Source organism: Prevotella sp. P6B4, assembly GCF_000619985.1.
Lineage (GTDB): Bacteria > Bacteroidota > Bacteroidia > Bacteroidales > Bacteroidaceae > Prevotella.
Map to the genome: position 1 here is coordinate 56820 of NZ_JHVE01000011.1, position 57671 is coordinate 114490.

44 protein-coding genes and 1 pseudogene (1 of these 45 only partly in view) are annotated in these 57671 nt (G+C 49.7%); 23 read left to right on the plus strand and 22 right to left on the minus strand.

The window, feature by feature from the left end; genetic code table 11:
• The 4 genes in view from T491_RS0108725 to T491_RS0108740 are tightly spaced (at most 33 nt apart) and all read left to right on the plus strand, a layout consistent with a single transcriptional unit that may run on beyond the window.
• A protein-coding gene (locus T491_RS0108725) for a phosphatidylinositol-4-phosphate 5-kinase (protein ID WP_028903553.1) crosses the window boundary here: on the plus strand, window positions 1–341 show its end. Its footprint begins 778 nt before the window's first position; 341 of the gene's 1119 nt are visible here — the last part of the coding sequence; its start codon lies beyond the left edge, outside the window; the stop codon is at window positions 339–341.
• Between the two features lie 25 nt (window positions 342–366).
• Window positions 367–813, plus strand: a complete 447-nt coding sequence (locus tag T491_RS0108730; RefSeq protein ID WP_028903554.1) for a YhcH/YjgK/YiaL family protein — start codon at window positions 367–369, stop codon at window positions 811–813.
• A gap of 33 nt (window positions 814–846) precedes the next feature.
• Window positions 847–2949, plus strand: coding sequence for an alpha amylase C-terminal domain-containing protein (locus T491_RS0108735; protein ID WP_028903555.1), 2103 nt, complete (start codon window positions 847–849; stop codon window positions 2947–2949).
• Window positions 2950–2951: 2 nt separating this feature from the next.
• The gene (locus T491_RS0108740; RefSeq protein ID WP_028903556.1) at window positions 2952–4115 is read left to right on the plus strand and encodes a DUF6057 family protein; all 1164 of its coding nucleotides are present in this window, start codon (window positions 2952–2954) and stop codon (window positions 4113–4115) included.
• A 4-nt stretch (window positions 4116–4119) separates the two neighbouring features.
• Here T491_RS0108740 and T491_RS18205 read toward each other — a convergent pair whose 3' ends face one another.
• Together T491_RS18205 and T491_RS18210 are read right to left on the minus strand one after the other, a co-directional pair.
• Window positions 4120–4344, minus strand: coding sequence for a hypothetical protein (locus tag T491_RS18205; protein ID WP_028903557.1), 225 nt, complete (start codon window positions 4342–4344; stop codon window positions 4120–4122).
• The gene (locus tag T491_RS18210) at window positions 4341–4541 is read right to left on the minus strand and encodes a hypothetical protein (RefSeq protein ID WP_028903558.1); all 201 of its coding nucleotides are present in this window, start codon (window positions 4539–4541) and stop codon (window positions 4341–4343) included. Before T491_RS18210 ends, T491_RS18205 begins: the two co-directional genes overlap by 4 nt.
• A gap of 273 nt (window positions 4542–4814) precedes the next feature.
• On the opposite strand from T491_RS18210, the gene T491_RS0108755 reads away from it, so the two are divergent.
• The gene (locus tag T491_RS0108755) at window positions 4815–6791 is read left to right on the plus strand and encodes a DUF3857 domain-containing protein (RefSeq protein WP_051523067.1); all 1977 of its coding nucleotides are present in this window, start codon (window positions 4815–4817) and stop codon (window positions 6789–6791) included.
• The gene (locus T491_RS0108760; protein WP_028903560.1) at window positions 6788–8626 is read left to right on the plus strand and encodes a transglutaminase domain-containing protein; all 1839 of its coding nucleotides are present in this window, start codon (window positions 6788–6790) and stop codon (window positions 8624–8626) included. The genes T491_RS0108755 and T491_RS0108760 overlap by 4 nt, the downstream gene beginning before the upstream one ends.
• 59 nt (window positions 8627–8685) lie before the next feature.
• Here T491_RS0108760 and T491_RS0108765 read toward each other — a convergent pair whose 3' ends face one another.
• From T491_RS0108765 to T491_RS0108780, 4 genes are all read right to left on the minus strand, one after another.
• On the minus strand, window positions 8686–10347 hold the full coding sequence (locus T491_RS0108765) for an AMP-binding protein (RefSeq protein WP_028903561.1): 1662 nt from the start codon (window positions 10345–10347) through the stop codon (window positions 8686–8688).
• A 6-nt stretch (window positions 10348–10353) separates the two neighbouring features.
• Entirely contained in the window at window positions 10354–12012 is a 1659-nt protein-coding gene (locus T491_RS0108770; protein ID WP_028903562.1) for an AMP-binding protein, read from the minus strand.
• Between the two features lie 87 nt (window positions 12013–12099).
• Window positions 12100–13347, minus strand: a complete 1248-nt coding sequence (locus T491_RS0108775; protein ID WP_028903563.1) for an FtsX-like permease family protein — start codon at window positions 13345–13347, stop codon at window positions 12100–12102.
• Window positions 13344–14549, minus strand: a complete 1206-nt coding sequence (locus tag T491_RS0108780; protein WP_028903564.1) for a pyridoxal phosphate-dependent aminotransferase — start codon at window positions 14547–14549, stop codon at window positions 13344–13346. The genes T491_RS0108775 and T491_RS0108780 overlap by 4 nt, the downstream gene beginning before the upstream one ends.
• A 126-nt stretch (window positions 14550–14675) precedes the next feature.
• Here T491_RS0108780 and T491_RS0108785 point away from each other — a divergent pair, with 126 nt between their 5' ends.
• Genes T491_RS0108785 through T491_RS0108795 form a run of 3 tightly spaced genes read left to right on the plus strand, consistent with a single transcriptional unit; the run spans window position 14676 to window position 17115 of the window.
• Complete coding sequence (locus T491_RS0108785) at window positions 14676–15965, plus strand: hypothetical protein (RefSeq protein WP_028903565.1); 1290 nt, start codon at window positions 14676–14678, stop codon at window positions 15963–15965.
• Window positions 15962–16438, plus strand: a complete 477-nt coding sequence (locus tag T491_RS0108790) for a DUF4494 domain-containing protein (protein ID WP_028903566.1) — start codon at window positions 15962–15964, stop codon at window positions 16436–16438. The genes T491_RS0108785 and T491_RS0108790 overlap by 4 nt, the downstream gene beginning before the upstream one ends.
• A gap of 2 nt (window positions 16439–16440) precedes the next feature.
• Complete coding sequence (locus T491_RS0108795; RefSeq protein WP_028903567.1) at window positions 16441–17115, plus strand: YggS family pyridoxal phosphate-dependent enzyme; 675 nt, start codon at window positions 16441–16443, stop codon at window positions 17113–17115.
• On the opposite strand, the gene T491_RS0108800 is transcribed toward T491_RS0108795, so the two are convergent.
• Complete coding sequence (locus T491_RS0108800; protein WP_028903568.1) at window positions 17087–17905, minus strand: EFR1 family ferrodoxin; 819 nt, start codon at window positions 17903–17905, stop codon at window positions 17087–17089. The two genes, T491_RS0108795 and T491_RS0108800, sit on opposite strands and share 29 nt — an antisense overlap.
• Window positions 17906–18047: 142 nt before the next feature.
• Between T491_RS0108800 and T491_RS0108805 the strand changes: the two genes are divergently transcribed.
• From T491_RS0108805 to T491_RS0108825, 5 genes are all read left to right on the plus strand, one after another.
• Window positions 18048–18671 carry a DUF4840 domain-containing protein gene (locus T491_RS0108805; protein ID WP_028903569.1) on the plus strand — a complete coding sequence of 208 codons (624 nt, stop codon included), beginning with the start codon at window positions 18048–18050 and terminating at the stop codon, window positions 18669–18671.
• 6 nt (window positions 18672–18677) lie between these two features.
• A complete protein-coding gene (locus T491_RS0108810) occupies window positions 18678–19178 on the plus strand; it encodes an NUDIX domain-containing protein (protein WP_028903570.1) in 501 nt (166 codons plus the stop codon).
• Window positions 19179–19241: 63 nt separating this feature from the next.
• Window positions 19242–19832: a hypothetical protein gene (locus T491_RS16100; protein ID WP_051523070.1), complete on the plus strand. Its 591-nt coding sequence runs from the start codon at window positions 19242–19244 to the stop codon at window positions 19830–19832.
• Window positions 19826–20560: a tRNA pseudouridine(38-40) synthase TruA gene (gene truA / locus T491_RS0108820; RefSeq protein WP_028903571.1), complete on the plus strand. Its 735-nt coding sequence runs from the start codon at window positions 19826–19828 to the stop codon at window positions 20558–20560. Before T491_RS16100 ends, truA begins: the two co-directional genes overlap by 7 nt.
• A 39-nt stretch (window positions 20561–20599) precedes the next feature.
• Complete coding sequence (locus tag T491_RS0108825) at window positions 20600–21538, plus strand: EamA family transporter (RefSeq protein ID WP_028903572.1); 939 nt, start codon at window positions 20600–20602, stop codon at window positions 21536–21538.
• Here T491_RS0108825 and T491_RS0108830 read toward each other — a convergent pair.
• The gene (locus T491_RS0108830; protein ID WP_051523071.1) at window positions 21500–25972 is read right to left on the minus strand and encodes a translocation/assembly module TamB; all 4473 of its coding nucleotides are present in this window, start codon (window positions 25970–25972) and stop codon (window positions 21500–21502) included. The genes T491_RS0108825 and T491_RS0108830 overlap by 39 nt on opposite strands.
• A gap of 123 nt (window positions 25973–26095) precedes the next feature.
• Here T491_RS0108830 and T491_RS0108835 point away from each other — a divergent pair, with 123 nt between their 5' ends.
• From T491_RS0108835 to nqrF, 6 genes are read left to right on the plus strand one after another with little or no spacing between them, the layout of a single operon-like run.
• The gene (locus T491_RS0108835; protein WP_028903574.1) at window positions 26096–27439 is read left to right on the plus strand and encodes a Na(+)-translocating NADH-quinone reductase subunit A; all 1344 of its coding nucleotides are present in this window, start codon (window positions 26096–26098) and stop codon (window positions 27437–27439) included.
• Between the two features lie 2 nt (window positions 27440–27441).
• A complete protein-coding gene (locus T491_RS0108840; protein ID WP_028903575.1) occupies window positions 27442–28602 on the plus strand; it encodes an NADH:ubiquinone reductase (Na(+)-transporting) subunit B in 1161 nt (386 codons plus the stop codon).
• A 2-nt stretch (window positions 28603–28604) separates the two neighbouring features.
• On the plus strand, window positions 28605–29261 hold the full coding sequence (locus T491_RS16105) for an FMN-binding protein (RefSeq protein ID WP_051523076.1): 657 nt from the start codon (window positions 28605–28607) through the stop codon (window positions 29259–29261).
• A 4-nt stretch (window positions 29262–29265) separates the two neighbouring features.
• Window positions 29266–29889, plus strand: a complete 624-nt coding sequence (locus T491_RS0108850) for an NADH:ubiquinone reductase (Na(+)-transporting) subunit D (RefSeq protein WP_028903576.1) — start codon at window positions 29266–29268, stop codon at window positions 29887–29889.
• 3 nt (window positions 29890–29892) lie between these two features.
• The gene (nqrE, locus tag T491_RS0108855; RefSeq protein ID WP_028903577.1) at window positions 29893–30519 is read left to right on the plus strand and encodes an NADH:ubiquinone reductase (Na(+)-transporting) subunit E; all 627 of its coding nucleotides are present in this window, start codon (window positions 29893–29895) and stop codon (window positions 30517–30519) included.
• Between the two features lie 6 nt (window positions 30520–30525).
• Complete coding sequence (gene nqrF / locus T491_RS0108860; RefSeq protein WP_028903578.1) at window positions 30526–31794, plus strand: NADH:ubiquinone reductase (Na(+)-transporting) subunit F; 1269 nt, start codon at window positions 30526–30528, stop codon at window positions 31792–31794.
• An 80-nt stretch (window positions 31795–31874) separates the two neighbouring features.
• On the opposite strand, the gene pflA is transcribed toward nqrF, so the two are convergent.
• The 5 genes and pseudogenes from pflA to T491_RS16110 form a co-directional block, all read right to left on the minus strand.
• Complete coding sequence (pflA, locus tag T491_RS0108865; RefSeq protein ID WP_197018837.1) at window positions 31875–32615, minus strand: pyruvate formate-lyase-activating protein; 741 nt, start codon at window positions 32613–32615, stop codon at window positions 31875–31877.
• Window positions 32615–34861 carry a formate C-acetyltransferase gene (pflB, locus tag T491_RS0108870; protein WP_028903580.1) on the minus strand — a complete coding sequence of 749 codons (2247 nt, stop codon included), beginning with the start codon at window positions 34859–34861 and terminating at the stop codon, window positions 32615–32617. The genes pflA and pflB overlap by 1 nt, the downstream gene beginning before the upstream one ends.
• Window positions 34862–34984: 123 nt before the next feature.
• On the minus strand, window positions 34985–35428 hold the full coding sequence (locus T491_RS0108875) for a DNA-binding domain-containing protein (RefSeq protein WP_028903581.1): 444 nt from the start codon (window positions 35426–35428) through the stop codon (window positions 34985–34987).
• A 312-nt stretch (window positions 35429–35740) separates the two neighbouring features.
• Window positions 35741–36001: a winged helix-turn-helix domain-containing protein gene (locus T491_RS18075; protein ID WP_231480226.1), complete on the minus strand. Its 261-nt coding sequence runs from the start codon at window positions 35999–36001 to the stop codon at window positions 35741–35743.
• A 24-nt stretch (window positions 36002–36025) separates the two neighbouring features.
• Window positions 36026–37696: pseudogene (locus tag T491_RS16110) on the minus strand (Na/Pi cotransporter family protein); the annotation flags it as partial.
• A gap of 116 nt (window positions 37697–37812) precedes the next feature.
• Between T491_RS16110 and T491_RS16115 the strand changes: the two are divergent.
• The gene (locus tag T491_RS16115; RefSeq protein WP_051523072.1) at window positions 37813–40125 is read left to right on the plus strand and encodes a hypothetical protein; all 2313 of its coding nucleotides are present in this window, start codon (window positions 37813–37815) and stop codon (window positions 40123–40125) included.
• Here T491_RS16115 and T491_RS0108890 read toward each other — a convergent pair.
• A complete protein-coding gene (locus tag T491_RS0108890; protein ID WP_081773313.1) occupies window positions 40108–41577 on the minus strand; it encodes a TlpA disulfide reductase family protein in 1470 nt (489 codons plus the stop codon). The two genes, T491_RS16115 and T491_RS0108890, sit on opposite strands and share 18 nt — an antisense overlap.
• 262 nt (window positions 41578–41839) lie before the next feature.
• Between T491_RS0108890 and T491_RS0108900 the strand changes: the two genes are divergently transcribed.
• Window positions 41840–43372 carry a M48 family metallopeptidase gene (locus T491_RS0108900; protein WP_028903583.1) on the plus strand — a complete coding sequence of 511 codons (1533 nt, stop codon included), beginning with the start codon at window positions 41840–41842 and terminating at the stop codon, window positions 43370–43372.
• A gap of 398 nt (window positions 43373–43770) precedes the next feature.
• Here the strand turns inward: T491_RS0108900 and nifJ are convergent, their stop codons facing one another.
• Together nifJ and T491_RS0108915 are read right to left on the minus strand one after the other, a co-directional pair.
• Complete coding sequence (gene nifJ, locus T491_RS0108910) at window positions 43771–47349, minus strand: pyruvate:ferredoxin (flavodoxin) oxidoreductase (protein WP_028903584.1); 3579 nt, start codon at window positions 47347–47349, stop codon at window positions 43771–43773.
• 49 nt (window positions 47350–47398) lie between these two features.
• Window positions 47399–48592 (minus strand): ATP-binding protein, encoded by a 1194-nt coding sequence (locus tag T491_RS0108915; protein WP_028903585.1) that lies wholly within the window; start codon window positions 48590–48592, stop codon window positions 47399–47401.
• Window positions 48593–48718: 126 nt separating this feature from the next.
• Between T491_RS0108915 and T491_RS16120 the strand changes: the two genes are divergently transcribed.
• Entirely contained in the window at window positions 48719–49768 is a 1050-nt protein-coding gene (locus T491_RS16120; RefSeq protein ID WP_036915770.1) for a hypothetical protein, read from the plus strand.
• A 63-nt stretch (window positions 49769–49831) separates the two neighbouring features.
• On the opposite strand, the gene T491_RS0108925 is transcribed toward T491_RS16120, so the two are convergent.
• From T491_RS0108925 to T491_RS0108950, 6 genes are all read right to left on the minus strand, one after another.
• Window positions 49832–50260 (minus strand): biotin/lipoyl-containing protein, encoded by a 429-nt coding sequence (locus T491_RS0108925; RefSeq protein WP_028903586.1) that lies wholly within the window; start codon window positions 50258–50260, stop codon window positions 49832–49834.
• Between the two features lie 2 nt (window positions 50261–50262).
• Window positions 50263–50412: a hypothetical protein gene (locus tag T491_RS17900; protein WP_197018838.1), complete on the minus strand. Its 150-nt coding sequence runs from the start codon at window positions 50410–50412 to the stop codon at window positions 50263–50265.
• A 15-nt stretch (window positions 50413–50427) separates the two neighbouring features.
• Window positions 50428–51993 carry an acyl-CoA carboxylase subunit beta gene (locus tag T491_RS0108935; RefSeq protein WP_028903587.1) on the minus strand — a complete coding sequence of 522 codons (1566 nt, stop codon included), beginning with the start codon at window positions 51991–51993 and terminating at the stop codon, window positions 50428–50430.
• Window positions 51994–52031: 38 nt separating this feature from the next.
• Window positions 52032–52442: a methylmalonyl-CoA epimerase gene (gene mce / locus T491_RS0108940; RefSeq protein WP_013064811.1), complete on the minus strand. Its 411-nt coding sequence runs from the start codon at window positions 52440–52442 to the stop codon at window positions 52032–52034.
• Between the two features lie 146 nt (window positions 52443–52588).
• Window positions 52589–55150 carry a DUF4842 domain-containing protein gene (locus T491_RS0108945; RefSeq protein ID WP_028903588.1) on the minus strand — a complete coding sequence of 854 codons (2562 nt, stop codon included), beginning with the start codon at window positions 55148–55150 and terminating at the stop codon, window positions 52589–52591.
• 123 nt (window positions 55151–55273) lie between these two features.
• Window positions 55274–57589, minus strand: coding sequence for a TonB-dependent receptor (locus T491_RS0108950; protein WP_231480225.1), 2316 nt, complete (start codon window positions 57587–57589; stop codon window positions 55274–55276).
• Window positions 57590–57671: the final 82 nt, after the last annotated feature.

Sequence of the window (57671 nt, forward strand, 5' to 3'; positions counted from 1 at the left end):
TATGGAAGAACGGCGATACCTATGTGGGCATGTGGAAAGCCGACAAACAGGAGGGGCGCGGCAAGCTGACCAAGAAATGCGGTGATACCGTAGAGGGATCCTTTAAGGCTGGACAGCCCAATGGCGAGTGTATTGTTCGTTTTGCCGATGGCTCTAAGTTCAAAGGTGCTTTCAAGAATGGCCGACGTAATGGTGCTGCCATTGAGGAGGATAAGGACGGAAAACGTTTCGAGGGTACTTATGTAGATGATGTGCGTGATGGCCATTTCGTGGAGAAGGACCGAAACGGTAAGGTGACCGCTCAAGGCATCTATACCCGTGGAAGAAGACAAACAAAGTAACAAACAACTTAAATATTTACTGAGTATGATTATTGATACAATTGAAAATCTGAGCAAGTACACATCGCTTAACCCCTTGTTTGCTGATGTGGTAGTGTTTTTGGAAAATAACGATCTCCAGACCATGGAGACTGGCAAATACCCTATCAAGGATAAGGATTTGTTTCTGAATCTGCAGGTGGCCAAAGGCAAGAGCCTGGAGGCTGCTGTGCTCGAGACGCATAGAGATATGATTGATATCCAGATTCCCATCTCGGGCGAGGAGACTTTCGGTTATACACCGTTGGGCGATCTGCCCGACTTTGAGTACAATGCCGAGAAGGATATCACGAAATATGGCGAGACAAAGTCGCAGACCTATGTGACGGTAAAGCCTGGTCAGATGGTGATTTTCTTCCCTCAGGATGGTCATGCACCTTGTATTTCTGAGCAACCGGAAATCAGGAAAGCCATCTTCAAGGTGAAGGCGTAAGTAATAAAAGCATAACAATAAACATAAAACACTATGGAAACAAAGAAACAATCTGTCAAGAAGCCTGCAACCAAGAAGGTAACTACGGCTAAGAAAGCCGTTGCAAAGAAAACAAAGCCTGTAGAACCAGAACATATCGGATTGGTTCGTAACGATTCTTGGTTGGAGCCTTTTGAAGGAGCTATCCGTGGCCGTCATGATCATGCGGTATGGAAGCTGAACCAGTTGACACAAAATGGCAAGAAATCCCTGAGCCAGTTTGCTTCGGGTCATCTTTATTTCGGACTCCATAAGTTGGCCAAGGGCTGGGTGTTCCGTGAGTGGGCACCTAACGCTACAGACATCTATCTGATTGGCGACTTCAACAACTGGCAGGAGGACGAGAAGTACCGTTGCAAGCGTATTGCCGGTACAGGCAACTGGGAGTTGAAACTCAGCGAGAAAGCCTTGAAGCACGGCCAGCTTTATAAGATGAAGGTGAAATGGAATGGGGGAGAAGGCGAACGCATTCCTGCCTGGTGCCGTCGTGTGGTTCAGGACGATAATACCAAGATATTCTCTGCTCAGGTATGGAATCCTGAGGAGAAATACGAGTTCAAGAAAAAGAACTTCAAGCCCAAGAAGAATCCGCTGCTCATCTATGAGTGCCATGTAGGTATGGGACAGGATGCTGAGAAGGTTGGTTCTTATAAGGAATTCAAGGACAACGTATTGCCACGCGTCATCAAGGATGGTTATAACTGCATCCAGGTGATGGCTATCCAGGAGCATCCCTATTATGGCTCGTTTGGCTATCACGTATCGTCGTTCTTTGCCCCATCAAGTCGTTTTGGCACGCCTGAGGAACTGAAGGAACTCATTGATACGGCCCACAAGAACGGCGTAGCTGTGATTATGGATATCGTTCATTCGCATGCTGTGAAGAATGAGGTTGAGGGCTTGGGTAATCTGGCTGGCGACCCTAACCAGTTCTTCTATCCTGGCGATCGTCATGAGCACCCAGCCTGGGATTCGCTCTGCTTCGATTATGGTAAGGACGAGGTGCTGCACTTCCTGCTGTCAAACTGTAAGTATTGGCTTGAGGAGTTCAAATTCGACGGTTTCCGCTTCGATGGTGTTACCTCTATGCTTTATTACTCGCACGGATTGGGTGAGGCCTTTGGTGGCTATGGCGATTACTTCAATGGACATGAGGACGACAATGCCATCTGCTATCTCACCCTGGCCAACAAGCTGATACACGAGGTGAATCCTGATGCTATCACTATTGCTGAGGAGGTATCAGGTATGCCTGGTCTTGCTGCCAAGTTCGAGGACGGTGGCTATGGCTTCGACTACCGCATGGCGATGAACATTCCCGATTACTGGATTAAGACCATCAAAGAGGTGCGCGATGAGGATATCAATGTATGCTCTATCTTCTGGGAGGTTAAGAATCGCCGTCCTGACGAGAAGACCATATCATATTGCGAGAGCCACGACCAGGCACTCGTGGGCGACAAGACCATCATCTTCCGCCTGATCGATGCTGATATGTACTGGCACTTTGCCAAGAAAGACGTGAACGATATTGCCCAGCGTGGTATCGCTCTGCATAAGATGATCCGATTGGTTACCGTAGCTGCTATCAATGGCGGCTACCTGAACTTCATGGGTAATGAGTTCGGACATCCTGAGTGGATTGACTTCCCACGTGAAGGCAATGGGTGGAGCTATAAGTATGCGCGTCGCCAGTGGAATCTGGTCGATAATAAGGACCTCTGCTACCATTGGTTGGGCGATTTCGACCGCGAGATGCTGAAGGTCATCAAGAGCGTACGCAACTTCCAGAATACGCCTGTGACAGAAATCTGGCATGATGATGGCGATCAGGTGCTCTGCTTTATGCGTGGCAATCTGGTGTTCGTGTTCAATTTCTCGCCCACACGCAGCTATACCGACTACGGATTCCTTGTGCCCACAGGATCGTACAAGGTAGTGCTCAATACCGATTCGAAAGACTTCGGTGGAAATGGCTTTGCCGACGACACCGTTACCCACTTCACCAACTACGATCCGCTTTATGTGTCGGATCATAAGGAGTGGCTTAAACTCTACATTCCGGCTCGTTCAGCCGTTGTATTGAAGAAAATTTAAATATGTATTATAAGAAAAAGAAACAAGAAGGTAGCGCCATGACCATACGCGTTGTGTGCGCTATCGTTTTTATCCTCTTCTCGTGGTGCTGGCTGTTCTTCTTCCAGAGCGACCTGCTGGCTATGGCGCAGCATGTTCTTAGTGGTGGACTTACCCATTACAACCGCTGGGTGGGTACTATCGTTATTACTATTGTGCTATACTTGCTGCAGCACTTGATTCATAAGTTTACACGAATCAACAAGAGTTTCTACGCGCTTACTTTCTTCCCGTCGATGCTGTTATTGGGTATGCTTACCAATATCATGCCTACACCTGATGGCAGCATTAACCACGACTTCTCAGGATGGCTGGCCATTCTGGTGCTGATAGCTTGGGGAGGGGTGGCCTTTTTGGCTAATAAGTTGCAGGAACTCGATGATGAGTCGAATCCCAGCGTGTTCTCGCATACCATGTGGTTGAATATGGTCATCATGGTGTTTCAGATGATGATAACAGCTGGCATTGGCAATACCAATGCGGTTTTCCATTACCGTATGCAGGCAGAGCGCTGTCTGCTTGAAGACGATGTGGATGGCGCGCTTGATGCTGGACTGGAATCCCTGGAGTGTGACTCCAATCTGGTGATGCTCCGTATGCTGGCCTTGGCTCATCGCGATGCGCTGGGTGAGAAGTTCTTTGAGTATAAGGTGGTTGGTGACAGTAAGACGATTCTCCCAACCGATGGGCGTGCTACCTTATTATTATATCCAAAGGAACGCATCTACCAGTTTATTGGTGCTTTTCCTGCTCACCCGATGGAGCCGATGCACTACCTGAAACTGGTGCAGCATCATCTTGCACAGAAGGACTCGTTGCCTCATAAGGTGGTGAACGACTATCTGCTGACAGGCTATCTGATTGACAAGGAGATAGATACCTTTGCCCGTGAGGTGGGAAAATACTATCCGCTGAACGACAGTCTGCCCAAGCATTACCGTGAGGCCTTGGTGCTTTACACTCATCTGCGCGCCCATCCTGTAGCTGTATATCACCATCCTGTGATGGATGAAGACTACGATAACTTCCGTGAGCTGCGTGCCAAGTATCCTAAGAAGATGGAACAGAAGGGTAAGATGCAGGAAGAATACTTCGGAACTTATTGGTATTATTACTGGTACGAATAATAACCTAATCAAAATGATTGAGCCATGAGTTGAGCACCTTGCAATACGCTTCATGGGCATCCACGAAACACATGTGACGGGCATGGCGGAACAAGTGCCACTGGCTGTTAGGGATGTGCTCATAGAGCGAGGCTGCTACCACGGGGGTACAGATGTCGCGTGTGCCGCTACAGATGAGTGTGGGCTGCGTGATCTGACAGAGCCGGTCGGTATATTCAAAATCCTTCAAACTGCCCAATGGCTGATCACCTGTCGACTGGTATCAGCGATGCAGTCGAGTACTTCAAAATAGTTGTGCGTACTTCCCGGTCCGCCGTGAAGCAGCAACAATGGTGTCTTCTCTGATGGCTCGCCCACTATCCTGTAGTAGGTCTGATGCCCCATAAAAGGCATATAGCCCTCGGTAATGCGATGATTCTGTATCATGGTTGCAAAGATACGATTTAAAACGCATAATACAAAATAAAATGCTTATACTTTTTACTTAGCACTTTTTGTTTTTGTAGGTAAAGCGTAGGTAAAGGCAAGGTAAAGGCAAGGTAAGGAGGTTCAGAGTATGTCCTTTGTAACTGTTAATCTTTTTAAATTCTGGCATGATTATTTGGTAGACTAGAAAATAGTACGTATTTTTGCTACAAAATCAATAACTTGTCTTAAAAGGCTATAATCAGACCAATGAATTTACTAACAATATTATCTATGAAAAGAAATGTATTTCTCTTGCTGCTGGCAGTAAGTCAGGTGCTCTGTGCACAAACTGTCGAGCCTAATCTGAAGTGGGGTAAGCCTACGGACGCAGAACTGAAGATGACGGAGTATGCCGTCGACAAGGATGCTGATGCCGTGGTGTTGTTTCACAAAACAGACGTGTTCTACAACTTTGTGAATGGCGATTTCAAAGTGTGTTATGATGTGAGAACGCGTTTGAAGGTGCTGAAGCCTGATGGGAAGCGGGTGGCCGACAAGTCGATCGCTTATTATGAAAACGAGACCAATCGTGTGCGCAAGGAGCAGGTGACAGGCCTGAAAGCGGTGGCCTATAATCTGGAAAACGGTAAGGTGGTGAAAACCAAGATGGAACAGGCAATGGTGCACCACGAGCGCCTGGACAAGAATCAGAAAGTGCTGAAATTCAGCGTGCCCCAGGTAAAGGTGGGTACGGTGATAGAATACGAATACCGATTGGAGAGCGATATCTATTATGATATCTATACTTGGTATGCTCAGGGCGAACTGCCAGTGCTCTATACCTACTATGATCTCTCTATCCCCGAATGGTTCAGGTTTAATATCGAGGAGACGGGTGCCTGTCCGGTGGAAAAGAAGATGGACGGCGGTTCCATGCAGCTGCATTTTAATGGTGGCAATGAGACACTGAGCACCCAGAACTACCGCTTTACCGCTCGCAACCTGCCTGCACTTAAAGCCGATGGCTATGTGTGGTGTGTAGAGAATTATGGCAATAAGGTGACGGCTGAGTTGGGTGGTATCTATATCCCCGGCGCCGTGCACAAAAACTATACCACCACCTGGGCAGAGATTGACAAACAGCTGATGGAAGATGGTGATTTTGGTGGACGCCTGAAGAATAGCAGTCCGCTGAAGGCGGATATCGTGAGTGCCGGCATCCCGGGGATCGCTGACAAGAGCGAACGCTTTGCTGCCGTGTGGAAACTGCTGAAGAGCAAGGTGCGCTGGAATGGCAACTACGCTTTCTGGGGCAAATCGGCTTCTAAGATTCTGAAGGAAGGAACGGGCACCAATGCCGACATCAACTTCCTGCTCATCAATATGCTTCATGATGCTAATATCGAGGCAGTGCCAGTGGTGCTGCGAACCCGTAACAATGGCTTCCTGCCGCTGACACACGCCAGTATGAAATTTCTCACAACCTTTGTGGTGGGTATGCATCTGGCTAACGATAAGTGGACGTTTTTTGATGCCTCGTCGGAGGATGGCTATCTGAACGTGCTGCCAGCCAAGTTGTTAGTGGAGCGTGCCCGAATCATTAAAAAGGATGGTCAGGGCGACTGGGTTGACCTGATGGCTGTGGCACATGGCGGAGAGGCTACCTCTATTGAGGTTAGCCTGAATGCAAACGGTTTGCTGGAAGGCACCCGAACGCGTGTGTTGACTGAGGAGGCAGCTGCTATGCTACGTAAAAACTGGCGTGAGGCAAAAGATAGTGTGGAACAGATTCATAAACTACAAGAGAAGGGTGGCATGGAAATGAAAAGCTACCAGCTGGATGGACAACACGATTTCTCATCGCAGCTGACGGAGACTATGGGCTTTACCAAGCAATGTGATACCGCTGGTGAGCTCATCTTCCTCAATCCGCTAGTCTTCGCGCCAATGTCCGAGGCGCCCTTCACAGCTGCTGAACGCCATCTGCCCATCGAGTTCCCCTATAAGCAGGCTGAGGCGATTAATGTTGTTATCAAACTGCCCGAGGGGTATATGGTTGAGGATATGCCACGTCCGGTGGTTTTGAAATACGATGGTATGACAGCACGTATTGGTACCAGTATCGATGGACAAGTGTTGACAACGCAATTCCTGTTTAAGATTGGTAAGACCTTCTATCCGGTTAGTAGCTATCAGGATGTCAAGGCCTTCCTCGACAAGCTGACGGAGTGCTGCAAGAATATGGTTACTATTAAGAAAGTGGGATGAGAAAGTTGGGCGTTTTGTGTGTTGCCTTGGTGTCGGCGTCGTCCCTTTGGGCTCAGAAAGCTGTAGTGGAGGAGTGGACCACCCAGGTGGAGTGCCATACACCCGTGCATGCCACACAGCATTTTAAAACGGTGACCACTATCCAAAATGAGCATGGTGCGTCGTTGGCGCTCTTTGTGTGTTCGTGTAGCAAGAACGACAAGTTGACCAGCTTTAAGGGGCAGGTGACTGACGCTTCGGGGCGAGTTATCCGTAAGATTAAGGAGAGCGAACTGAACAAAACAGAGTATTCGCCTTATCTGGCCATCGACGATTATAAGCTGTATTTCGACTATACGCCGCCTGTTTATCCTGTCACAATCACCTACGAATGGACCATCGACAGTCGCAACAACTTGATTGAATTCCCTGGTTTCTGGCCCCAGACCGACTATGATGTGAGCGTGAAAAAGGCTTCCTACAAGCTGCAGGCACCGAAGGGAATGCAGGTGCGCTATGCCCTGCAGAATATGGATGCCAAGGTGGAACAGACCGATGGGACTAACGATACCGAGATATTCTCGGTACAGGTAGAGAATCTGCCTGCGCTGAAACAGGAGCCTTATAGCCGGCCATTGCGAGAGCGACTGCCCGTGGCACGCTTTGCTCCTACCGTTTTCGAATACTACGACTCTTATGGCAGTCTGGCCAGCTGGACTGACTATGGCAAGTGGGAATACAGTTTGATTCAGGGGCGTGATGTGCTCTCGGATGCAGAGCGACAGGTGTTGCATGAACTGACAGACGGACTGAAGACTGATCGCGAGAAGGTTGAGGCCATCTATCAACGGTTGGAAAAGACCACCCGCTATGTGGCGGTACTTCTGGGTATTGGTGGTCAACAGCCTGCTCCGGCAGCCCATGTGAGCAAGAATGGATTTGGCGACTGTAAAGGCTTGTCGAACTATATGCGTGCCATGCTCAAGGAGGTGGGCATACCTGCTTACTATACCACCATCAGTACCGACAACCCTAGGCTGCTGAGGGATTTTGCCAGTGTAGGGCAGATGAACCATGTTATCCTGCAGGTGCCTCTGCAGAACGATACACTCTGGCTGGAGTGTACCAATCCACAGTTGCCTATGGGCTATGTGCACGAGGATATTGCAGGGCATGATGCGATAGAGATTAGTGAGCAGGGTGGGCGACTGGTGCGCCTGCCTGTCTATGCTGATAGCACGAACCTGATGCAAAATGACATTAGCATTCAACTCTCGGCTCTGGGTGATGCCGACATCGCCATTGAGCAGCATACAGCCAATCGTCAGTATGAAAGCCTTATTCCGCTCTTGAAAATGGATGAGAAAGACCGTAGGAAGGTGTTACTGCAGATGGTTCGTACACCACAGGCAGAGATCAGGCAATTGCACGTGAGTGAGGATGGTGCCAACATCAGGCTTGCTGCCGATATACATAGCCAGAAGTATGCCACTCAGGCTGGGAAGCGTCTTATGGTGCCCATCTGTCCTGTTCATCGTGGTTATACTGTGCCCAGCGCTACAACGGCACGTGTAGGTGATATCTTCCGTGAGATGGGGTATCTGGATGTGGATGATATAGAGCTAACCATACCGGATGGGTATGAACTCGAGGTGCGTCCCAAGGATATGCAGATAGATAATGCTTTTGCCACCTTCGCATTTACGTTGCAAATAGAGGGGCGTCATATCCATGTCCGCAACCGTTTGCTGATGAAATCGGGGACATTCGACAAGGCGCTCTATCCTGAGCTGGTGAAGGTGATGCGCGCTATCGCTGACATCTATAGTCAAAAAGTGGTGCTAAAGAAAATATAATAAAGAAAATATAACGCAAAAAAATTAATCTCCGCTCATTGATGGGCGGAGATTTTGATTTATTTGTAGAGGTAGCGCTTGATACTCTTCTTGGGGGTTTTCTCAAACTCTTCCTCGTGGATTTCTATTTCAGAGATCTTCTCGTAGGCGGGAATCAACTCGTTCAGACCGTTGCGGTTCTGCTCCATGATGTTCTTCAAGTCATCCTCTGAGAATCCCATATTCTTGGCTTCATCCATATCGGGGTGAACCAGCGCTACCAGTTTGTTGTCGCGCTGAACCACGATACTTTCTACCACCATAGTCATTGAGTTCAGCTTGTCCTCGATTTCCTCAGGATAGATATTCTGTCCGTTAGGACCAAGGAGCATATTCTTGGAACGACCATTGATGAATACGTTGCCATCGTCGTCCATGGTGCCTAAGTCGCCTGTGTGATACCAACCGTCGCGGTCAATAGTCTCGGCGGTAGCCTCCGGATTCTTGTAGTAACCCAACATCACGTTTGGACCCTTGGTCAGAATCTCGCCAGGGATACGTCTGGGGTCGGGCGACACAATCTTTACCTCCTGATGCAGGGCAGCACGACCGCACGAGCCGGCGGCGAAGGTGTGCCAGTCGCGGTAGCAGATGATAGGTGCACACTCTGTGGCGCCATAGCCCACTGTGTAGGGGAAATCGATGCGCTTCAGGAAATGCTCTACCTCCTGGTTCAGGGCTGCACCACCAATGATGACCTCGTACATGTTGCCACCAAATGCTTTCAGTACCTCCTGACAGATCATCTCGCGTACCTTCTTTGAGATGACTGGCATCTGGAGAAGCAGGCGCATGCGGTTGTTCTGTATCTTGGGGAATACTTTCTTGCGGATAATCTTCTCAATAATAAGTGGTACAGCGATGACGATGCGTGGACGAATCTCTGCCAGCGCCTGTGCGATGATGGCGGGAGAGGGAACACGGTTCAGATAGTACACGTGGCAACCGTGGAGGAACTCGAAGATGAATTCGAAGGCCATGCCATACATGTGGGCCATTGGCAGCATCGAAATCACCTTGTCGCCAGCCTTGATGGTAGAGCCCAGTACATTTATGGCAAAGTCGTAGTTCGACCACAAGGCGCGATAGGGAATCATGACGCCCTTTGAGAAGCCTGTTGTGCCGCTGGTGTAATTGATGACAGCCAACTCTTCAGGACTCTGCTCAATGTAGTAGCTAACGTGCTCCTTGCGGAAATATTTGGGGAATTTCTTGCCATAGAGTTCGTTCAGATGCTCGCGTGCATAGGTTAATTTATCTGTACGCGAAATCATGAGTGAGTAATCGGGGTTGTTGATAATACCCTCGAGTGTTGGCATGGCCTGGGGATCGATAATAGTAGCCACATGGTCGCCTACAAAGAGCAGGCGTGCTTCCGAGTGATTCACAATGTTGTGTACCTGTTCGGCATTAAACTCGTGCAGAATAGGTACGGCAATAGCGCCGTAGGTCAGGGCGGCCAAGAATGCCACTGCCCATTGTGATGAGTTGCGTCCGCAAAGGGCTATCTTATCGCCTTTCTTGATTCCGCTGTTTTCGAAAAGAATATGCAACTTTTCGATTTTTCTGGCTACGTCATGAAACTGCAGCGTCTGTCCCTTGTAATCTGTCAGGGCATCGCGATCCCAATTGTCGATGATGCTCTTTTGTATAAGAGCGTTAAAACTTGGTATATGTTCCATAAGCAATTACTTATTCTTATATAGGTAGCGTTTGATGCTTTTCTTTGGTGTCTTGGCAAACTCGTCTTCATGCAACTCAATAGCCGAGATACGGCTATAGACGGGCAGCATGTTGTTCAGCTCCTGACGGTTCTGCTCCATGATGTGCTCTAATTCCTCCTGGCTGAAGCTTACTACTTCATCCTTGTCGGGGTGAACCAAAGCCACCAACTTTTCACCACGCTGTATCACGATGCACTCTGATACCATTGCCATCGTATTCAGCTTGTCTTCTATCTCTTCTGGATATACGTTCTGTCCGTTGGCGCCCAACAGCATGTTCTTAGAGCGTCCACGAATAAAGATATGGCCGCTTGGCAGCATGGTGCCTAAGTCGCCTGTATGATACCAGCCCTCCTCGTCGATGGCCTCGCGTGTAGCCTCTTCGTTCAGGTAGTATCCTAACATCAGGTTGGTACCCTTGGTCACAATCTCACCGGCAATCTTTTCGGGATCTGAACTTAATATCTTAACCTCCATACGGTCAACAGGCTGTCCACATGAGCCAGCTATAAAGTCATGATAGTCTGAGAACGAGATGAGTGGCGCACACTCTGTAGTACCATAGCCCACGGTAATGGGGAAGCCAATGGAGAGCAGAAACTCTTCAACCTCTTTTGAAAGGGCGGCACCGCCAACAATCACCTCGTACAGGTTTCCGCCAAAGGCGTTATACACCTCTTTGCAGATACGGCTCTTTACCTTCTTGCTGACTACTGGCATGTTAAGCAGCAATCGCATACGGTTGTTCTGTATCTTGGGGAACACCTTCTTGCGGATAATCTTCTCGATAATCAGGGGTACGGTAATGATGCAAGCTGGCTTAACGGTAGCAAATGCCTCAGCGATAATGGCTGGACTCGGCAGGCGAGTAAGGAAGAACAGATGGCAGCCATTACAGAATCCGAACAGGAATTCTACGGCCATGCCATACATATGTGCCATAGGCAGGATGCTCAACATGTTGTCGCCGGCTTTTACGTTGCGGCCAAGCACTCTCAAACAGAATTCTACGTTACCCCAAATGGCGCGATAGGGAAGCATCACGCCCTTGGAAAATCCTGTTGTACCACTGGTGTAGTTGATCATTGACAACTCCTCGGCAGTATCCACATGATAATTCACATGCTCGGCTCTGAAGGCTTTGGGATACTTGCTACCAAACATCATGTTAAGATGTTCGCGTGCGTATGTGATCTTCTCAGATCGCGATACGAACAAAGAGAAGTCGGGCAGGTTGAAAATCGCTTCCAATCCTGGCATTGCCGATGCGTCAATGGTTTTTACCGCAAAATCGCCAATAAACAACAGCCTGGCTCCCGAGTGATTCACAATGTTCTGAATCTGCTCGCCATTAAACTCGTGAAGAATAGGCACAGCCACGGCACCATAAGTTAATGTGGCCAGGAAGGCTACCGCCCAATGAGCCGAGTTTCGGCCACAAATGGCAATCTTGTCACCTTTTACCACACCGCTGTTTTCGAATAATATATGGATCTTCTCGATTTTGCGTGCAACGTCATGATACTGGAGCGTAATGCCCTGATAATCAGTAAGGGCATCATGGTCCCAGTTGTTGACAATGGCTTTTTGTATTAATGCATTAAAACTGCTAAATTGTTCCATTAAAACTGCACAAATTTTGAAATTTTGTGCAAAGGTAATTCATTTTTTGCACACTACCAAATGTTTTTGTGCAATTTTTCAAAAAAATTATTCGTATCTCATCGATTTCGCGGGATGAATATGCGAAATCAGGTAGCTGGGGGCTATCAGGACGAATACACAGATAAGTAAAGTGGCGATATTGATGGCTACCACAAGTGGAAGATTGAGTTCCATGGGAGCCTCGCTCACGTAATATGTCTGCGGGTCAAGCGTAATCAGGTGGGTGTACTTTTGAAGCAGTACGATGCCGATGCCTACGATGTTGCCCCAAAACAGACCTTGACTGATGATAAATACCGCAAACCAGAGGAATGTGTGTCGTACGGTGTTGTTACGTGCGCCCAAAGCTTTTAATATACCTATCATCTGCGTACGTTCCAGAATGATGATGAGCAAGCCGCTGATCATGGTGAATCCTGCCACACAGACCATCAGGGCAAGAATGATCCACACGTTGATGTCGAGCAGCTCGAGCCATGAGAATACCTGTGGGTATAGTTCGTAGATGGTCTCAGAGGTGAGTGAGTTTCCTTGTTCGTCGCTGGTGCGGTTCACGTGGTCTATGAACTGGTCGGCAGTCTCGTTTAGTCGTTCGAAGTCGGAGGTGATAACCTCGATACCTGTTGCCTGATCCTTGCTCCAGCCGTTCAGTTTGTTAGCTGTATAAAGGTCGGTAAAACAGAGTGTCTCGTCAAAGCGCGTCATATTGGTCTGGTAGATGCCGCTGATGGTAAAACGCCGCGTACGTACATCTTCGCCATCGATGAAATAACCGAAAATCTTATCGCCTGCTTTTAAGCGCATCTTGTCGGCTATCATCTTGGAAATCAGTAGTTTGTATTTGCTAGTTGAATCACTGAATAAAGGGATGGAGCCCTCGGTCAGATGTTGGCTGAGGAAGGTGGTGTCGTATTCAGCAGCAATACCTTTGAAGGCTACGCCCAGAAAATCTTCGTCGGTTTTCAAGATGCCTTGTGTCATACTGAAGCGCTCGGCATGAGCCACACCATCCAAGTTGGCAATAGCTTTCATCAGACTGTCGTTGGCACAGATAGGATGAGGATCGCTACCATTGTAGTTCATGATGTTGTGTACCTGGATATGACTGCCAAATCCAACAACCTTGTCGCGGATGGTGTGCTTGAATCCAAGTACCACGCTTACCGTTACTATCATCACAGCCAGTCCGATAGCCACGCCGATAGTAGCTATACGAATAGCCGGGCGACTCACTTTACGTTTGTCGCCCTGATCGCTATAAATACGTTTGGCTATGTATAACGGTAGATTCATTCTTCGTCTACTCGTCCGGGATACTGTTCAAGAGCCTTGCGGAGCACTACCAGCGCACGCTCCAGGTCTTCCTTCTTTAGTACGTAGGCTATTCGAACCTGATTGATACCAGCACCTGGTGTGGTATAGAATCCGGCAGCAGGAGCCATCATGACCGTCTCACCCTCGTACTCAAATTCCGACAGGCACCAACGGCAGAATTTCTCCGCATCGTCAACAGGTAGCTTTGCTACAGTATAGAAGGCGCCCATAGGAATGGGGGAGTAAACGCCTGGAATACGGTTCAGACCATCAATCAGACATTTACGGCGCTCTACGTACTCATCGTACACATCGCGATAGTAGTCTTCTGGCGCGTCGAGCGAAGCTTCGGCCACAATCTGTCCGATCAATGGGGGAGACAGACGGGCCTGACAGAACTTCATGACAGCCTTGCGCACCTCGGGGTTCTTGGTGATCAGGGCACCAATACGGATACCGCACTCGGAATAGCGCTTCGATACCGAGTCGATGAGAATCACATTCTGCTCGATACCCTCCAGATGACAGGCGGAGATATAGGGTGAGCCTGTGTAGATATACTCACGATACACCTCGTCGGAGAAGAGGTACAGGTCGTACTTCTTCACCAGATCGCGAATCTGATTCATTTCGCGGCGTGTGTACAGGTAACCCGTTGGGTTGTTGGGGTTACATATCATAATAGCGCGTGTACGCTCATTGATCAGTTCCTCGAACTTCTCCACCTTTGGCAGCGAGAAACCCTCCTCGATGGTGGTGGCGATGGTTCGGATTTTGGCACCCGCTGAAATAGCGAAGGCCATATAGTTAGCGTAAGCAGGCTCTGGTACGATAATCTCGTCGCCAGGGTTCAGACAGCTCAGGAATGCGAAGAGCACCGCCTCGCTACCGCCGCTGGTGATGATGATGTCGTCGGCTGTTACGTTAATGTTGTACTTGGCATAATAGTCTACCAGTTTTTCGCGATAGCTCTGATAACCCTGCGAGGGTGAATACTCCAGGATTTCACGATCTATCTGCTTCAAGGCGTCAAGACCCACTTGTGGGGTGGGTAGGTCTGGCTGACCGATGTTCAGGTGGTACACCTTGGTACCTCTTTTCTTTGCGGCTGCTGCGAGCGGTGCGAGCTTTCTGATAGGCGACTCGGGCATCTCCAGTCCGCGAACTGATATCTCAGGCATCTTTCAAATTAACAATTTTACAATTTACCATTTTACTATTTTGCGCTGCAAAGGTACTAAAATATTTTTAAAACGTGCTTTTTTTCGATTTATTTGTTTACTTTTGCACCAAAAATTGAGCTAACGATGAATTTCGAGGAATTATTAGAAACGCGTGACTTCAGAAAAACCACGAAAGTGCGTCTTCCTTATGGCTACTTCTACAAGCGGCTCATTGATGGAAAATATTCCAATTTCGTAGAGTTCCACGATGAGGTGGCCGATCATGTGGCATTCAGTAATTGTGTACGTACTGAGGCAGCTCAGATGGAGAAGGTTCATAACAAGAACCAGTTGCACTTTGTGCCTAATGAGGGTGACGATGGCGTTTATGCCATTGCTGTCGAGGTGGGTAATTTTGTCACCTTCGAACAGTTGCTCAATGAGAATCCCGCTGTGGTAGCGCGTGAGGATTTTGCCTTAAACACGTTGCACGACTTGGTCGAACTGACTGAGCTACTCAATAAGCGCGAAGTGTACCATGTATGTTTCGCTCCTTGTAATGTGTTGGCACGCAAGAATGATTCTACTGTGCGTCTGTTGTGTCATGGTTCGTTCTATGCTCAGCTTGATCAAGAGGTATTATACGATGGCCTGGAGGAGTATGTCGCTCCCGAGGTTCTGGCGGGTGGTACGATTGATGCTCGTGCCGATGTGTATTCGATGGCTATGTTTGTGAAATGGCTCTATCATTCGGCAGGTCTGCCTTTTGAGTGGCGTAGAGTGATAGCAAAGGCAACAGCTGAAAAACCTGAACGCCGATACCCGACGGTACGCGATTTCCACAACGCGCTCATCAGCAATCGGAATATGCGTCGTACGGGACTGGTGGGATTGGCAGCCATAGCTATCGCGTTGGCTATCGTGGGTGGCTATTTCTATATGCTGCCGCAGCCTGAGGACGTAGAGTATGTAAAAGCCGTTGAAGAACCTATACCAGAAGATCTGCTTGACGAGAACAACGAACTGTATGGCCTGGGCGCTGATGCCGATTCGGCTACCATAGCTGCTGTTGTGGCCCGTCAGCAACATATGAAGGACTCTCTCTCTATCGATGAGAAAGAGATGAAAGCATATCGGGCCAAAGCCGAGCAGATATTCCGTAAGCAGTTCACGAAGGAAGCCGACCGTATCCTCTCGAAGGTATATAATAATGAGAAGATGAATCTTTCGGAGAAGGACTTTATGGCGCGAAGCCGGCAGATGACTACAGAGTTAGCTAAGGCCGAGGAGGAGTTGGCCAAGCGTGCCAATATAGGTAACGAGCGCTCGCAGCATATAGCCAGTGAGATTATTGACCAGTTGACCACCAAAAAGATGGAGGCACTGGACAAAGATTATATGGGAATAAAAAAGAATAAAACAGAAAAGAAATGAGAAGTAGAACAGCAATGTGGTTTGAATGCAAGATCCGCTATGAAAAGGTCACAGAGGATGGCTTGCAGAAAAAAGTAAATGAGAATTATGTTGTCGATGCCCTTAGCTTCAGCGAGGCAGAAACACGTATTACAGAAGAAATGTCAGCATATATCAGCGGCGAATTTGAAGTGGCCGATATCAAGAAAGCTGCTTATAAGGAAATATTCTTTACCGATGATAACATCGCCGATAAATGGTATAAGGCTAAGCTACAGTTTATTACCATTGACGAGAAGACCGAGAAGGAGAAGCGCTCAACCGTTAACTATCTGGTGCAGGCTGGCTCTATGAATGGTGCGATGAAGAATATCGACGAGGTAATGGGCGGTACGATGATCGATTATGTGATTGCTTCGGTGGCCGAGACTACCCTGATGGATGTCTACGAGTACGGTAAGAAGAACGACAAACCCGAATACGAGCAGCAGTAAAGATGGATTACGACGTTAAATCGCATCTGCATGAGGTGATAGACCATTTGCCACAGGGCGTCCGCCTTGTGGCAATCTCTAAGTATCACCCCAATGAGTATATCGAGGCGGCGTACGAGGAGGGACAGCGTGTATTCGGTGAGAGTCATGAACAGGAGTTGCGACTGAAACACCAGTCGTTGCCACAGGATATCGAGTGGCACTTTATCGGTCACTTGCAGACAAATAAGGTGAAATATATAGCTCCCTACGTGTCGATGATCGAAGCGGTCGATTCGCTTAAGTTGCTCCGCGAGATCAACAAGCAGGCCGAGAAATGCGGTCGAAAGATAAAAGTGCTGTTAGAGCTACATATAGCTGAGGAGGCCACTAAGTATGGACTAACGTTGAATGCATGTCGTGAACTGTTGGCTGACGGCGAATGGCGCCAGATGCAGCATGTGCAGATTTGTGGTCTGATGATGATGGCCTCGTTTGTAGATGATGCTGATCAGATTCGTAGAGAAATGCTGACAGCCCGTAGTTTCTTCGATGAGGTGAAGGCTGAGTTCTTTGCTGATGATGACGCTTTCTGCGAACGTTCATGGGGTATGAGCGATGATTATCCCATCGCTCTCGAAACCGGTTCGACCATGATCCGTGTGGGTACTAAGATTTTTGGTCCCCGCGTTTATTGAAATAGTATTGCCCGCGCTTGCGTGTAATCTTGCCAAAGTTGATAGCATGAGTAGGGCAGTAATGATAACAAGCTAAACATGATGTACACCGTCCGTTGTGAATCCACTCGGGCGGTGTTCCTTGTATATTATCGACTGGGCAGACTTTTGTGCATTTACTGCATTTGATACACGCTTCTTCGTCTACCGTAAACTTCTTGTCGTTTACCATTTTGGTGTTGAAGTAATGCCCTATTACGTATGAGTAGAGTCGTGGGGTAGCACCTTTCTCAAGCTCAATTACCCCTTCCTTGTGTGCGCGAAGGCTGTCAATGATGTGGGGTAACTGCTGGCGGGCGGTAGCAATCTTGGCACGCTCCTTCTCTTCAGTATCGGTGTACATGAACGGTAGACATACATACGATTCGGGCATGATGACCGAGAACTGTGTCAGGGCCTGCAAGGGGCCCCCGTGATGATGAAGATGGTGGTTGGCTGCCAAGTCTTTGTTCAGGATGGTCATCGCCTCACCCATATTGTCGCCACAAGTGGTCAAGGCCCAACAGAACGGGGTGCTTTGATTTTTGTATGCCAGGAGGCGCAACCTGCTGATGAACTCGCGTACGATTCTCGGCGGTTGCCAGCCATGTGTTGGAAAGCAAAAGCCAATGGACTCGCCTTCGCTTAGTTCGTACTCATACTTTCCTTGCTTGATGCTTTCGGGTATAAACAACAATTCCTCGCCAATAGCTTCGGCTATCAGCTCTGCCACCCATCGGGTATTCCCGGTTCCTGAAAAATAGAAAATCATGCTGCAAAATTACAACTTTCCGATGAATTTCAATCAGATTAACCTAAATTAACGGTTTCTGATACAAGATTTTGCTTTGTGGCACATTTATTGGAGTGTAACACAATTACAATAACATAATTTATAAAAACGAAAAAAGAAAATGAAAACAATGAAGTTTTTCTCTGTGGTAGGCTGCATGGCAGCTATGTTCTTAACATCATGTCTCAACGACGATGGCGATGATAGCAATACACCGCTCACCAAAGAGCAGGTGGCTACATGCTATAACCTCGTGAAGGGTGACCATCAAGGTGATTTGATTTATGCAGCAAAGAATCCACACGACGTAAAGGATAACGCCGACACAGTAAAGATCTCGTGGTCTATCACCAACGATAGCACCCTGATTATCCGTAAGTTCCCCACCAAGTTGCTGGCTGCTAATCTCGATAAGGCTGCTGCCACCGATGAATTGGTAGAGGCATTGTCAGAAGCTCCAGATCAGGATATTGAGTGCCGCATCGGTTTCTATGCCACTTCACCAGTTAGCTTCCTGATCAACCCAGTATCTCCAGCCTATAATATTAAGGTGAATGATGTTGACCATAAGATTAACGTGGTATTCTATGCTAATTCTTATGTATCGCGTGGTGAGTATTATGCCAGCGATAAAGAGCTGGCTATGCAGATTGTCGAGGCTGTTATCTATCGTGATGAAAAGCAGACTTCCTATCTGAACGAGGCTGTACCCTTCATCTTTGTCGAAAATCTCAAGTCGAAGTAAATAGCGGTGAAGGATAACAGTTCAGAAATATTCCCCGTAGTGGCCGAGGACGGAAGTGTCCTCGGCTCTGCTACGCGTGGCGAGTGTCATAACGGCTCTCGCCTTTTGCATCCTGTAGTCCATCTCCATGTGTTCAATAGCAAGGGTGAAGTCTTCTTGCAGCGCCGCCCTGAGTGGAAAGATATCCAGCCAGGTAAGTGGGACACCAGTGTGGGGGGGCATATCGACTTTGGCGAGACGCCCGAACAGGCGCTGGTCCGCGAGGTGCGCGAGGAATTGGGTATGACCGATTTTGTGCCCGAACGGATGGGTATGTATGTGTTTGAGAGCAGTCGTGAGCGCGAATTGGTGTATGTACATCGTATCGTTTATGACGGTCCAATCAGTCCTTCTGCTACCGAACTTGATGGTGGACGATTCTGGTCGCTCGACGAGATTCGTGTGGCTATCGGTCGTGGCTTCCTGACCCCAAATTTCGAAAGCGAATTCAAACGCTTCTTCTTGTAAATTATATTAATTCGTGTAAATTCGTATGTTTCGTGCTGCTTTTTTTGTAACTTTGCAGCCGAAATGAAGAAATGGTTTATCATAGTCATGGTTTGTTTTGCTACTTGTGTGAAAGCGCAGGAGGCAGAGCAGACTGTACTATTGCCTGATTCCACATTTTCGTTACCACCACTTACTTATCGTGGCACGATAGCTACGTATCCTTTCTTAGGCTCGATGTATACGGGTTTAGGTAATTGGGATCTGCATCCTGGACTGAATGCGTCGCTTTCTGCTTCCGCAATCTTTGGAGTAGGTAAGCACTCAAGTAGCGGCTTTGCTAATAGTGCGGCGGTGATGTATGCCGGACAGCTGACATCTAAACTGTCGTTCTCGATAGGAGGCTATTCTTCATTCTTGGATTATGGCAACCATCAGATGAGGGATGCTGGTTTGACGGCCATGCTGAATTATCGCTTTGACGAGCATTGGGAAGCTGGTGTTTTTGGTCAGAAATCGATGATGCAACCACGTATGCCATTACAGAACATGTGGTGGTTGGGTAACGACTTCGGCGATAAGATTGGTGCTATGGTGAAATATAACGTGAATCCAAACTTCAGCTTCCAGTTGAGTGTGTGGAATCAGAGAAACGGTTGGGATAACAGATGGTAAAGAGATATTTTATTTGGTTGAGTTACGATGGTACTCACTATCACGGATGGCAGGTGCAACCTAATGGTATATCTGTTCAGGGCGAGTTGCAGCGAGTGCTCTCAACTTTACTCCGTCAGGATATTAGTATCACAGGTGCCGGTCGTACAGATGCTGGTGTGCACGCCCGAGTGATGGCTGCACACTTTGATTTTGATGGCGATATAGATTGCAAGCAGTTGGCTTATAAAATGAATCGCATGTTAGGTGTCGATATTGTGGTTGATAGGATAGAGGAGGTGGCATCCGATTTGCATGCCCGCTTTTCGGCCACAGAGCGTACCTATCATTATTATATACATACGAAGAAGAATCCGTTCCTGCGGCATTTCTCGTGTGAGATTCACTATCCGCTCGATTTCGAGAAGATGAACGAGGCTGGCAGAATACTGACTACGTACGAGGACTTCGGGGCATTCTGCAAGGCGCATTCGGATGTGAAGACAACGCTCTGCCACGTGACACGTGCTGAGTGGATTCAGACGGGTGATACTACCTGGTACTTTGTGATTACGGCCAATCGCTTTTTGCGGAATATGGTACGTGCTGTGGTAGGGACGCTGGTAGATGTAGGGCGTGGCCGACTTTCGTTGGATGAGTTCCGTGCTGTGATTGAAGGCAAGCGCCGTAGTGATGCGGGCGACTCGATGCCAGGCAATGCGCTGTTTTTAGAGGATGTGAAATATTGATTTCGAATAGAGAGTGGTAGTTTTTTAGGATAACGGAATATGTGGTTATTTTTGGCTTTTATGTCGGCAGCGCTTTTGGGCTGCTATGATTCTTTGAAGAAACAGGCCCTGAAGGGTAATGCGGTCATTCCCGTGCTGTTTCTCAATACGTTGTTTTCGAGTTTGATTTTCCTGCCTTTCATTGTGCTGAGTGCGGTGGCTGATGCGCAAGGTTCCGCTTTCATGGGGCTTGATTTGGGTATCTTCCATGTGGCCAGTGGTGGTTGGGATATGCATAAGTATATTCTGCTCAAGTCGTTCATTGTGCTGTCGAGCTGGATTTTAGGCTATTTCGGTATGAAACATCTGCCCCTGACGATTGTAGGCCCAATCAATGCCACCCGTCCTGTGATGGTGCTGGTGGGTGCGCTATTGGTGTTCGGCGAGCGTCTGAACCATTGGCAATGGATTGGTGTGCTGTTGGCTATCGCTTCGTTTCTGCTGCTGAGTCGTAGTGGAAAAAAGGAGGGTATCGATTTTAAGCATGACCATTGGATCTATATGATTGTGGGAGCTGCCGTATTAGGCGCTGTGAGCGGACTCTATGATAAGTTCCTGATGGCTCCGGTAGAAAATGGTGGCGTAGGTCTCGACCGTATGATGGTACAATCGTGGTACAACATCTACCAATGCTTTATGATGGGTGCTATGTTGTGGCTTCTGTGGTGGCCTAAGCACGAGCAGACGACACCGTTCCACTGGTCGTGGTCGATTGTTGGTGTAAGTCTTTTCCTGAGTATCGCCGACTTTATGTACTTCTATTCGCTATCGCTGCCCGAGGCTATGATTTCGATTGTCTCGATGATCCGTCGCGGTAGCGTGGTTGTCAGCTTTATGTTTGGTGCGATGTTCTTCCACGAGAAGAACCTCAAGGCAAAAGCCTTCGACCTCGCCCTGGTATTACTTGGTATGGTTTTCCTTTACATTGGTAGCCGCTGATTTCTTTTTGCGCTTCTTTGTAGAGAACAGGTCGCGAAGACCGTTGAAGTCCTTCTTCATGATGAGGCCGATGCCTTGCGTGTTGAGGGACGATTTTGTAAAGTAACGGTCGTTAGTCTGGTTGTAGACCTTTAGCGCCAAGTTGCCGTTGGGGTAGAGGAGATACTGTACGTCGAAATCGCCGATGAATGATGGACTGGCTTGTGTGGCATTATCGCGATAACCGAACTGACCATTGATAAGCAGTCGGTTGTTCAGCATGCGACCGTTGATAATGCCTTCGTATTCTGCATTATGCCATCCTTCGTTTCCGGTTGAGATGTTTGCGCCGAAGTTCCAGTTATCGTTCTTGATGAACTGGTTGATCAGCGAATTGATTTGTGATGAAAGCGTACCCGACAGGAAGCTCTGCATAGCCAGCGATGTCTGGTCAATACGCTCACCTGTGGCGCTGGTGCTGTTGTTGGCACCCTGATTGTAGAATCGGCCGATGGCCAACAGATAAACCACCTGCTGGTTCATCTCTTGTTGTCCGTTGATAACAGAGCGTACCATCTGCTGTTCATCGGCATTTACGGTTGGCATCTCTAAGTCGAAGTCAACCTGTGGCGCAGCTGGCTGTCCGCCGATATTCATCAGACAGTTTACGCGAATGGTGTTGCTGCTGAACGAATTGCCGATGTTCAGGTCTGAGAGGCTCACGCCGCTTACGGTATAGACGGCCTGCAGGTTGAGTGCTGCCTGATAGGGGTCGCCACCGAACACAATGGTGCCTCCTCGATTGAATGTGAAGTTCTTCTTGATGATGTTTTGGATGGTGATGCCATACGTGCCGTGATCGACGGTGTAGGTTCCGAACATGTTGAATGAGCCCTTGTTGTGGAATGAGGCACGAAGTGAGCCATTGCCATAAAGGGTGATATAATCTTTAGTGTTCTCGTCCATGAGGAGTTTGAGGGCTGCGTTGGGGGTAGCGTTAATCTGGAAATTGATGTAGATGTCGGTATCGTCGGCGCGCGTGTTGACAGGGATGTTGGCGCCAGATTTGGCAACTGTGCCAGATGAGGTGGTCGAGCCCGACTGCTCCCATGAGATGAACTCCTGATTGCTGATGGCATCAGGACTGGCGGCATTATACACAAATACCGTTCCAGGTTGTGGGGTGACGTTGCAATCGATAATTACGTCGTTGCCATGCCCGCTGATGCTGACATTGCCTGAGGCATAGACTGTGCCATAGAATGTCGACTCGCTTCCATCTGGATTCGTAAAGTCTTTAAAGTCGTATGCCAATAGGTCGTCGGCCTCTACGTTGAGGTCGTAGCTCAGGTTGGTCAGATGCTGGTGGTGTATGCCACCCGAGAGTATGCCCTTATGCCCTAATGCGTCATAGATAGCCATGTGGCGCAGTTCAATCTCGTCGGGTATCATCACGACCGTGTCGCGTACCAACTTATAAGTGGTGTTGAGTGGAGTAACGGTAGCCTCGCCATCCACAATCAGGTTTCCTGTCAGGTTAATATTGTCGAGTGTACCTGAGAGACGGGCTGTTCCCTCACCACGTCCGTTGATGCTACTGAGGAAACTCTTGGTGAAGTTATGCATGAACTCGATGCTGGTGCCGTCGGCTTCAATACCCAAGTCGATGGTGTTGTGTACGGGCGAGACATAGCCGTTGATACGTGTCTTGGCGTCTGGACCATCATCAGCCACCGCATGAATATCGATTTGCTGGGCCTCGTGGTTCCAGTTGGCAAGTGCATGGAGCACACCCATACGACCACGCTCAAACTTGAATTCTTCGACGGTCAGGTCGGCATTGGCCTTGAACTCATCGAAGAGCGACCAGGCGCGTGCCTTTCCTGTGGCCTTGCCGCTGAACTCTACGCTATGGAAGTTGACAAGGTCGAGGATATAACCTACCTCCACCTCACGCAGGTCGACGGTTAGAGAGTCGGTGTCGTTTTTCGAGGCGATACCATCCACGATGATGTGTTGTGCACCGTGATGCACGGAGAAATGGTCAACCAGCAGGAATTTGTCGGTATAGAGCACATCCGAAGGCTCTACGTCCCAGTCTTCGCCACGCAGGATGATGTGCGACGGCATTACGCGGAAGTGGGCTTCGGGCTTTCCTGCCACGTTATGATATAGTTGCATGATGGTGTTCATCTCACCACTCATATGCTCGTTTTCGTCGTGGTTGTCCCAATAGATTGCTGTGGTGAGGTTGTTGTTGGCAGCATGAGCCGAGAGACCGAGGTCAAGATGCTGTCCGTTGTCCATCAGTTTTTGGATGCTGACGTTGCAGCGCATGGTGTCGGCAGGCGATGAGATGTTCACGAAGCCATCGTTGTACCATGCGCCATTATAGGCAAACGAGGGAATGGCACCGTTCAGGTAAAGCTCGTTGGTATAGTCGTTCACGCGGGCTTGAAGCGTAACTGGCTGGCGTAGTTGCAGGTCAATGTTGAAGATGCGTCGCAGCCAGTCGCTTTTGCTCACCATCAGGCGCAGTACGAAGTTGTTGTTGCTCTTGGTGGTCTTTGCGGGAAGGATGGGCAATGTAGGTAGCTTACTCTTCAATAGATTGGTGAAGCTGGCAGCTAAGGTCTTATAGTCGAACTGTCCCTTCAACTCTGCATCGGCAAAGTCGCTCTTGATGCTGAGAAAGTGGATGCCGTTCTCATGCCCGGTGGTGATGTTAAGGTTGTCGAGACGATAGGCTGGATGCTGTTCGGTAGCCGATATATTGAAGTTACTCAGTCGGATATTGCCTTGTGCGTCGTTGAGGTTATGAGCGGCGATATCGGCTTCTAATTGTCCACTCAATGTGGCATTGCTCCATTGATCGGTCAGGTGTAAAGCCTGTGGATTATAGCGCTCGATAAATGCCTGTAGCTTGATGGAATTTAGAGCTTTTCCGCTGATATGCTCGTCTGACAGTTCTGCTTTGATTTCGGCCTCGAGGTTCGGGTCGTCTATGTCGATGTGGCCAGCAATCTTACCTTGGTTATAGCCACCGTCGAGAGCGAGATGATGGTAGGTGTAGCCCTTGTAGTCGAAATCGCTGATCAGACCTTCAACGTTCACGTCAGGCTTCTGTCCCTCGTGCAGTTGTCCCTTGAGGGCGAGGGTAGTGCTGATTTTTCCTAAATCGTTGTTGGCTAATAGCTGTTGAAGGCTTAATGAGGCGATATCTACAGTACCGGCAAACGATTGGTCGGCTGCTAAGTCAACAGAAAACTTTGCCTCGCCAGCGCCAGTCTGCAGGTTGGCCTGCAGGTTGCCGGCACCTTGTTGACTGCGTTCGCAGTTGGCTGTCAGCTGTACGCTGCCCAAACGTGTCAGCTCCGTTGGAATCTGTGGAAACGCTTTGGCGAGCAAGCCTATATAATCCTCAGATATCGCCAAACGGTTCAGCTGCACATTCCAATATGCGCGTTTCTGCCAGTCGGCCACCCATCCATGAGCTTGAATGTCAAGCTCGTGTCCCGTTGATGAAACCAAAAGGTTGGGAACCTGTACTTGTGTGTCTGACCCCTTGAAGTCGGTTTCTATGGAAACCTTATTTGATAAACCCTTTAGTGCTGGTATAAAACAACTTAATTCTGAGGGCGTTATGTTTGTGTTCGATATCTTTCCGTAATAGTTGAGCGATCCCTTCTGCATACCGCTGTCTGTGAGGAGATAGGAGGCGCTGAGGTTGTCGATCTGCAGGTGTGAAAGGGGTGTTTCCACCAGTAGATTCTCCAGCTGCGACTGTTTGCGACCAGCCGCTAAATGGAATTTCAGACGCTTGACCACCAGGCCGCAACGTTCTTTCAGTTCCAAACGCTTCACGTTGATGTTGAGCGAGTCGTCGGTCAGGGTACGCAGGTTGATGTGGGCGCTCAGGTCGCTCACCTTGAGGTGGGCGGGATTGAATAAACCGATGGTCTGTGGTTGGTCATATTGGTCATACGTCAGACTGGATCGACGGATGATGATCGAGTTAATACGCAGGTCGAGTGGGGTGTGGCTGGTGGTATCCTTCGATGCTAACGAGTCGAGCACGAACTGGAAGTTGGTCTGGCTCTGGGCGTTCTCCTTATATAATAGGAAATGGGCGCCAAAGAGCTGAGCCGATGAAATGGCTATTCTTCCTTTGAATAGCGGCAGTATCTCGAGGCGTACCGACAAGCGGCCCACACGCAGCATGTCCTGTTGCTGCTGGTCCTCGATACACACATTGTCGATGATCACGCGGTTAAAGAATCCCAGGTCGATGCGCCCCACGGTAACATGGGTGCCAAGCTTGTCAGAAATAGCCCCGGCCACTTTGCGCCCGAGGAAGTTCTGTGTCTGTGGAATATATGAAACAGCCATGAGTGCCACATTCAGCAGAATGACACCCCAAATTGTATAGCTAACGAATCTTTTTAGTAACTTCACGAGGCAAAATTACGACATTTTGTCGGGATTCGGGCATTTTTTTTCCATTATTTGATTTTATGTGCTATTTTTTATGTAATTTTGCAGTCGCAACGAACACTATTCAATAAATTTCTGATATAAATGGCAAATGTGATTAAGTTACGCAAAGGCTTAGACATTACCCTTGAAGGCAAGGCCGAGGAGAAGAAAATCCAGCTGAAATCAAACGGCAAGTTCGCGCTTGTTCCCGACGATTTCGAGGGAGTTACTCCAAAGGTTGTTGTCAAGGAGGGCGATCATGTCAAGGCCGGGGATGCCTTGTTCATCAACAAGCTGTATCCTGAGGTAAAGTTTGCCTCGCCCGTTAGCGGAACAGTTCGCGAAGTGGTGCGTGGTGAACGTAGAAAAGTGCTCTGCGTGCGAGTTGATGCCGACGAGACGCAGGAGTTCACCGACTTCGGCAAGAAGGACGTCAGCAAGCTTGTAGAGGAGCAAGTAGTTAATGCGCTGTTAGAGGCGGGTATCTTCGGATACATCAACCAGTTGCCCTACGCTGTTTCAACTAATCCAAGTGTGAAACCGAGGGCAATTTTCGTTTCTGCCCTGCGCGACAAGCCTCTGGCCTGTGATTTCGAGTATGAGGTTCAGGGTCAGGAGGCCGATTTCCAGACGGGTATCGATGCCCTGTCGCGTATCGCTACCGTTTATCTGGGTATAGGCGTGAACTCGAAGCTTGGTAACACCAAGAATGCGCAGGTTTGCGTGTTCGACGGTAAATGCCCAGCCGGAAACGTAGGCGTGCAGGTGAACCATATCTCGCCAGTGAACAAGGGTGAGGTGGTATGGACTATTGGCGACCCATCGGTGGTGCTGTTCATCGGTCGTTTGTTCAATACCGGTAAGGTGGATCTGCGTCGTACCGTAGCCCTGTGTGGTAGTGAGGTCAAGAACCCCGCACATGTGGACATGCTGGTGGGCGAGGAGCTCTCAACGCTGCTGAGCAACAGCTATGATGCTTCGCACTCGGTACGTATCATCAATGGTAATGTGCTCACCGGTCGTCCCACAACGAAGGATGGCTATCTGGGTGCACACACCAGCGAGATTACCGTTATTCCCGAGGGTAACGATGCTGATGAGATGCTGGGATGGATTCTGCCACGCTTCAAGCAGTTCTCTGTGAACCGCAGCTATTTCTCATGGCTGTGTGGTAAGAAGAAGTATGCGCTCGATGCCCGCGTGAAGGGTGGTGAGCGCCATATGATTATGAGTGGTGAGTACGACAAGGTGCTGCCCATGGACATCTATGGTGAGTACCTGATCAAGGCCATCATCGCCGGCGATATCGACCGTCAGGAGGCGCTTGGTATCTACGAGGTGGCTCCCGAGGATTTCGCACTTGCAGAGTTCGTGGATTCATCGAAACTGGAGCTGCAGCGCATCGTGCGTGAGGGCCTGAATATTTTACGTAAAGAAAACGCATAACTATGTCAGCATTAAGAAATTATCTCAATAAAATCAAGCCGAACTTTGAGGAGGGTGGCAAGCTTCATGCCTTCCGCTCTGTGTTCGACGGCTTTGAGACCTTCCTCTACGTGCCCAACGACACGGCGAAGGCTGGTGGCGTGAATATTCACGATTCCATCGACTCAAAGCGCATCATGAGTATGGTGGTTATCGCCCTGATGCCCGCCATGCTGTTTGGTATGTATAATATCGGTTACCAGAATGCGCTGGCTGCCGGCACCCTGGCCACAGCCTCGTTCTTCGAGCTGTTTGCCTTTGGTTTCCTGGCTGTTCTGCCCAAGATTCTGGTGAGCTATATCGTGGGTCTGGGCATCGAGTTCGCCTGGGCACAATGGAAGGGTGAGGAGATCCAGGAGGGTTACCTCGTATCGGGTATCATCATTCCTCTGATTATTCCTATCGGTTGTCCGCTGTGGATGCTCGCGCTGGCCTGCTCCTTCTCCGTTATCTTCTGTAAGGAGATTTTCGGTGGTACGGGTATGAACATCTTCAACCCCGCCATCGCAGCACGTATGTTCCTGTTCTTCGCCTATCCTTCAAAGATGACGGGTGATACCGTTTGGGTGGCTCAGAACAGCATCTTCGGCCTGGGTAACGACCTGCCCGACGGCTTTACCGCTGCCACACCACTTGGTCAGCTGGCACAGAATATCACACCCGACGCGTCGATTCTGGACATGGCGCTCGGTTTCATCCCCGGTTCTATCGGTGAAACCAGCCTGGTAGCAATCGCCATTGGTGCCGTTATCCTGCTGTGGACCGGTATCGCCTCTTGGCGCACCATGCTGAGCGTATTCGTGGGTGGCACGCTGCTGGCTGTGATCTTCGAGCAGAGCGGTCAGGGCATGACCTGGTGGCACCATTTCGTGATGGGTGGTTTCGCTTTCGGAGCTGTGTTCATGGCTACCGACCCTGTCACCTCATGCCGCACCACTACCGGACAGTATATCTACGGCTTCCTGATTGGCGCTATGGCCATCATCATCCGTGTGATGAACGCCGGTTATCCCGAGGGTATGATGCTTGCCATCTTCTTTGGTAACATGTTTGCTCCAACTATCGACCACTTCGTTGTGGAGCGCAATATCTCTAAACGTTTAAAGAGAGGAGGTCGCAAATGAAACTGAATACAAACTCTAACGCGTACATTATCATTTATAGCGCGATCATGGTGGTTATCGTGGCTTTCCTGCTGGCCTTTGTCTATCAGGCTCTGAAGCCCATGCAGGATGCTAACGTGGCCCTCGATGTGAAGAAGCAGATTCTCTACTCGCTCAACATCCGCAACCTGGATGGTGCCGAGGCCGAGGCCAAGTATGCCGAGGTGGTGAAGGAAGAGAAAGAGAACAATAGTCAGAAGGTATATGAGTGCCAGATTGACGGCAAGCAGATCGTGGTCGTATCGCTCAAGGGCATGGGTCTTTGGGGCGGCATCAGCGGCTATCTGGCTGTCGACGAGGCAGGCAAGGTTTATGGCGCCTACTTCAACCACGAGGGCGAGACCGCTGGTCTGGGTGCTGAAATCAAGGACTCTCAGGAGTGGCAGGAGAAGTTCATCGGCAAGAAGATCTGGGACGAGCAGGGCAACGTGGTTCTCTCAGTTGTTAAGAAGGTGGATGACCCCGCTACACAGGTGGACTGTGTTACTGGTGCCACCCTTACTTCGAATGGCGTTGACGCGATGCTGAAGGACGGAATGAAAGATTTCCAGACCTATGCTATCGGCCGAATGCTCGAGACTGTTGCAAATACTGATTCAACTAAAGTAGTGGAGGAATAAGACTATGGCATTATTCAGTAAACAAAATAAGGAGGTTTTTACCAACCCGTTGAACGTAGATCATCCTATCCTCGGACAGGTCTTGGGTATCTGCTCGGCGCTGGCTGTGACATCACAGCTCAAGCCCGCCATCGTGATGGGACTGGCTGTAACCGTTATCACAGCCTTCTCAAACACTATCATCTCTATCATCCGCAACACCATTCCTAACCGCATCCGTATTGTGGTTCAGCTGGTGGTTGTAGCTGCGCTGGTAACCATCGTGAGCCAGATCCTGAAGGCTTTCGCCTACGATGTGAGCGTGCAGCTGAGTGTGTATGTAGGTCTGATTATCACCAACTGTATCCTGATGGGCCGCCTCGAGGCGTTTGCCATGCAGAACAAGCCCTGGCCTTCGTTCCTCGATGGTGTGGGCAACGGTCTGGGCTACGCTATGATCCTGGTGATCGTGGGTGCTGTTCGTGAGTTGCTGGGCCGTGGCTCTCTGCTGGGCTTCCAGCTGATTCCCGATGCCTGCTACGACTTCGGTTATGTGAACAATGGTATGATGACGATGCCCGCTATGGCGCTGATCCTTGTGGGATGTGTGATCTGGGTTCATCGTGCTTACTTTTATAAGGAGAAATAAGATATGGAACACGCAATATCATTACTGTTCAGGTCGATCTTCGTCGACAATATGATCTTCGCTTTCTTCCTCGGCATGTGCTCTTACCTGGCTGTGTCGAAGACGGTGAAGACTTCGCTGGGACTCGGTCTCGCTGTGACCTTCGTGCTCACCGTTACCGTTCCCGTCAACTATCTGTTGCAGACTAAGGTGCTGGGCCCCGACTGCCTCGTTGAGGGTGTGGATCTCAGCTACCTCAGCTTTATCCTCTTCATCGCTGTCATCGCAGGTATGGTGCAGCTGGTAGAGATGACGGTCGAGAAGTACTCGCCCTCGCTCTATGCCGCGCTGGGTATCTTCCTGCCTCTGATTGCCGTTAACTGCGCTATCATGGGTGCTTCGCTGTTCATGCAGCAGCGCATCCTGATGGATCCCTCTAACTCGCAGGCCATCACCTCTGTATGGGATGCCGTGATCTACGGCTTCGGCTCTGGTATCGGTTGGGCGCTGGCCATCGTGGCCATGGGTGCCATTCGCGAAAAGATGCAGTATTCGGATGTGCCCAAGCCCCTGCAGGGCCTCGGCATCGTGTTTATCACCGTGGGCCTGATGGCTATGGCGATGATGTGTTTCTCTGGCTTAAACATTTAATAAGGTATGGCACAGTTTATAGCATATAGTATAGGAGTGTTCCTCCTGGTAATCATCTTGCTGGTGGTTATCCTGTTGGTGGCCAAGAAGTATCTGAGCCCCAGCGGCAATGTGAATATTACAGTTAACGGCGACAGGGTGCTCAACGTGCCACAGGGTAACAACCTGATGGCCACACTCAACGAGAACGGCATCTTCCTGCCTTCAGCCTGTGGCGGTAAGGCCAGCTGTGGCCAGTGTAAGGTGCAGGTGCTCGAGGGTGGCGGCGAGATTCTCGACTCAGAGAAGCCTCACTTCTCGCGCAAGCAGATCAAGGACCACTGGCGCCTGGGCTGCCAATGCAAGGTGAAGGGCGACCTGAAGATTCATGTAGATGAGTCGATCCTGGGTGTTAAGGAGTACGAGTGTACCGTGATCTCTAACAAGAACGTGGCTACCTTCATCAAGGAGTTCAAGGTGCAGCTGCCTGCCGGCGCTCATATGGACTTCCTGCCTGGCTCGTATGCCCAGATCAAGATTCCTAAGTTCGATTGCATCGACTATGATAAGGATTTCGACAAGAGCCTGATTGGCGACGAGTATCTGCCTGCATGGGAGAAGTTCGGTCTGTTCCCACTCAAGTGTAAGAACCCCGAGGACACCATCCGTGCCTACTCAATGGCCAACTATCCTGCCGAGGGTGATGTGTTCATGCTCACCGTGCGTATCGCCACACCTCCATTCAAGGCCGACCGTTCGGGCTTCATGGATGTGAACCCTGGTATCGCTTCATCTTATATCTTCTCGCTGAAACCCGGCGACAAGGTGATCATGAGCGGTCCTTTCGGCGATTTCCACCCACACTTCGACTCGAAGAAGGAGATGATCTGGGTTGGTGGTGGTGCCGGTATGGCGCCTCTGCGTGCGCAGATCATGCACATGACCAAGACCCTCCACACCAAGGATCGCGAGATGCACTACTTCTATGGTGCCCGCGCGCTCAACGAGGTGTTCTATCTGGACGACTTCCTGGGCCTGGAGAAGGAGTACCCCAACTTCCACTTCCACCTGGCGCTCGACCGTCCCGACCCCGCAGCCGATGCTGCTGGCGTGAAGTACACCCCGGGCTTTGTGCACAATGTGATGTACGAGACCTATCTGAAGAACCACGAGGCTCCCGAGGATATCGAGTACTACATGTGCGGTCCTGGCCCTATGTCGAAGGCCGTTGTGGGCATGCTCGATTCGCTCGGCGTAGATCCCGAGTCGATCATGTACGATAACTTCGGCGGATAATCCGTTATCCCCCATAAACAAAACAAGTGCAGCAACCTTGATGGCGCTGCACTTGTTTTTTTTGCTTTGCGGCGGGGATTTTACTTTGCGCCGAGGATTTCGCGGGCGCGGGCTGTTTGCTCGGCGGTGGGGGGCTGGGTATCCTTCAGGGTGTAGGCGATGCCCAGGTTGTCCCACTTAAAGGTGCCCAGGGTGTGGTAGGGCAGCACCTCTACGCGCTGCACGTTTGTGAGCGTGTCGATGAAGCGGCGCAGCTGGGTGAGCTGGGCCTCGTCGGTGGTGATGCCGGGGACGAGCACGTGACGTATCCATACCGGTTTCTCGATGTCTGAGAGATAGCGGGCGCAGTCGAGGATGGGCTCGTTGCCGTGGCCTGTGAGCCAGCGGTGGCGCTCGCTGTCGATGTGCTTGATGTCGAGCAGCACCAGGTCGGTGGCCTGCATCAGGCGCTCGAACTTGGCGAAGAAGGGCTCTTGGTGGGTGAAGGGCTGGGCTGAGGTGTCGAGACAGGTGTTGATGCCGCGCCGGTGGGCCTCTTCGAACAGCTGGATGAGGAAGTCGATCTGCAGCAGGGCCTCGCCGCCGCTCACGGTGATGCCGCCATCAGGCCCCCAGTAGCTGCGGTAGCGCTCGGCCTTATTGAGCAGCTCGTCGACTGTAGTGGGGGTGCCACAGGTGTCGGAACCCAGGCGCCAGGTGTCGGGGTTGTGGCAGTAGCGACAACGCATCTGACAACCCTGCATGAAAATCAAGAACCGAATCCCTGGCCCATCAACGGAGCCAAAGGATTCGGTAGAGTGTATATAGCCTGTACTACTCATTACAGGCTCTCGTGAGATTGACGTGCGATAACATCCTCCTGCTGCTCACGGGTGAGGTCGATGAACTTCACGGCGTAACCAGATACACGGATGGTGAAGTTAGCGTACTCGGGCTTCTCGGGATGCTCCATGGCGTCGCGCAGCTTCTCGATACCAAACACGTTCACGTTCAGGTGGTGGGCACCACGGCTGAAGTAACCGTCCATCACGCGAACCAGGGTGTTGGCGCGCTCGTCGTCGTTCTGACCCAGGGCGCTTGGACTGATGGTCTGAGTGTTTGAGATACCGTCGAGTGCATACTCGTAAGGCAGCTTGGCCACTGAGTTGAGCGAAGCCAGCAGACCGTTCTTCTCGGCACCGTAGCTTGGGTTGGCACCAGGAGAGAGTGGGGTACCGGCACGGCGTCCGTCGGGCAGGTTACCTGTGTACTTACCATAAACCACGTTTGAGGTGATGGTGAGGATAGAGCAGGTTGGGGTAGCGTTACGATAGGTGGCGTGCTTGCGGATCTTCTTGACGAAGGTCTTGAGCAGCCATACGGCGATCTCGTCGGCGCGGTCGTCGTCGTTACCGTAGCGTGGGAAGTCGCCCTCGGCCACGTAGTCCACGTTGAATCCCTCCTCGTCGCGGATCATCTTCACCTTGGCGTATTTCACAGCCGAGATAGAGTCGACCACGTGTGAGAATCCGGCGATACCGGTAGCGAATGTGCGGCGCACGTTGGTATCGATGAGGGCCATCTCGGCAGCCTCGTAGAAGTACTTATCGTGCATGTAGTGGATGAGGTTCAGGGTGTTCACATACACACCGGCCAGCCAGTCCATAGCCTGGTCGAAGCGTGGAGCCAGCTCATCCCATGTGAGGTACTCGTCCTTGATGGGGCGGAAACCTGGAGCAACCTGCTCGCGGGTCTTGGCGTCGACACCACCGTTACATGCATACAGGAAACACTTGGCCAGGTTGGCGCGTGCTCCGAAGAACTGCATCTCCTTACCAGTCTGTGTAGCACTTACACAGCAGCAGATGCTATAATCGTCGCCCCATACAGGACGCATCACTTCGTCGTTCTCGTACTGGATTGAGCTGGTCTTAACCGAGATCATCGCAGCATACTTCTTGAAGTTCTCGGTCAGGCGTGGCGAGTAAAGTACGGTGAGGTTTGGCTCGGGTGAAGGACCCATGTTCTCCAGGGTATGGAGGAAACGGTAGTCGTTCTTGGTCACCATGTGGCGTCCGTCCATGCCCATACCGCCCACTTCGAGTGTAGCCCAAACGGGGTCGCCCGAGAAGAGCTCGTTGTATGATGGGATACGTGCGAACTTCACCATGCGGAACTTCATTACCAGGTGGTCGATGAGCTCCTGTGCCTCGGCCTCGGTGAGTGTGCCCTCTTCCATATCACGCTGGATGTAGATATCGAGGAATGTAGATACACGACCTACTGACATGGCAGCACCGTTCTGGGTCTTGATGGCAGCCAGATAGCCGAAGTACAGCCACTGTACAGCCTCGCGGGCGTTGTTGGCAGGCTGTGAGATGTCGAAGCCGTAGATCTGTGCCATCGCCTTCATCTCCTTCAGGGCCTTGATCTGCATCGAGATCTCCTCACGCTGACGGATGATATCGTCGCTCATCACACCGGCACCGCAGTTGCGCTTGTCGGCTTCCTTCTCGGCGATGATGAAATCGATACCGTAGAGAGCTACACGACGGTAGTCGCCCACGATACGGCCACGACCATAGGTGTCGGGCAGACCGGTCAGGATGTGGTTGTGACGTACGTGCTTCATCTCCTCGGTGTAAGCATCGAATACGCCATCGTTGTGAGTCTTGCAATATTTTGTGAAGATCTCGTGCAGCTTCTCTGATGGCTTGTAACCGTAGTTAGTGCAAGCCTGCTCAGCCATCTTGATGCCGCCAAAAGGCATGAAGGCGCGCTTCAGGGGTTTATCGGTCTGCAGACCAACTACCTTCTCCAGGTCCTTCTTACTCTCGTCGATGTAGCCAGGGCCATAAGCTGTCATGCTCGATACGATCTCTGTCTCCATGTCGAGCACGCCACCCTTGGCACGCTCCTCCTTCTGAAGCTCCTGCAGACGTCCCCACAACACGTTGGTGGCATCAGTAGGCTCAGCCAAGAAAGACTCGTCGCCTTCGTAAGCTGTGTAGTTGTTCTGAATAAAGTCTCTGAGATTGACCTCTTCGGTCCACTTGGTTCCTTTAAAACCACGCCATTCTTTACGCATAAATCAAATTTGAGTTTTATATAAAAAAATAATACCTATTGCAAAATCGGCTGCAAAGGTACTACTTTTTTGTGAATTACGCAAATATTTACGTCGCTATTATTTTTTTGTCCGCTGATACAGTTATTTCTTTGATGTATGATAATAATGTGTTTCAACGGCTTCGCATCCATCCAGAATGCTGCGATGGATATGTCCGTTCTTGTCTGGACCAATGGCGCTATAACGTTTGCCTTCAGGCGTATAATTACATTTAAAACCAGTAATATGTCGATCGCGCCTGAATTCCTTTGGATTATCAACGCATACACTCTTTACAGAGATTGACAACTTGCCCATCTCTTTCAAATCTACGGTATAGCCGTTCTGCATGTAGAACTTCACAGTATCAAACAGCTCGCGTAGCACAAGTCTGACATCGGAGGCTTTCGCTGTGCAGTTTTCCTCAATCATCTCCTCGATGTCCTCCAATGAGATAACACCTTGCTTCACGGTGTGAGCGTAATACTTACCATAGTTCTTACTACCCTTGATTTTGTTCTGTAGGAGTCTGTACTGTATAGCCATAATTCGTTTTTGCTGCAAAGATAATATATTTGAAAGCCGATTCCAAATTATTTATCTAAAAAAACACTAAAATCACAAAACAAATTCACTGAATTTGTTATTCAAATACACTGAATTTGATACACAAATACACTGAATTTGATACACAAATACACTGAATTTGTATAATAAGTAACTATAGTTATTTCTTGAATACCCGTTGGTTCACTTCCTTTGAAGAATACTATCCACTGAAAAGCCGCCCATGAAAGGACGGCTTAATCAACGAAGAGATTCAAATGTTCAACGACAATAAACCGGTCGAATAAACCACTACCCCTCGAACACATAGCCATGGCCCTGGCGGCTGACGATGTTCTGGGCGTAGAGGCCCAACTTTTTGCGCAGGCGGGTGATGTGAACATTAACCGTGCGTTCGGTGACGATGACATCGGCCCATACTGTGCTTATGAGCTGCTGGCGGGTGAGCACGTGGTTGCGGTGAGTGAGCAGTTGGTACAGAAGGTCGAACTCGGTACGGGTAAGACTGATGGGCTGACCATCGATGGTGACGGTTCGGCGATCTACATTCATCTTCAGGCTATTGTAGGTCTGATAGCGTTTACCCAGGCGTGCCTCTACCACGTTCATCACGTAATCGCCCAGTTTCTCGCAATCGGCTACAATGTCGGTATATAGTGTGCCAAGCGTGTAACTGTAAGTATGGCTGTTAACATCGCTGATGGCCTGGGCCTTGATATTGTCGCGCATCGTGTTGATGTCGGTCTCGATATCCCGCGAAGCATCGATGGTCAGGTTTTCGTGGCGACCGTTCAGTACCACTATCATCTGGGTTAACGCCTCGTTTACCAGATGTTGCATGTCGCGCAAACGTGTATATTGCGTAGCTGTAAAGTCCTCGCGGTTATCACGTAGGGTCTTGATGGTTCGCGCCATCTTATAACAGGCGTCGCCTATAGATTCGAGTTCGCCAATCTGGCGGAACATCATGCGTATCTTATCCTTGGTGGCATCGGAAAGGTGCTCATTACTTACCTGCTCAAGATAGGTGGCGATCTCTATCTCCATATTGTCGGCAATGCTTTCGTAGCGTTCGATACGTTCGTACTGGCGCTCAAACTCCTTCTTGTCCTTTTCGTCGATCAAGGTGCGCGTCATGCCAAACATACGTTGCATGCGCTCGGCAAAATGGATAATCTCCTTCTGTGCCTGCAGGATAGATATTTCGGGGGTGGCCATTACGCCGCCATCGATAAAGTGGAGGGTGGCATGGGGCTTGGTTTGCTGGCGATCGGGAAGTAAACGACACACGATGCGCTCCATCTGGGGGATGAAACCAATGAGCAAAGCGGTGTTGAGTACGTTGAAACAGGTATGGAACATGGCCAGCACCACCGGCAGAAGCGCTGTATGTGAGCCTATCGCAGGATTGTAGCCAACGATGCTGCACACCAAATCCACGAACGGATAGAATACTATCAGCACCCACGCCACACCGAACACGTTAAACAGCAGATGTGCCAATGCTGCGCGTCGGGCCTCGATGCCTGCTCCAAGTGCTGCCAGATTGGCCGTGGCGGTGGTGCCGATGTTTTCGCCCATCACCAAGGCTATACCCATATAGATAGGCAGTACGCCAGTAGAGCAGAGCAGGATGGTGATGGCCATGACGGCTGCCGACGACTGTACGATACAGGTGATGAGTGTGCCTGCAATCAGGAAGATAAAAATGGTAAGATGACTGCTGGTATCGAACGATGCAAAGAAGCTTACCACCTGGGCATTGTGCTGCAGATCCATATCCTTACCTGCGCTACTCAGCATCACCAGCGACCAGAACAGAAAGGCTAATCCAAACAGGAATTCGCCAGCATAGCGATGGCGCTTTTTGTAAATGAGCACCATGCCTACCAAGAAGGCTGGGAACACCACTACGCTCAGGTTGAGGTTGTAACCCAGCGACATAATCCATGCCGTAAGCGTGGTACCGATATTGGCACCCATGATGACCGAGATGGCTTGTGACAGGGTGAGCAGTCCGGCACTCACGAACGATACCGTCATGACCGTAGTGGCCGACGACGACTGTACGGCGCAGGTAACAAATGTGCCTGTCAGCATGCCGGTAAAACGGTTGGTGGTCATTCGTCCAAGGATATGTCGTAGTCCTGATCCTGCCATTTTCTGTAGGGCATCGCTCATCGTCTTCATGCCATAGATGAGAAGTGCGAGCGACCCTAAGAGTCTTAATACGATTTCAAATGTCATAGTTTTGTATTTTAATGATTTCGATGGCAAAGATACGCAAATATTGATTAGCTTGCAAATAATTGAGGTTACGTTTTGGTTACATTTACTTAATTTATTGTATATTTGCAGGCGATATGAAAATGATGAATAATAACCATAACTGGTGGTGCCTGTGTGCAGTATTGCTTTTGATGGCAGTTGGAACAGCCGGGGCACAGAGCGTGAAGAGACCGCAGCTGGATCAGCACCATCTGCTGTTGGATGCCAATCTGGATCAGAATGAAAACGCAGCTTATTGCTTCCGGACTTTTCAGGAGGCTGTGAACCATCTGGGCGACAGCTGCATACTGTATGTGGCGCCTGGGGTTTATTGGGTTGACAATCCTGACGATCCGGAGATCAAAGTGGGCAAGGATGGGCGAGAGCCTTTCGGTTGTGTTGTAAAGTGCCGCCAGCTGCGTATTGTCGGGCTCGACACTCTAGCACAGAATACCGTGCTGGCAGCCCAACGCGGACAGACGCAGGGGGCTGTCGGCAACTTTACCATGCTCGACATCTGGAGCGACTCGCTGGTGGTGGAGAATCTGACGCTGGGCAACTACTGTAACGTGGACCTGGACTATCCGCTCAACCCTGCGCTCTCGCGAAAGAAACGTAGCGATGCCATCACCCAGGCTCATGTAGGCTATGTGCATGGTAAATGGCTGACGGCCCGCAACGTGCGCTTTATCAGTAGATTGAACCTCAACCCGCTGAACGGCGCCGATCACTCATACTATGAGAACTGCCACTTTGAGTGTACCGACGATGCCATGAACGGTACAGCCGTCTATCGACATTGCGACATAGACCTTTACGGGCAGAAACCCTTCTGGAGCACGTTCGGTAGGGGCGCGATGTTTGTGGATTGCGACTTCAACGTGAAGGGTAACAACCGCGAGATGTTCTTCTGCAAGCAGGGCGGGCCCCTCGCGCTCATCGACTGCCGCTACCATGCGCCCTCTGACAGCATCTATATCGGCTGGACTGGCTATCCCCAGAAATGGCTGCGATGCTATCAGAAGAACTTTACGCTGAATGGTAAACCTTATATCATAGGCAGTCGCCAGCAGGAGAATACCATCGTGATCGACTCGCTGTGGCTGCAACCCGACGAGCCGCCGTATCTGGCCATCAATCGCCACGAAGCGGAGATGCTGGTGGGAGGTCAGCCACTCAAGCTCCATGTGCGCTCTGATGGCAGGAAGGTGGAGTGGCTGATACAGCCGCCCTACAACCAGATAGCTACGCTCGACACATCGACCGGCGACTCGGTGACGGTTTCAATCGCCTGCGATTTCGTGGACGACCCTATCAGCTTCCCTGTGACGGCCATGACTGTTGATGGCGAAGGTATGTCTGCTGTTGCCGTATGCCAAGTGACGGTACAGCCTCCCTTGTTACCTGCGCCAACCTTTTTGAAAGCTCCTCGAATCAGTATCAAGGATGGTGTGGCGCGTGTTGGCTATCAGCTCAACCTGCAGGGCAGAGAGGATGTCTCGCGCATCGTCTGGGGGCGACTTGATAGCGACGACTGTCTGCAGGAGGCTGTTCTGGCCGATAGCAACAATGGCCCTCAGCATACCTACAAGCTGCGCCCCAGCGATGTTGGTCGCCGGCTGGTGGTGAGCATACGTCCTGCCCACTCACGGAGTGTGAAAGGAATGCTGACTCAGATAGTAAGCAGGCCGATAACGGCTAAGGACATCAAGGCGCCTTACTGCTTAGAAACCGATTTCAGCGATGTTCGTTGCCAGTCGAGCCAAGGTCTTGTGCCCGATGCCTGGCAGGCCGATGGCTACAAGCCAGCCGACACCGCCGAATATCCATGGACTTTCGACCCCAAGAAGCCCATGTGGGCATATGGCGAGGGCTTTAACGGCGCCGTGGGCAAGGGGCTGCTGCAGGCTCAGCGTGGCGCCCGACTGATGTACACACCTGCCGAAGGCACCTATACCGACATGACGCTGACCCTGCAGGTAGATCCCACGAAGACAGCCGGGCAAGGTTTCGGTTCTGCCACAGGACAGTATATGGACGTGTGTCTGAAGTTCGACACCCAAACGCTCACAGGCTATGGGTTGCGTATCATCCGCACCACCAAGCATGCCAAGGCTGTGGATTTCTACCTCGTGAAGTATCAGAACGGAACGGTCATGCCGATATCCGATGCCATCAGTTCCACCTGCTATCGTACAGGGTGTACCATCAGCCTGACTGTTAAGGGCGACTTGTTGCGCGCCCACGTTGAGACTGTTACGCCAATGCCCCAGGACAGCACGCTGCCTCATGTGGTAGATCTCAGCGCTACTATAGCGCCATTGCCCTTTGGTGGCATTGCCATACAGCACACCGGTTCATGTGGCGAGAGCACCACCATGCTCCATCACTTAATGGCTACTTGGTAAGGAAACATTCCTGATGACAAAGGCGCCTTCTACGTCGCCCTCCTTGAAGTCGAAGGTGGCGGGTAGGGTGTCGAATGGCTCGAAGGTGAGGGTGAAGTCGCTGTAGTAGATGTTGCCAAGAATCTCGTTAGTGGATTCAGTAGCTTTCACTTGGGGATAGTTGTCTTCATCGAGTTTGATGCCATCGGCTGCTGTAAGTTTGTATTTTTTGCCGTTAGCTGAAAGATATGACTCTTTGACAATACGGAACCAATAGCCCTTATGGGTGTAATAGCGCATACTGATGGTAGTACTGTTGTTATTAGCAGCAACTTTCTGGATAACCAGCGAGAGGTTGGCGCTGTTGTCCTGTTTGGGGCCATTTAATGCATCGGCCATACCCATAAAATATCCATAGTTATACCCCATGGTTTTCCAAACGATACGCTTGTCGGGCGAGATTAATACGTAGTAAGGCATGGCGATTACATCACAATAGTTGCTACAGATGTCCTTCGAGGCGTTGTTCCAGTTCTTCCAGATAATGCGCTTGCTGAATTCATGCTTCTGAAACTCTGAGAGCTTGTTTAGATTGATACCGATGATTTCCAGCTGATCCTTCATTTTTCCGTAGAATTCTTTCATCTCAGATTCAGACATCATGCAAGGATCACACCCAATGCCCCAGAAGTCGAGTAATACGTATTTGCCATTGGTAAAGGCTTCGAACAGATGATGTTTCTGCCCTTGCATATCAACTAGCTCGGCATCCATGGCTTCAGCTCCTACCTGCAATATGCGTGGTGGATACACATTATTGTGTATTTCGATAAGTCGCTCTTCAAAGCCTTTTGGCGCACGGGTAGCTATGGTCTTCTCTAAATTCTTCAACTGCTCCATGTATGGAAAGTCTTTGGCGTTTTTGGCGGTTATGGCTATGCCACATAGTGCGTTGATAGTAGCTGCATCTATAGGTAGTGAGGGAAGAAGGTCCATACGGAGCTTCATTAATTTCGTTTCAACTGTTTCCATCTCAGTCCAAGGCTTATGATTCAGTTCCATCTGCATCAATTCTTTTATCACTTCGCGGCAATGCTCGGTCAATCGGTTTTGGGTCTGTTGCTCTGGTACGGAGCTCTCTACTTTCCATAAGGGATATAGGCAGTCGGTGCCCGATAGCTTCACAGTTACCCCAGGACGTAGAAAGATGGTTAACATATAAGTGGGGCAGCCTTCGCCGATTAAACTGATAGAACATTCGGTGATTGCTTCGACGGGTAGCGTGAAGGCAAAACGTCCTGCTTGTACGGTGTCGACAACAGTTTCAATAGTACCCGTACCGGCAAACACCAATGTGCCGTCTTTTATTGCGGGTGAATAACCTGTGATGGTAGCTGTCTTTGTTTGTGCGAACCCTGCTATAACTACGAGGGTTAACACGATGGTGATGATAGTTTTTTTGTTCATAATCATATTGTTTTTTAATTGATTGATTGGGCTTATGCCGCTGGCAAAGTTATGATGAATGGGCTAATCGTGCAAGTTTTTTTCTGGAAAAATGATAGAGTGGGTGTTGCAATGGTTTTTGTGCTAAATAGTTGATATTGAACGGTATAGATAAATGAGAGTTGCAGATAAAGTGGCTGAGAGGGACGGGGTAAAGATGCGAAAAACGCCATGAAAGTTTGTAAATATGAAGAAAAGACTGTATTTTTGCAACGTAATTGCAATCGTTATGAAGAAACTATTGATCATACTGATGTCCATAACCATCATGGTAGGATGTACCGAACGACAGCACCCGCTGCTGAAGCAGGCCTGGGGGCTGGTAGAAGATAAGCCCAATAAAGCATATACCATATTAGGTAAGGTGCAATCTGATGCGCTGACGGATGCTGACAGGGCTGAGTACGGACTGCTGAAAACGATTGTGGCCTACAAGATTCATGGTATCAATATCGTTGACAACGACTCGCTGATATCAGCCAGCATAGCCTATTACAACCTGCATGGCGACGAGTGGCATCGCGGGCGTGCCTATTATTACAGAGGCATGCTCAGAATGTATCGCTATGACAACATGCAGGATGCCATCATCGACTTTAAGATGGCTGAGACCATTGCGGAGCATGCCGACGATAAGGATCTGAAAAACCGTGTCTACGACATCCTGCACCACGTCAATATCATCAGCCATAATCGTCAGCAATCCTTGCGCTATGCCCGTAAGTGGTTGGACAATAGCATGGCCCTCAACGATAGCGTGATGATGCTGAAGAACCTGTTGATATGTGCCAACGCTTATGCTGATCTGGATCAGTTGGATAGCGCATGTGTGTATTTAGACAGGACGCTCAGATTAGAAAAGCATGCCGATTCAAGCTTGTTGCCAAGTATTTATGCTACAGCTGCTATCGTTTTCCAGGAGCATGGCGATGAAGAGAAAGCACTTTCCTATATGAAGAAATGGGAAGGCACATCATCTTATGAAAATATAGGTTTCCTGACGCTGGCGCGCATTCGTAAGGCCCAGGGACAATATGATAAGGCTATCCGACTGCTGAAGGTGGAGATGGATATGCCAGACCGCGATCAGAAGACACGGATGAAATGCATGGAGCTACTTTCAGAGCTCTATGAACTGACTGGCGATAAGGAACTGACCTTGGAAACCAAAGCACAGATTCAGGCGTATGACGACTCTATGAAATACGTGAATCGTGCCATGCAGATGGATGACTGGCAGCAGAAGTTCGATGAGGTACGGCAGACCAAGGAGTTTGATTATCGCTTATCGTGGATGCAGAGTCTGATCATAGCGCTGATAGTGGTTGTGACGCTTGCCATTGCTACTGGTCTGCTGATACATCGCCGTAAGGTGCGTCGATTGAGCAACCGACTGGACGAGGATGCGCAGCGCCTCAGCAACCATCGCACCAAAATCGATGAACTGGAGGGGCGCATGGAGCACATCTCCAATACGTTGCTGGTGGGCACGCAGATGTTCAACCAGCTACAGCAGCGCCAGCCCATCGCCGAGGCTACCGCCAAGGAGCAGCAGTCGTTAGTTGACTATTTCTCGCAGCTTCGTCCCAAACGCTGGCAGGAGTGGCAACGCAAATACAGCGGACTGTCAACGGCGCAGTACATCTTCCTGATTATGCAGGACGATCTGCACTACGACGATGCAGCCATCGCCGCCGCCCTCGATGTGAAGCGCACCTCGGTGCGCAGCATGCGCTCCCGTATCAAGAGCAGGGAGCGATAGTGTCGACCTCTATATTCTTTTATATATCGTATATGGTAGGCATTTGATTATGCAGGCAAGGATATGCCAACGTTTGGTGACGTAGGCTTTAGCTTTCTTTTGCTTAATGGCCATCATGATTTGCTTGGTCACTTTTTCGACTGGCATCAACCAAAACAGGCATCGCCTTTGGCCATTGCTTCGCCTCGCAGACCGCCAATAGAGGTGAGGCTCACAAGGTGACCAAAGCCTTGTTGTTCGAAAATCTGGTAGAACCTGTCAATCGCAAACGTCCATCCTACGACATTGGTATCTTAATCTCTTCCAGATATTGTATGTAGTGGTGAAGAACTGTTTAGTAACAAAAAAAGGAGCACCCTGTGATGGATGCTCCTTTGATTATAGTATGGAGTGGGGGATTAGTCCTCCCAGTTCTCCTGAGACTTGCGGATGTAGCTCTTGTAGCGGAGCTGAGCCATGCGCTGTGCCTCGGCGAAGAGCTCCTCGGCCTCGTTAGGATAAGCCTTCTTAACAGACAGGTAACGAACCTCACCGAGCAGGAAGTCGTGGAAGTTCTCCCAGTTAGGCTCCTTAGAGTCGAGTGAGAATGGGTTCTTGCCTTCCTCAGCCAGAGCTGGGTTGAAGCGCCACAGGTGCCAGTAACCGCACTCAACAGCCTTCTTCTCCTCGGCCTGGCTCTTACCCATACCACCCTTGGCCTTCAGACCGTGGTTGATACATGGAGCGTAGGCGATGATGATTGAAGGTCCGTGCCAAGCCTCGGCCTCGCGGATGGCCTTCAGGGTCTGAGCGTGGTCAGCACCCATCGCAATCTGAGCCACATATACATAACCGTAAGTGGTAGCGATCATACCCAGATCCTTCTTGCGGATGCGCTTACCCTGAGCAGCGAACTGAGCGATAGCACCAAGAGGTGTGGCCTTAGAAGCCTGACCACCGGTGTTAGAGTAAACCTCAGTATCGAGCACGAGGATGTTAACGTCCTCACCAGAAGCAATCACGTGGTCGAGACCACCGTAACCGATATCGTAAGAAGCACCGTCACCACCGATGATCCACTGGCTGCGCTTTACGAGATAGTGGTCGAGGGTCTTCAGCTCGGTGCATACGGGGCAACCAGTGGCTGCGCCAGCGGCGATCTGCTCGCGAAGCTTTGGAGCAATCTCCTTGGTCTTCTCGGCATCGTCCTGATTGGCAATCCACTCCTGAGCCAGCTCCTTGTACTCGGCGCTGGTCTTGTCGCTGTCGATCATCTCCTGAAGCAGCTTAGCTACGCGCTCCTTCATCTTCTTGTTACCAAGGGCCATACCCAGACCGAACTCGCAGAAGTCCTCGAACAGAGAGTTGTTGAATACAGGACCCTGACCCTTCTCGTTCTTGGTGTAAGGAGTAGAAGGAATAGAAGCAGAGTAGATAGAAGAACATCCGGTAGCGTTGGCAATCATCTGGCGGTCACCGAACAGCTGAGAGATGAGCTTAACATATGGTGTCTCACCGCAACCAGAGCAAGCGCCTGAGAACTCGAACAGAGGCTGAGCGAACTGTGAGTTCTTAACATTGCTCTTGATGTCGACGAGGTTCTGCTTTGACTTAACATTCTTAACCAGGTACTCCCAGTTCTTAGCCTCCTGAACCATGTCGGCTGCATCAGGATTGAATGGAGCCATGGTGAGGGCCTTACCGGTCTTAGGATTGCCTGGGCAGATGTCGGCACAGTTACCGCAACCCAGACAGTCGAGTACTGAGGTCTCGATACGGAAGTGCATGCCCTTCATAGCGGCAGGAGCCTTCATCTCGAGGGTGTCGGCAGCGGCGGCGAAGCCCTTCAGCTCCTCGTCGTCGAGAACGAATGGACGGATGGCTGCGTGAGGACAGATGTAAGCACACTGGTTACACTGGATACAGTTGTCCTTGTTCCATACTGGAACGAAGGCCTCTACACCACGCTTCTCGTAAGCGGCTGTACCAACCTCCCAAGAACCGTCAACGGTGTTGTGCTTAACGAAGTCGGAAACCTTCAGCAGGTCGCCGGCCTGAGCGTTGATAGGACGAACCAGCTCCTTAACGAATGCAGGTGCATCGTCGGCCTTAACCTCATCATCAGCCAGGTTGGCCCACTCAGGCTTAACGGTGAGCTGAACATACTCGCCACCACGATCGATAGCGGCATAGTTCTTATCAACAACGTCCTGACCCTTAGCACCGTAAGACTTCAGGGCAGCAGCCTTCATCTTCTCAACAGCGAGCTCTACGGGGATCACGCCGGTGATACGGAAGAATGCGCTCTGCAGGATGGTGTTGGTACGGTTACCCAGACCAATCTCCTGTGCAATCTTGGTAGCGTTGATGGTATAGACGGTAATGTTGTTCTGAGCGAAGTAGCGCTTTACCTTGTTTGGCATGAACTTCTCGAGCTCGTCGGCATCGAAGATGGTGTTCAGCAGGAACTGACCGTTCTTCTGCAGACCGCGAGTAACGTCGTACATGTGCAGGTAAGCCTGAACGTGGCAAGCTACGAAGTTAGGTGTAGTTACCAGGTAGGTAGAGCGGATAGGTGTATCACCGAAACGCAGGTGAGAGCAGGTGAAACCTCCCGACTTCTTAGAGTCGTAAGAGAAGTAAGCCTGGCAGTACTTGTCGGTGTTGTCACCAATAATCTTAACTGAGTTCTTGTTAGCACCTACGGTACCATCAGCACCCAGACCATAGAACTTGGCCTGGAACATGCCAGCACCACCGAGGGCAATCTCCTCAACCTCGGGCAGAGAGGTGAAGGTAACATCGTCTACGATACCAATGGTGAAGTGGTTCTTGGGCTCGGGCATAGCGAGGTTGTTGAACACGCTGATGATCTGAGCAGGGGTGGTGTCGCGGCTACCAAGACCGTAGCGGCCACCAACGATAACAGGACGATCCTTAACATCGAAGAAGGCATCCTTCACGTCGAGGTACAGAGGCTCTCCGTTTGCGCCGGGCTCCTTGGTACGGTCGAGAACGGCAATCTTCTTAACGGTCTTAGGAACAGCTGCTAACAGGTGCTTAACAGAGAATGGACGATACAGGTGAACTGAAATCATACCAACCTTCTGACCGTTTGCGTTCAGGTAGTCGATAGCCTCGCGAGCAGCATCGGTAGCAGAACCCATGAGGATGATCATGCGGTCGGCATCCTCGGCTCCATAGTAAGAGAAGAGGTGATACTCACGGCCGGTGATCTTTGAGATCTCACCCAGGTACTTCTCTACAACCTCGGGAACAGCATCGTAGTAGGGGTTGCTGGCCTCACGGTGTGTGAAGAAGGTCTCGGGGTTCTCGGCTGTACCGCGGGTAACAGGGCGCTCAGGGCTCATGGCACGATCGCGGAAACGCTTAACGAACTCTTCCTTAACCAATGGACGGATATCCTCCTGATCCATCATCTCAATCTTGTGGTACTCGTGAGAGGTGCGGAAACCATCGAAGAAGTTAACGAATGGTACGCAGGTCTCGAGAGTAGCCAGGTGAGGAACAGCTGTGAGGTCCATCACCTCCTGTACAGAACCAGAGCAGAACATAGCGAAGCCGGTCTGACGGCATGCCATAACGTCCTGGTGGTCGCCGAAGATACAGAGTGAGTGTGAAGCTAGCGTACGGGCAGATACGTCGAATACGCATGGAATCAGCTCACCAGCAATCTTATACATGTTAGGAATCATCAGGAGCAGACCCTGAGATGCGGTAAAGGTAGTAGTAAGGGCACCAGCCTGCAGCGAACCGTGAACGGCACCAGCAGCACCAGCCTCTGACTGCATTTCCTGAACTGAGACGTTCTGGCCCCACAGGTTCTTGCGACCGCGGGCAGCCCACTCGTCAACATGCTCCGCCATTGGCGAAGACGGGGTGATGGGGTAGATAGCAGCTACCTCCGAGAACATGTAGCTCACGTGAGCTGCTGCCTCGTTACCATCACAGGTGATAAACTTCTTTTCTTTAGCCATTGTTTTAACTATAAAAATGAATAACTATTTTGTGTAACTTAATAGACTCTTAATATAAAAATCCCAATAACCATAGCGGTATCTGATTGCCAACGCCTATCTCGGTGTTATAACGGGCGTAGATTACGTCGGGCGATGTGCGCTGTTTGCCTGGCGCTTTAGCATCCATCACACGGAACTTCAGTTTCTCGTCGACGATAAAGCTGGCGTCGCGTGTGCTGCTGGTGTTCACCTTGTGGTCCTTCCACATCGAATTAACGAAGAAGGTCTCCATAGCCTCCTGTTTGTCCACCTGAATAGGATAGATGGCGTACATCAGGTTGGAGTTATGGAGCATAATCTTGGCTGGTTTCTTGGGGAAGTCCTGACCTACGGGGTATATCAGGTTGAGCAGTCGGGCATCGGTGAGATACTTGATGTAGTTCATCACGGTGGCACGACTGGTCTCGATGTCCTGAGCCAGCTTGCTTACGTTTGGCGTCTTGGCTGGTCCCTCTTCGGCTATCTGATAGAACAGCTTCTTGATCTTTGTAAGATACTTCAGCTCTATCTGCTTGATGAGCAGAATATCTACCTCGGTCATCATGTTCATCGTCTTCAGCAGGTTCTCGCTATAGTTGCGATGCTCCTGGAAGAAGGGGTAGAAACCATGATGGATATAGTCCTGGAAGTAACGGTTGGGCGATACCTTGGGCAGAATCTGCTTGATAATGCGCTCGTGGTTCTGCAGGATCTCGTCGAGTGTGTAGGGCTGGAAGTTGTTGCCTGTCATCAGGTTGATGAACTCGCGGAAAGATAGTCCGCGCAGGTTGTAGCTCTTCACGATGCCATTCAACTCGGGGTTCTCGTCCTTCAGGCGCATCACGCTCGAACCGGTGAACACGATCTTCAGGTTGGGATACAGGTCGTAGCACTTGCGAAGCTCGCTGCTCCAGTTGGGCTGCTTGAACACCTGATCGATGAGCAATACGCGACCGCCATGCTTGTAGAACTTACCGGCAAAGTCGGCTATGCCCTGGCCTTGGAAATAGAAATTGTTCATGTTGATATACAGACATTGCTTGTCGAGTATATCAAAATTCTCCTTGGCGTATTGAAGTAGAAAAGTGGTCTTGCCGATACCTCGTGTACCTTTGATACCTATCATACGGTCGTTCCAGTCAATCTCATCCATTAGAATGCGACGAACCGGTGCATTTACATGCTCTACGAGATATCTGTGCGTCCTGAAAAAAGCTTCCATTCCTGCTTGATTTGTTTCTTCTTACTTTTAAAAGTGCTGCAAAGATACACATTTTATCTTAAATTGCAAAGTCTAACTTGCAAAATCTCAAAAAAAAGTAGTAATTTTGCGCCAAAATTGATGAAAATGGCAAAATTATACGTGTTTAATCCAGAACATGACCTTGCATTAGCTGCAAACCTCTCAAATTTCACAGCACCGCATGCCGGAAGGAAGTTGAGATATGATCTGGGATATATCCCAGCGCTTTGGGCTGGCGATGAAGATTATATTCTGGTGGATGATGTGGAGAAGGCTGTCAGGCAGTATGGACGTCTGCGGGCCAAAGTGGGTGGAACGCCCAAAAAGTTTGTGGATAAATCGCAACTATGTTCTTTATATATTAATAAGGTGGAACCATGGGGCTGGGATCTTGCCCTGCGGGCCTTCCTGTTGCGCTATGGCGTAGAGGCTGTACCAACAGAGGATGAGATAGCTGAGATACGCGAACTGTCGCATCGCATGCAGGCAGTAGAATTGCTGAGTCACTTGCAGATGCCAGGTACTATCGGCACGTCGTGCTGTGTGACTACCATAGCCGGCGTGAAACAGCAGTTGGAACAGCATGGACACATCGTGGTGAAAGCACCCTGGAGCAGTAGTGGGCGAGGGGTGCGCTTTATGACGGGCTCTATCGACGACTATCAAGAGCGCTGGATCAAGAATATCGTTGAGAAACAGGGTGCAGTGGTTGTAGAGCCTTACTATCATAAGGTGAAGGACTTCGGTATGGAGTTCGAAAGCGATGGTGAGGGCTGCGTGAAGTATCTGGGCTTGTCGCTGTTTCTGACTAAGAATGGGGCTTATACGGGCAACCTGATAACGAAAGAAGATGAAAAGCAGGAAATGATAAGTCGCTATATACCAATTGATTTACTGATGGTAGTTAAAGAAAAAGTATGCCATTGCTTAGGCGAAAACTTCAAAGGGAAATACCAAGGCCCGTTTGGTGTTGACATGATGATTGTGTCGACAGAGGATAAGGACGGGTTCCTGTTGCATCCTTGTGTGGAGATTAATCTGCGCCGTACGATGGGACATGTGGCGTTGGCCATTCCGCCGTTTGCTGATGGCTTTACACGGGTGATGCATATCGAACTGACAGATAAGTACAGAATGAGCGTTCGCAAACGATAATAGATAAAAATAATCCCTGCCACTTGGTGATGGCAGGGATTTCATTTTATATAAGGTGTAATCTTACTCGATAACTACCAGAGCATCGTCCTCCATTACACTCTCACCAATCTTTACGCAGATAGCTGTAACCTTACCATCCTTCTCGGCAGCCAGGTTGTTGGCCATCTTCATGGCTTCAAGTACAATGACTGTGTCGCCAGCCTTTACCTCGTCGCCCTCGGCCACCAGGATGTCGGTAATAACACCAGGCAGAGGAGCCTTTACGGCATTAGCCTTGTTTACAGCGCCCTTGTTAGCTGCAGGAGCGTCGTCGGCAGCAGCTGTGGCTGCAGCCTTAACTACTGGCTTCTTCTTCTCAGGTTCAGCCTGTTTCTCCATTTCTACGGTGTACTCTTCGCCGTTAACGGTCAGGGTAGCGATGTTATCAGTAATGTCGCCTACCACAACCTCGTACTTATTACCATTAATGGTATACTTGTATTCTTTCATTTTTAGGGATGTTGAGTGAATGTTTGCGCGTAGCCGTTCCACTGAGTGGGGCGCGCGTTAATTGTTATAATGCCCGTTTCAACGTCGTGAACGTTGTTACCCAGATGCTCGTGCAGGGCCAGGGCAATAGCAGCATATACTTCTTTATTCATATTATTTAATATCAATTACATAGGTATGTTACCATGTTTCTTAGCGGGCAGCGAGTCGCGCTTGGTAGCGAGCTGGGCCAGACCGCGGCAGATGCGGAAACGAGTGTTGCGTGGCTCGATGACATCGTCGATGTAGCCGTACTTGGCAGCCTGATAAGGATTAGCGAAGAGCTCGTTGTACTCGTCCTCCTTCTCAGCGATGAATGCCTTAACGTCCTCGCCAGCCTCTTTCTTGGCCTTAGCCTCCTTAGCATACAGTACGGCAGCAGCACCTGATGCACCCATAACGGCGATCTCGGCTGATGGCCATGCGTAGTTGAGGTCGGTATGCAACTGCTTAGAACCCATAACGATGTGAGAACCACCGTACGACTTACGCAGAGTAACAGTAATCTTGGGCACAGTTGCCTCGCCGTAAGCGTAGAGCAGCTGAGCACCGTGCAGGATAACTGCGTTGTACTCCTGACCTGTACCAGGCAGGAATCCTGGAACGTCAACGAGTGATACGATAGGAATATTGAAGGCGTCGCAGAAACGAACGAAACGGGCACCCTTACGGCTGGCGTTAACGTCGAGTACACCAGCGTAGCAAGCAGGCTGGTTGGCTACGATACCTACGCTCTGACCGTTGAAGCGAGCGAAACCTACGATGATGTTCTTGGCGAACTTAGGCTGTACCTCGAAGAACTCGCCGTTATCGGTGATGGCAGCGATAACCTTATACATATCGTATGCCTCGTTGGGGTTCTCTGGGATAATTTCGTTCAATGTGTCCTCCATACGGTTGATGGGGTCGTCGCATGGTTTAGAAGGAGCGGTCTCCATGTTGTTTGATGGGATATAGCTCAGCAGAGTCTTGATCATCTGCAGACCCTCTTCCTCGGTCTTAGCTGTGAAGTGGGTAACACCCGACTTGGTAGCGTGAACCGATGCACCGCCCAGGTGCTCCTGGTCGATGTCCTCGCCGGTAACGGTCTTTACAACCTTTGGACCTGTGAGGAACATGTATGAGGTTCCCTCCATCATCAGAGTGAAGTCGGTCAGAGCAGGGCTGTAAACAGAACCACCGGCGCAAGGACCGAAGATACCTGAAATCTGTGGGATAACACCTGATGCCAGAATGTTACGCTCGAAAATCTCAGCGAAACCAGCCAGCGAGTTGATACCCTCCTGGATACGTGCACCACCCGAATCGTTGATACCGATAACAGGGGCACCCATCTTCATGGCCATATCCATGACCTTGCAAATCTTCTGGCTCATGGTCTCTGACAGAGAACCTGCGTGTACGGTGAAGTCCTGTGCGAAGACGAATACCAGACGGCCGTCGATGGTACCCGAACCTGCTACTACACCATCACCAAGGAATTGCTTCTTCTCCATACCGAAGTTATGGCAGCGATGCTCCTTAAACATATCGTACTCTTCGAACGAACCCTCGTCAAGCAGCATGTCAATGCGCTCACGAGCGGTGTACTTGCCACGATCGTGCTGTTTCTGAATTGCTTTCTCACCACCACCGAGACGGGCCTGTTCGCGCTTCTCGATGAGTTGCTTGATTTTTTCTAATTGTTTGCTCATTTCTTTATTAAAATTTTGAGAATATACTTTCTTAATGATTACTCAGGGTGCTCACAGAGCTCAGTCAGAATGCCACATGTTGACTTTGGATGCAGGAAGGCAATGTTCAGTCCCTCGGCGCCCTTGCGTGGCTTCTCGTCAATCAGGCGTACGCCCTTCTCAGAAACCTCGGCCAGACCTTTGGCTACGCCATCCTCTACACAGAAGGCTACATGATGTACGCCCTTGTTGCCTTTGTCGAGCCACTTCTGGATGGTGCTCTCAGGTGATGTGGGCTCCAGAAGCTCCAGCTTCACCTCGCCGCAACGCAGGAAGGCAGTCTTCACTTTCTGGTCTTCAACTACTTCTGTTGCATAACACTCCAGACCCAGCACGTCGGTAAAATACGGCAGGCTTTCCTCAATGCTCTGGACGGCAATGCCCAGATGCTCAATGTGCGAAATCTTCATAACCTTTAAAATTAGAATTAATATTTTCGAAGTGCAAAGTTACAAAACTTATATGAGAATCCAACCTTATTTTGCTTTTTTTATTAAAAAAAAGAGATTGTAGCGTGATTTCTGCTACAATCTCTTATTTTTATGTAAGTTCTTGCTTATTTGTTATAGGGGTTCACATATAACTTGGAACTGTCATACGACTCCAACCAGGCGCCATAGTTGTAGGCGTTGTTGGCCCATGTCCTGAAAGCGCTGTAGGCATCGATGATGCTGATGCGCTCTGCTGGATAGTCGAAGTCGCCTGGTATGATCAGAGCAAATGGAGGCTCGCCTTTCTGTGGGACGTGAATCTCGTTGCCTGCCATACTATAGTTCTTGATATAGATGTCGTCTAAGAACTGAGGTATTCTTGTTGCTTCGCTAACCTCGTAAACGGCTGATACGCATGGTACAGCTGTTGCTGAAGGCTGGGTGTTGACGAATGTACTGGTTGAGACATTAAACAACGCGTGTACCTCTTTATCGTTCAGGTCGGTACCACTGATACAATTACCTGCGATACCATTCAGATATACCTGGTCGTTAGCACCAGTTGCAATCAGAGTCAACTGTAATTGGGTGGGCGACAGGCGGACGCAGCGTAATACAACGTCGTTCATGTCGTAGTCGGCTATATTCGGACGGTCCTCAAAACACATCGTGTAGGCCATATCCTTCACTTCATATACATCGTCAAACATCTTGCCGCTGTTGCCTTCCACCTCGATAATCATATCGCTGAAGTTACTGTCGTTACCATCCTCAAATGCCAGATAGGTCTTGTTGTTGGCGTTGAACATCGCGATACGTGGGGACTTATCATCCATAAAATAATATTTCTTTGAATCGCCAAAGTGCCCGGGGAAGTTGTTGATGACGCTGTTGAGCTCGCCATAGCCATACGTGCAACCGTTGTTGACGGTATTGATGTAGGCCTGGAAGGTCTTACCTTCACGTGGAACGTTGATTTTTCTCATCATGAAGCCCACTCTGTAGCCTTTTGGCATGGATGCGCTGATGGCTGTATTGTTGGTTTCAGGAGCGCCTTCTAATGTAAGGCTGGTCAGCTTGTTGATGTTCTGGTTGCCTCCATATTCCTCTAAATACCAGTCAATCTGGGCGCCATTGGCCGAGGCTGTCTTATTGGTGGCAACACGAAGATTGTGCTTGCCCACATTCGAACCGAGTGCCTGGGTCTTGTCGTTGCTGAGCCAGAAATGGCATACGTTATTCGTCTCGTCGGAAATGAAGGAATTCTCCTTTACCGCTGGCATATAGTCGGTAAGGAAGGTGCCCCACGTCTCGTTCGAAGAAAGGAAATCATAAGCTTTAATAAGACATTTTCCAGAGCCGATGTTGTAGAGAACGGTCTTGCCGTCGTCTGTCGTGAATATCTGCCATAACTGATTGCTGATATTGGTGGCGTCGTCGTCATAGCGTGTGGCCATCTTATCATCGTAGTATCCTACTTTGTTAGGATATGAGGTTAAGTAGAATGATGACGACTTGTAGGTGGCACCATTGCGGATGCGATATACCTTTCCGTCGGTTGTGCATTCGCCTGACTTCAAAAGGCTCTGGTCGCCATAATATGGCAACAGATACTGGTGAACTTTGAAGAAGTCGGCCTCATTCGTTATATTCGACGCATCTTTGGTATACTGGCATTGCATGGCTTTGAATTTCGGCAGCTGCTTGACATATTCAGTCTCGGTCATGCCCTCTGGCATATTGTCGGGGTTGTAATAATAGTAATACAACTCGCAGTACTTCATGTCGGTAGAACTCATTTGTACGGGCGTGATGATGATAGGACTGCCATCACTGGTCAAATGGTTGTTGAAGAATCTGACAGCAGAACTTTCGCTGATGTTTTTCAGGTTGTTGTGCTGTTTTTTGTATGTAACACCAGATTTGTTTGGGATGAAATTATTGAATATGGCTTGTAGTTCAGTGACTTCGCTGGCATCAATAGGACCTGTAGCTCTGACAATCGTGCCATTAACTACATTCCATGTTCCGTTAGCAGAGCTGGTGCTTGAGAGCTTCCAGATCATTTCGTTCTCCCACTTGGTGTCGGCCCATATGTAAATGTTGTTATTCTGACTTGCGTTCTGCATGTAGGTCTCGCCAGTCTGGTTGGTAAGGTTGGCGAAAATGTTTCTGTAAGCATTCAGCGTTCTTTGAGCGCTGGTGGCGTCAAGTTTCAGATTGCTCACATCAATGGTGTTATCGCTTCTGGTAGCTAATCTGCGAGCATTGGCTGTTGTGCCAAAGCTGACCTCTGTGGCGTTCAGGTCGAAACTCTTGATGAAGTGGTGCCCTTTGCTGTCAACACAAGCAGCAATCAGCTTCTCATAGCCTCTTGGAGCATCATAGTTTAATGTGACGGTCTGTCCTGATGAAACTTCGGCTTCTGCCAGAATCTTTGGGTCGCCATTGAAGAAGGGCGACTCTGTGAGGATCTGGACCTTCGCAATGTCCGACATGTCTGCATCGGCGGTGATGGAAACCTTTCCTGATGTGACTGTGCGCCAATCCTGTTCCGGATCGATCAGACCGAAAATGTTCTCTGCATTCTTTCTGATCTCTTCAGTGGCGTCGGGAACGGTAAAATCCTGCGAACAGCTACATAAGGCAATAAGCGAAACAGCTGCCCAATTTGATATTCTTTTCATACTAAAAATCATATAATCTTCAGCTATATTTAAACAAAAATCTTCCTTAATTTTTGCAAAGGTAGCTCTTTTATATTATTAATTATGCGCGTAGCAAGGAAATCTGTCAAAATTTAACAAATATTATAGGTTTATACTGATTTTCCCATTAATTTGGCGACCCGTCAGGAAATTTGGGACAGCCCATTGGGTATTGGTAACATCTGTTACCCAATAATAGCTGTTTACATTAGAAATACCAAACAGGTTCAGACAGTCAATTCCTACCCAGATACCTTTGATACCTTTGGTATTTTTCATGACGCAGTAGCTCATGCCGATGTCGGCACGCTTATAGGCTGGCGCTCTGAAGTCTTGCTGTTCCAGGCCTCTGTGTGGGGCGCCGAAGGGCAGGCCGTCGGCAAATGCCAGACGTAGCGTCATCTTCCAGCGTTCTGTGCCTGGGAAATAGTCGGTAAAATGCAGGTTTACTGACCAGCGCTGGTCGGTTGGCAGCGGCTTCCACAGGTTGTTGTACTTCTGGCGAGTGCTCATCAGCGAGAAAGTGAGCCAGGAGTCGGTGCCTGGCACAAACTCACCGTACAATTTCAGATCGATACCTGTGGCGTAGCCTTTGCAAAGATTCTCGCCATAGTAGGTAATCTTCAGGTTCTGTACGTTGTATGGAATCAGGTTCGACAGGGCTTTATAGTAGGCCTCTGCGGTAAATTTGAATGGACGGTTCAACATTCTGAATCTGTAGTCGGCTGCTGCAATCAGATGAATGGATTGCTGACTCTTGATCCTGTTGTTCAGAACCGCTGTTGTTATGCCGTTCGCTGTGGTTGTGTCGCGCATCTCTTTGTAGAAAGGCGACTGATAATACAGGCCTGTTGCCAGCCTGATGGTCAGGTCGTTATCGAATGCTGGGACGAAGGCGAATGATACTCTCGGCGATACCGTTGTCTCTTTGTTGAACGACCAGTTGGCGATTCTGACACCATAGTTGAGCGTGAAATAGTTGTCGCCTTTCGACCATCGGTAGGTGTCCTGCAGATAGGCTTCTGTTCTGTGGGTTCTGATATCGTTTCTGGCGTTCAGTGTGTAGATCAGGTCGAGTCTGTCGGCAGAATGGGGGATGGAGTAGCCGCTTGAGTCGCGCATCTCGTATTCGCGTGACCGTTCTTTGATATGTTCTGTGCGATAGCTGACGCCTGCTTCAAAATCGTGATGCCGGGTCTGATGGCGCCCAATGAGCTTGAAACTGACGACGTCGGCAGTCAGATAATTGCGGGCATGCTTCATGTAGGTACCCACGCCTAAACTCTCTTGAGTCTGGGTGTCGTCCAGCCAATACTGACCTGTGATATCGTAGGTTTCACGTTCTTTGGTATGGAATGCTGATGTCAGAAACTTTATACTGGTTGAGTCGGATATTCTGCGTGTGATTCCGAGAGCGCCGAACAAGGTGCTGAACCGGTCTTTTTCTTGTCCGTCGAAATACACTTTGAACGACTTGACATCGGCTAATGTGCCAAAACTTGTTTCCCGGTCTTTGGGTTTGAAATTATAGTGGTTGTCTGATATGTTGCCGATAAAATCAAGGTTCCACCTTTTGTTTGGCGAATAGACGATATATGTCTGGTAATCAAGGAAGTTTGGTTTGTATTCTCCGGTTGTTTCTAAAGAGCCTAACAAGTATCTGTTCGTCTTGTATCTGATGCCATGACTCATCGAGAATCTACTGTTGCCGTAACCAGCGAATGCACTGGCTCCTAATAGCGAGGCAGTGGCATTAGCCTCAAAGCCTTTGATGCGTCGGTAGGTAATGTCTAATACAGACGACATTTTGTCGCCGTATTTCGCTTCGAATCCACCTGTTGAGAATCCTATTCTGTCAACCATGTCGGGGTTGATGACCGACAGACCTTCCTGCTGTCCGCTACTGATGAGAAATGGGCGATAGACCTCCACCTGATTGATATAAACCGAGTTCTCGTCGAACGTTCCACCGCGTACGTTGTATTGTGATGATAGCTCATTATGGCTCGACACACCAGCCTGTTGCTGAATCATCTCTTCAACGGCATTGCCTGTGGTCGATGGCGTTTGTTGAAGGTCTTTGGTGGACAGTTGTTCTGTCTGCGAAGTCTGTCGGCGGCGCTGGGTAACCGTTACCTCGCTGAGTGTGGCTGCTGGGTGCATCACAATCTGTACGGTCATCTTACCTTTGGGACGTCTGAATACACGTTTCCTGACACCATAGCCAACCATCGAAAACCTGACCTCGACAGAATCGGCTGATTTCAGATCGAGGCTGAATTCACCTTTCAGGTTGCTCATTGTTACCTTGCCTTGGGCGGCGCACGATATTGTTACAAGCTCAAGTGCATGCCCATCCTCGTCGATGACCTTTCCTTTCAAGGTAAAGTCGTCGGCGAATGCTGTCAAGGTACTCATTAAAAGTACCATTATGATGATGAATTGCTCAAAATTGCGTCTCATTCTGACATAATAACGGAAAAAACGCACTTTTATTTGC

Bases quoted from the DNA above. Each gene is read 5' to 3' on its own strand.
- T491_RS0108730 (WP_028903554.1), top strand. From the start codon at position 367: ATGATTATTGATACAATTGAAAATCTGAGCAAGTACACATCGCTTAAC.
- T491_RS0108735 (WP_028903555.1), top strand. From the start codon at position 847: ATGGAAACAAAGAAACAATCTGTCAAGAAGCCTGCAACCAAGAAGGTA.
- T491_RS0108740 (WP_028903556.1), top strand. From the start codon at position 2,952: ATGTATTATAAGAAAAAGAAACAAGAAGGTAGCGCCATGACCATACGC.
- T491_RS18210 (WP_028903558.1), bottom strand. From the start codon at position 4,541: ATGATACAGAATCATCGCATTACCGAGGGCTATATGCCTTTTATGGGG.
- T491_RS0108755 (WP_051523067.1), top strand. From the start codon at position 4,815: ATGAAAAGAAATGTATTTCTCTTGCTGCTGGCAGTAAGTCAGGTGCTC.
- T491_RS0108760 (WP_028903560.1), top strand. From the start codon at position 6,788: ATGAGAAAGTTGGGCGTTTTGTGTGTTGCCTTGGTGTCGGCGTCGTCC.
- T491_RS0108765 (WP_028903561.1), bottom strand. From the start codon at position 10,347: ATGGAACATATACCAAGTTTTAACGCTCTTATACAAAAGAGCATCATC.
- T491_RS0108770 (WP_028903562.1), bottom strand. From the start codon at position 12,012: ATGGAACAATTTAGCAGTTTTAATGCATTAATACAAAAAGCCATTGTC.
- T491_RS0108775 (WP_028903563.1), bottom strand. From the start codon at position 13,347: ATGAATCTACCGTTATACATAGCCAAACGTATTTATAGCGATCAGGGC.
- T491_RS0108780 (WP_028903564.1), bottom strand. From the start codon at position 14,549: ATGCCTGAGATATCAGTTCGCGGACTGGAGATGCCCGAGTCGCCTATC.
- T491_RS0108785 (WP_028903565.1), top strand. From the start codon at position 14,676: ATGAATTTCGAGGAATTATTAGAAACGCGTGACTTCAGAAAAACCACG.
- T491_RS0108790 (WP_028903566.1), top strand. From the start codon at position 15,962: ATGAGAAGTAGAACAGCAATGTGGTTTGAATGCAAGATCCGCTATGAA.
- T491_RS0108795 (WP_028903567.1), top strand. From the start codon at position 16,441: ATGGATTACGACGTTAAATCGCATCTGCATGAGGTGATAGACCATTTG.
- T491_RS0108800 (WP_028903568.1), bottom strand. From the start codon at position 17,905: ATGATTTTCTATTTTTCAGGAACCGGGAATACCCGATGGGTGGCAGAG.
- T491_RS0108805 (WP_028903569.1), top strand. From the start codon at position 18,048: ATGAAAACAATGAAGTTTTTCTCTGTGGTAGGCTGCATGGCAGCTATG.
- T491_RS16100 (WP_051523070.1), top strand. From the start codon at position 19,242: ATGAAGAAATGGTTTATCATAGTCATGGTTTGTTTTGCTACTTGTGTG.
- truA (WP_028903571.1), top strand. From the start codon at position 19,826: ATGGTAAAGAGATATTTTATTTGGTTGAGTTACGATGGTACTCACTAT.
- T491_RS0108825 (WP_028903572.1), top strand. From the start codon at position 20,600: ATGTGGTTATTTTTGGCTTTTATGTCGGCAGCGCTTTTGGGCTGCTAT.
- T491_RS0108835 (WP_028903574.1), top strand. From the start codon at position 26,096: ATGGCAAATGTGATTAAGTTACGCAAAGGCTTAGACATTACCCTTGAA.
- T491_RS0108840 (WP_028903575.1), top strand. From the start codon at position 27,442: ATGTCAGCATTAAGAAATTATCTCAATAAAATCAAGCCGAACTTTGAG.
- T491_RS0108850 (WP_028903576.1), top strand. From the start codon at position 29,266: ATGGCATTATTCAGTAAACAAAATAAGGAGGTTTTTACCAACCCGTTG.
- nqrE (WP_028903577.1), top strand. From the start codon at position 29,893: ATGGAACACGCAATATCATTACTGTTCAGGTCGATCTTCGTCGACAAT.
- nqrF (WP_028903578.1), top strand. From the start codon at position 30,526: ATGGCACAGTTTATAGCATATAGTATAGGAGTGTTCCTCCTGGTAATC.
- pflA (WP_197018837.1), bottom strand. From the start codon at position 32,615: ATGAGTAGTACAGGCTATATACACTCTACCGAATCCTTTGGCTCCGTT.
- pflB (WP_028903580.1), bottom strand. From the start codon at position 34,861: ATGCGTAAAGAATGGCGTGGTTTTAAAGGAACCAAGTGGACCGAAGAG.
- T491_RS0108875 (WP_028903581.1), bottom strand. From the start codon at position 35,428: ATGGCTATACAGTACAGACTCCTACAGAACAAAATCAAGGGTAGTAAG.
- T491_RS18075 (WP_231480226.1), bottom strand. From the start codon at position 36,001: ATGAATGTAGATCGCCGAACCGTCACCATCGATGGTCAGCCCATCAGT.
- T491_RS16115 (WP_051523072.1), top strand. From the start codon at position 37,813: ATGAAAATGATGAATAATAACCATAACTGGTGGTGCCTGTGTGCAGTA.
- T491_RS0108890 (WP_081773313.1), bottom strand. From the start codon at position 41,577: ATGATTATGAACAAAAAAACTATCATCACCATCGTGTTAACCCTCGTA.
- T491_RS0108900 (WP_028903583.1), top strand. From the start codon at position 41,840: ATGAAGAAACTATTGATCATACTGATGTCCATAACCATCATGGTAGGA.
- nifJ (WP_028903584.1), bottom strand. From the start codon at position 47,349: ATGGCTAAAGAAAAGAAGTTTATCACCTGTGATGGTAACGAGGCAGCA.
- T491_RS0108915 (WP_028903585.1), bottom strand. From the start codon at position 48,592: ATGGAAGCTTTTTTCAGGACGCACAGATATCTCGTAGAGCATGTAAAT.
- T491_RS16120 (WP_036915770.1), top strand. From the start codon at position 48,719: ATGGCAAAATTATACGTGTTTAATCCAGAACATGACCTTGCATTAGCT.
- T491_RS0108925 (WP_028903586.1), bottom strand. From the start codon at position 50,260: ATGAAAGAATACAAGTATACCATTAATGGTAATAAGTACGAGGTTGTG.
- T491_RS17900 (WP_197018838.1), bottom strand. From the start codon at position 50,412: ATGAATAAAGAAGTATATGCTGCTATTGCCCTGGCCCTGCACGAGCAT.
- T491_RS0108935 (WP_028903587.1), bottom strand. From the start codon at position 51,993: ATGAGCAAACAATTAGAAAAAATCAAGCAACTCATCGAGAAGCGCGAA.
- mce (WP_013064811.1), bottom strand. From the start codon at position 52,442: ATGAAGATTTCGCACATTGAGCATCTGGGCATTGCCGTCCAGAGCATT.
- T491_RS0108945 (WP_028903588.1), bottom strand. From the start codon at position 55,150: ATGAAAAGAATATCAAATTGGGCAGCTGTTTCGCTTATTGCCTTATGT.
- T491_RS0108950 (WP_231480225.1), bottom strand. From the start codon at position 57,589: ATGAGTACCTTGACAGCATTCGCCGACGACTTTACCTTGAAAGGAAAG.